This is a genomic window from Streptomyces sp. NPDC058195 (genome assembly GCF_042883525.1).
Taxonomy (GTDB): Bacteria; Actinomycetota; Actinomycetes; order Streptomycetales; family Streptomycetaceae; genus Streptomyces.
The window spans coordinates 11,615-69,285 of sequence record NZ_JBHVVM010000022.1; the positions used below are offsets into that span (position 1 = coordinate 11,615).

Below are 57,671 nucleotides of genomic sequence, written 5' to 3' on the forward strand. Positions count from 1 at the left end.
TAGCCCTTCTTAAATCTTAGCCCTTTATATTATTTATACCACCCCACCGGCTATGGGTCCCGCGCCCGCGCGGCTGGGGCGGCGGCGGCCCCGCCCCGCCCCCCCCACCGCCGGCTGTCTGGCCGTGCTCGCCTTGGGTATCGGTAGCGGCTCGTTAGCCGTGGCGCCCGCGGCGCACTCACAGACCGAGGCCGGTTCCGTGACGGTCCGGGTGATCCGGGCCGTCGACAACGGCGGAGTGTGGACACCCGCGCTGGAACCCGGCCTCGCGGGCGTCAAGGTGATCCTCAGCGATGACGCCGGGACCGGCGTCGAAGGGGTCACGGCGGCCGACGGCACCGTGACGCTGACTCCGGCGGCGGGCGGCTCCGCCAGCGGTAAGTACCGGGTCCAGGTGGTGAATCCGAAGCCGGGTGTACTGTTCCCGGCCTTCGCCTCGCGCCAGGGGCTGGAGGGCGCTCCCCACCAGCTGAGCAGTAATGAGGAGTTCGTCGACCTGTCCGGCCAGAAGAACGTCGCGTACACCACGGGTCTGTGGAGTCCGGCCGACTACTGCCAGAAGAACGCCCCACTGGTGACGACGTGTCAGCCCACCACGCGGGAGGGCGGGACTCAGCGCACCCTGGTCTCCTTCCCGTACGACGCGCGCGGCCAGGACGGCGTCGACGTCAACGTCACGGACGTCGCCACCAACGCCGAGACCGGCACCCTGTTCGGCATCGCGTGGAACAAGGCCGACAAGCGGGTGTTCTCCTCGGCGCTGGCCAAACGCACCACGGACTACGGTCCGGGCGGCGCGGGAGGCATCTACGTGACCGACCGCGCGCAGAAGAAGACCACCTTGTTCACCGTCGTCCCGGAGGCGGGGACGACACCGCACGGCCAGGGCACTGACGACGCCTTCCTCACCGCACCCGGCAAGGAGAGCCTGGGCGGCATCAAGATCACCGATGACGGCAGGCACCTCTTCGTCGTCAATCTCAACAACCGCAAGCTCTACCGCTATGACGCCACGGCGGCCACCGCGGTGGCGCCCAAGGCCGCCACCGCCATCCCCGACCCGGGCTGCCCGGCGGCGGAGGACTGGCGCCCGTTCGGCCTCGGCCTGCATGACGGCGTCGGTTACGTCGGCGGCGTGTGCTCCGGCGAGTCCACCGGCAAGCTCACGGACCTGCGTGCGGTGGTCATGCCCTTCGACCTCGGCACCGGAGCGTTCCGGAGGCCGGTGCTCGACCAGCCGCTCGACTACCCGCGTCAGTCCACGGTCGGCAGTGGCCCGTGCGACGGTGCGGGCTGGTTCCCGTGGACGGGTACCTACCCGGACGCGCAGAACGGCCGCCCGTGCGGCAACTCCACCATCGCCAACCCCGAACCGCAGGTGGGCGAGATCGACTTCGAGTCGGACGGCTCGATGCTGCTGGCCTTCCGCGACCGCTTCGGCGACCGCGCTCCGGCCGGCCCCACCCCCAACTCCGCCGCCGTCGTCATGTCGGGCGGTGACCTGAACAAGGCCTGCCTGGCGGACGGCATGTACGTGATGGACACCAACAACGGCTGCGGGCTCTCCCCCCGGGGCACCCGCTTCTTCGACACCAGCTGGGGCGGCCACCGCAACACGGCGTTCGCCGGCATGGCGCTCTCCAAGGTGGAGAACACCATCGCGACCTCCGCCTTCGACCCCAACCACACCGCGCTCGGGTACGGCACGTCGTTCCTCCAGCGCGACGGCACGCAGGACCCGAAGTTCGGCCTGCGTCTCAACCCGCCCGGCGCCGTGGCCCCGTTCGGCAAGGGCGCCTCGATGGGAGACCTGGAGGTGCTCTGCGACCAGGCCCCGCTCCAGATCGGCAACCGGGTCTGGTACGACCCCGAGCGCACGGGCCTCCAGAAGCCGGGCCAGCGCCCGGTGGTGGGCGCGACCGTCCATCTGTACGACGCGTCGGGCAAGCTCGTGGGGACGACCGAGACGACAGCGCGTGGCGAGTACTACTTCGACGACTCGAACGTCACCGGTGGCCTCAGGCCGAAGACCAAATACACCATCCGCCTCGACGAACCCGCCGACTACGCCAAGGGCGGCCCGCTCCACCAGTGGGTGCCGACGGAGCCGGATGTCGGTGACAACCACTTCATCGACTCCAAGGGCATCGTCCCGCGCGGCGCCCGCTTCCCGGAACGGGCGCTGACCACCGGCGGTCCCGGGGAGAACGACCACACCTACGACTTCGGCTTCCGGCAGCAGGAAGGCGAACTGCGCCTGATCAAGCATGACCAGGACGGCAAGGCGTTGGCTCGGGCAAAATTCCAGCTGTGGAAGGAGACGAACGGCTCCGAGGAGTTGCAGACCTCCGGGGCGAAACCGGACACGAAGGTCGGCAAGCCGTGCGTGACCGGGACCAACGGCATCTGCGGCGGCACCGGTACAGCGGGCACGTACTACTGGCAGGAAGTCAGCCCGCCCGCGGGATACGCCGCACCGGAGGTGGCCGTGTTCGGCCCCCTCGTACTGACCTCCGACAACCTCGACGACGGAGTCTCGGTGACAGCGGTCAACCGACGGATTCCCACCAAGCCCACACCGAAACCGACGGCCTCGGCACCGGGCACACCGGGTTCGCCGGGGGCTCCGGGCACACCCGGCGCACCGGGCCGCACACCCCATGCGGGTCTGGCGGCCACCGGCACGAGTCAGCTGGTGCCGCTGGCGCTGGCTGGCTGTGCCGCGCTCACGGTCCTCGGTGCGGCACTGGTCGTACTGATGCGCAGGCGAAAGGCACAGCACCGCTAGCCCTGGAAACGGGCGGCCGGCACCGGTGACCGTCCGGGCCGGCTCGGGCGGGTTCGCGGACCAGCGGTTCGCGAGCCCGCCCTCCCATGTGACCGAATGATGAGAGAGGGCGAGCGCATGGCTCGGAAGAGGAAACCCGGCGGCCGAACGCCGCGTCGGGCCCTCTGGTTGAGAACACTGATCGCGGTCACGGCGTGCGGCGCGGCAGTGGGCGGCCTGGTCGCCTACCGGTCCCGCTCCGACGACACCGCCATCGCTGAGCGGCCGGTGACGATGGATGAGGCGTCCAGACTGGCGATGTCGCGGCTGAATCTGTTCCAAGCCAGCCCCGTGGCGGTGACCCTGACCGCCACCGAGGGCGGTGGTGTGGTGGTGCGGGTCAAGGGGGTCGTGGACTACCGGAACCACCGGGCCGTGGGGAGCTACCGGGTCACCGGTTCCTCCGGCACTTCCGGGGCCACCACCGGGCAGCTCGACCACGGGCTGATCGTCTGGGACTCCGGCGGCCTCGGTCTGGCCCCCGCGCCCAAGGGCGACAACGGACCGCCCTGGCGGCAGGCCGAGCGCGTCCCTCGCTCGGGCTGGTCCGCTCGCTCCTACACGGCCGATCCCATGGACGCCGGGCTCCAGTTGCTGATCGAGCTCGGTGCCGACCGCCCCGACAACCCGCTGCTGCTCGCACAGTCCGGGGCGCGTCGGCTGGGTCGTGACCGCATCGATGGCCGCGCCTACGACCGGTTCGCCGGGCCGCGCGCCCAGGGCTCCACACCTGGTGCGGGGCCCGACGGCGGACGGTCGCCGCTGACGTACTGGGTAGACGGTGACGGGGGCCTGCGGCGGGTGACGATGCGGATGGCGGGCCTGGGTACTCCGGCCACCGTGGAGTTCCTCGGGCGCGACCGCCGGGCGAAGCTCCCCGAGGCGCCGTGGGGCACCGGCTGACCTCACCGTGCCGATGCGGGCCCCGGCATCCGCGGCAGCCGACCGTCTTCCTCGCCCCGCCCGCGGAGCGGCACGGTGGACGAGGGCCGTGAACCCCGCGGGAGGTGCTCAGTGGGTGCGCGGTAGGGCGTCCACGTCCTTCGGGAGCGGATAGGCGGCTGCGTCGATGGCCCCTGGCAGGCCGGTCGCCGGGCTGCCGGGCGCCATCGGGTCCGGCATGGACGGCTGGGCGGGCGGGGCGGAGACCTGGTTGAACGGGATGCCGGGCGGCGCCTGCACCGTCACGGTCCGGCCCGTGGGCAGTGTGCCCCGGCCTCCGCCGCCGCAGCCCGCGCGTCCTTCCAGGCCCTTCGGGCTCTGGGTGGCGGGCCGGTTGCCCGTGAAGCAGTTGCCGGGGTCGGCCGAGGCCAGCACGAGGTCGATGCCGTTGCCGGTGGTGCGGTTGCCTTCAACGCGGTTGCCGCTCGCCGGATGCCCCGGCGGGTCGGTGACGACGACTCCGGCAGCCCGGTTGCCCCGCACCAGGTTGCGCTGGACACGGTTCGCGGTCCCGCCGCCGATCCCGATCCCGATGCCGAATCCCCCGTCGGCCTGCTCGGGTGTGTCGTCGGCGTTGTTGTCCGCGACCACGTTGCCCGCGATCAGCGCGCCGTGCTGCGGGGCGAGGGCCTCCAGGTCGTTGGAGTTGACCGTGACGCCGACCCTGTTGCGGACCACACGGTTACCCAGCACCGACAGGCTGTCCGATGCGTTGGTCATTTCGATGCCGACCGCGTTGCGCTCCACGGTGTTGCCGCGGACGACGGTGGCGCAGGGCTTGCACTGGCCGACATAGATTCCGGAGTCGGCATGCCCGGAGGCGTAGGAGTCCTCGATCACACCGTCGCGTGCGTCAAAGGCGTAGATGCCGTAGAGGCCGTTGTTGTACGCCGTGACCCGCGTCGCCCGGAAGCCCCGGACGGGAGGGAAGCGGGTGGTGTCCAGCGGGTCGTAGGCGGAACCGCCCGCGCCGCGCTGCTGCAACCGCTCATCGGTGACTCCGGTGAACAGCACGCCGTTGGCGAGATAGCTGTGCACGGTGAGGTTCTCCACCACCGAGCCGGCGCCGGTCACGGTGATGCCGTTGGCCCGGCGCAGCCCGCCGTCGAAGACCACCTTGTTGCGATCCGTCCCGCGCACCACCACACGAGGCTTCGTGACGCGCACGCTCTCCCGGTACACACCGGGCCCGATCAGCACCGTCTCGCCCTCACGGGCGGTGTCCACCGCCTGCTGCACCGAGGAGAAGTCCTGCGGGACACGCAGCACGTTCCCCGCCGGATGCCGCGCGCCCTCGGGCGTCGGCTCCGTACCGGAGCATCCGGTGGCCGCCAGCGCGGCCGCGGCGACCAGCACCGTCAGACGCAGGGCCGCCCGGAACACCCCCTTCGGGGTTGCCGGACGGTTCAACAGGCGTTCCGTAGACAGGGTTTGCATGGCAGATGTTTTATCGTCTCCAATAGGCCTATGCCCACTGAACAGGGAAATGCGCAGGATCCGCCCCGGCCCGCGGCAACCGGCCTCGGACGGCGGCGCGCACTGCTCGCGGCGGGGGCGGCGCTCACGGCCGGAGCCGGTGCGGCGGCCGGCGACGTGGCGCGGAACGGCCGGACAGGTGGCCGTGCCACCACCGGCGCCCCGGCGGCGGAGACCGCGATCCCCTTCCACGGCGCCCGGCAGGCCGGTGTGACGGCTCCCCCGCAGCCGGAGACGTATCTGCTCTCCTTCGACCTTCCCCGGAAATCGGCTGCCACCGGCCGGAAGGCCCTGCGCGACGTCCTCGGCACGCTGACGGACACGCTCGCCGCCGCGGCCTCCGGTGCCCCACCCGACGCCCGGCTCCAAGGCGGTGGCACGACCCGGCTCACCTCTCTGGTAGCCATCGGCCCCGCTCTCGCCGCCCGGCTCGGACTCAACCTGCCCGCCTCATTCGGCGAGTTACCCTCGTTCCCAGGCGACCGAATCGATCCGCGCCGCAGCGGCGGCGATCTTCTGGTCCAGCTGTGCGCGGCCGACCGCTGGACGCTCACCGTCGTCTCCGAACTCGTCGGCGCGGCCGCGCACACGGCCGGGGCCGTGCTTCGCTGGACCCAGTCCGGCTTCCTGCCCCACACTCCTGCGGGCAGCACACCGCGCAACTTGTTCGGTGCCAAGGACGGCATCGCCAACCCCGGTCACGCGGCGGCCGAGCAGTGGGTCTGGGGCCCGCCCGGAGCCCACCGGGACAGTACCGTTCTCGTCTACCGCAGGATCCGCATGGACGTCACCGGCTTCGCCTCCCTCTCCGAGAGTCTGCGCGACCGGGCGATCGGCCGCCGCATCCGCGACGGTGTCGCCCTCACCGGCACCGCCGAGCATGACGAGCCGGACATCTACGCCAAGAACCCCGACGGTTCCTACGTCCTCCCCGCCACCGCCCATGTGCGGCTCGCCAACCCCCGCTTCGACGGCGGTGCCCGTATGCTCCGCCGCAGCTACAACTACGACGACGGCCCGGCCGACCGCGGCCTCCTCTTCTGTGCCTTCATGCGCGACTCCGCCCAGTTCACCCGTGTCCAGGACCGCCTGGCCGCCCGCGACGCCCTCACCCCGTTCCTCCAGCACCAGGCCTCCGCCGTGGCTTACGTCCTGCCCGGCGCGGCATCCACCGGGACGCTCGGCGACCAGCTCTGGACATGAAGCCGGCCTCACGGGGCGGACGCGGAACGAGGGCTACGCTTACTCGCTGGTTCTCGTGGTCGTCCCGGCGGTGCTGATGCTCACCGGGCCCGGCCGGTGGCCCCCGGCCTCACGCCGGGCGCCGTCGACCGGCCGGTGCGGGTCAGCGGGCCGTCGGCACAGAAAGGGCGGACCTATGCGCAGGCTGCTGAGCGACGCGGTCCACACACTCGCGCCGCCCCAAGGCGACCGCCACGGTCCGCTGCCTCCCCTCCTGCTGACACTGACCGTGGTCACCGGACTGGTCGACGCGGTCAGCTATCTGGGGCTCGGGCACGTCTTCGTCGCCAACATGACCGGCAACGTGGTGTTCCTCGGGTTTGCGCTCGTCGGCGCACCGGGCCTGTCCGCGCTCGCCTCCGTCGTCGCGCTCGTCGCGTTCCTGACAGGCGCCCTGGCGGGCGGCGCACTGGGCAGGCGGTACACCGCCCATCGCGGCAGACTGCTGAAGGCCGCCACGGCCGTGCAGACGCTCCTGTTCGTCGTTGCCGTGGTGGCCGCGTCGGTCACCGCAGGTCAGGTCACCGCCGGTGTCCAGTACACGCTGGTCGTGTCCCTGGGAGCCGCGATGGGGGTGCAGAACGCAGTCGCCCGGCGTCTTGGCGTCCCCGATCTCACCACGACCGTACTGACCCTGACGCTTACGGGGCTCGCCGCGGACTCCGCCGTCGCGGGCGGTGCGGGGCCGCGGGCGGGCCGCCGGATTCTGTCGGTTCTGGCCATGTTCCTGGGCGCTCTCGGCGGAGCCGCGCTGGTTCTGAACGGCCATCTCGTCCTCACGCTGGCGCTTTCGGCCCTGCTGCTCGCGGTGGTCTGCGTGGTGACGCATCGGCTGTCCGCGACCGGCGCGCCCTGGACCGCATCACCGTCCTGAACCGCCCCGTTGCGCTCGCCGTGCCCCGCGTGCCCGCACTCCACCACGGAGGGCCGCGGCGGGTGCCCTTCGCCCAACGCGTCCGGCTCCACCGGTGTCCGGCCGCCGGGCGCAGGGCCCCGAACGGGCCAGAGCCGCGCCACCCGACGATGTGCCGCGTCCCGGCCGGCCGTACGGTCACCGCGACCCACCACTCCCCGGCACCCCCGCCCCGCACCGGGCCGCAGTGGGGTGTCGGCGGTGGCGGTGGCGGTGGCCGCCTCCGCGGACGGAGGCGGAGCGCTCCGCGCGGTACGGGTGCACCGGTCCGCTCCGGAGCACGGGCCTCCCGGGCGGGGCGGAGCCCGGCGGTCGCCGTCAAGAACTGACCGGAATTGACGTGTCCTTGGACGTGTGCAGCGATGCCGTTCGACGCGGGACGCCCGCACGGTTAGCGTGGCGGCCCCGATTCCGCAGCGCGACAGAGGAATTCCCGTGCTCCACGCCCTTGCTCCGCACGGCGCTCCCCACCGATGAACAGCCTGCCGCGCACCGTGCGGGCGGACGGCAACCGCGCCGTGGCCGCGGGCGGCAATATCGAGGGGGATGTCTTCACCGGCGACATCACGATCGTCTCCGGCACCGGCCGCCACCCGGCCACCGTGAAGGAGAACCTCCGCATCCTCACCCAGCGGCTCCTCGCCGACCTGAGACGGGACCAGGTCCAGCAGCAGCTGCGGAGCGGTCAGCCGCTGCCCCTGCACTGCCGTGCGGCGCCCAGTGAGCTGACCGGCCCAGGAAGTGGTGTCCGGGAGATCTCGGTGGCACTGGCGGACGCCACACCGCTCGACCTGACCGGCCGGCTCGGCGCCTTCGCGGCCGTCTACCTGAAGAAGCGGCGCAGCCAGCTGATGGTGCTGGGCCGGGCCGGTTCCGGCAAGTCCGTTCTCGTCCGGCGCTTCGCGCAGGCCCGCCTGGAAGACGGCGCCTGGGCGGAGAAGGGACCAGTTCCGGTCATCTTCAGTCTGGGCTCATGGGATCCCACCGCCGTGCTCCTGAGGGACTGGCTGGTCGAGCGCCTGGAACGGGACCATCCCTTTCTCGCCAGACGGCCGCTCCATGAGGGGACCTGGGCCGCCGAACTGGTCGAGGGGGGCCACGTGCTGGCGATCCTGGACGGGTTCGACGAGCTGGCGGAGGCGTTCCACGCACCCGCGCTGCGGCAGCTCCGGGTCCACGACCTGCCGCTCCTGGTGACCAGCCGTCACGAGGCCCTCGTGGACGTCGGGCCGGGCGAAGGGCTCTTCCCCGGCATCGAACTGACAGACCTCACGCATGACGACTGTGCTGCCCGCCTCGGCTCCTCGGCCGCATGGGCACCCGTCCTGAGCCGGTTGAGCGACCATCCCGGTGACCCGGCCGCCGACCGGCTCGCTGCCGTACTGGCCACCCCCCTGATGCTCACCATGGCCGAGGCCTTCCAGGCGTCCGGCGGCGCTCCCGAGGACTTGCTGGGGCTCGCGGAGACCGGTTCCCGGGACACGGTGGAGAAGCACCTGCTCGACGCCTTCGTTCCCCGCTCGTACGACGCCATCCTCAACCTGTCGCTTCCGAAACGCCGCCGCTGGAGCGCCGAACGCGCGGGCCACTGGCTCGGCTACCTCGCCACACACCTGAAGAGCCAGAAGACGGGCACGCAGCGGTCCGACGCGCAGGACATCGAGTGGTGGCACCTGGGCACGACCATCAGGCTGTCCACGCGGATGGCCGTCTCCGGGGTCCTGTGCGGACTGGTATCCGCGGCGGCGGCCGCGCTCCTCCAGATCTTCCTGAGTGGCCCGGTACTCGTGATCGTGGCCCTCAACGCGTTGGGGAGCGGGCTGTCCTTCGGTCTCATGCACGGATTCGCCTCGAAGCTCAAGACCGCGGGCGCGTTCAAGCCGTCCCGCATGCAGATCCAGATCCGCGGCGAGTCGAGGCGCGCGCGAACCAGAAGAGTGCGGGAGTGTCTGCTTCCCAGAGTCGGCGGCGGACTGGTCGGCGGGCTGGTCTTCGGAACGGTCTTCGGCAGCGGAATCACGCTCTACGCGGTCATCGAGTTCTGTCCTTGCCGCCGCCTCTGGTTCTCGGCCGTCATGATTTTCGGGAACTGGCTCGTGGCCGGGCTCCTGATCGGGCTGGGGACCGGGTTCGTCCTCGCGCTGATGGCCTGGTTCGAGACGGATGCCAAGCCGGAGGAAACGGTCAACGCGACGGCCCTGCTGCGTACGAACCGCACCATCGTGCTCGTCCAGGCGGTGACGGCCGGGCTGGTGCTCGGGCTCGGGTACGGAACCGCCGTCACGTATTTCAACGGCTTCACCCTCGGTCTCCCCTCCGGTGCCGCGGTCGGCCTCTCGATGACGGTCGGGGTCTGCACGCTGACTGCCTGGGGCCGCTGGGTGCTCCTGGTCCGCTTCTGGCTGCCGCTGTCAGGGCGTCTCCCCTGGCGGGTGAACGCCTTCCTGGCCGAGGCCCGCGTACGCGGCGTTCTGCGCCAGGCCGGTGCGGTCTACCAGTTCCGTCACGCACGGCTGCGGGACCACCTCGCCGAGACCCACCAGCGCCGCGGGCAGCCGACGGAGCGAGACGGGCGACCGGGCACTACCGCTCGTGGCGCCGACGGGCGAGATGGACGGTGATGTCGGCAGCCATCTCGACCTTCTCGGGCAGCACCTGCCCGATCAGGCGGAACACCTGTTCCCGCTGCGGGGGCGCAAGGGTGAGATAGGCGGAGATCGTGGAGAGGTGACCGACATAGTCGCGGGGACTCATCGTCAGGCGGCGCTCGACCACGATCTGCCGGACGCCGGTGAACCACGGGGACCGCTGGAGCTCCGAACCGGGCCACTGCATGGCGTTTCCCGGGGGCGTGCCGTCCGGGGACGGGACCTCGTCGCTCTCCAGGAACGGTGCCCGCACCGCCCGCACGGCTTCCTCGACGGCCGGGTCGGCCAGGTGCAGGGGCCCGCCGAACGAGGCGAAGACGCCGCCCGGCTCCAGCAGCGCGGCCATGCGCTCCCACCTGCCGTCCGGTTCGGTCCAGTGCAACGATGCCGCCGCGTAGACCAGCCCGTACGTTTCGCCGGGTCGCAGGTCCTCGAAGGCCGCCCGCACGGCACGCACGCCCGGCGGCACGTGCCTGCGCAGTTCGGCGAGCATGGCCGCATCAGGATCGGTGGCGGTGACCGCTACCCCCCGCCGGGCGAACACCCGGGTTGCCTTGCCCGTCCCGGCACCGATTTCCAGGGCGGTCCGGACCGGCCGGTCCGCGTACGTCATCACCAGACCGGCGAGTTCCGCGGGGTACCCCGGCCGGAACCGCTCGTACGACCGTGCCACTGCTCCGAAGCTCAACGCGCGACCTGGCATACGGCGCAGCCTGCCACGAGCCGCACGGGCCACGCCTGCCCATTTCCGGGCCCCGGCCACCCTGTCGAAGGATCAAATCCCGCCAACCCGCGCGCTTCTCCCACCCCCGAAACCCTTGGTCACCGCGCCCTCCACCGGCCACGAACCGCCTTGCCCCCGGGTTTCAGAACCGGCTGAAACACAGGTGTTCGATATCCCGGCCTGATCGTTGAACCTCACGACCCTGTCGGACGACCCCCCTGCCCCAGACCGGCGGCCCCCTCGCCGAACCCCTGGGCTAAGGGCTGTCGCGTCATCCCCGGTGGATCAGCGTGCGGCGTCAGACGCGGTGCGTCGCACGGCGGAGGGACGCCCGAATACTGGATGTATCCGGGCGTTCCGACAACGCGGCGAGGTGCCGTGGCTGTCGTCGCACGCCCGCCAGGGAGCACGAGACAGCCCTTAACCCAGGCCCGCTGACCGCTTTCGTCCCTCCCGTTCCGCCGTGACCTGCGGCGGGACGGGCATCCGAGGAGGACATGTGCCCCGCTCCCGTACCGCGACCGGCTGCCGCAGCCGCCCGGCGCCCGTCGCCCACCCGCGCGTGGCCGTGCCCGAGGATGCCGAGAGCATCGTCCGGCTGCGCTCCGACTACGTCCTGTCCGAGCCCCTGAGCGAGGAGTGGATTCTGCGGTGCGCCGAGGAACTGGCGCCACGGCTCACCCACGCCGGGGACGCGCGGGCCTTCGTCATCGATGCCGGGGACGGTTCGATCGACGCGTGCGCCCTCGGACTGATCCATCCCGTACTTCCTGCCCCGGCCTACCCCAAGGGGCTGGCCGCCCGCGTGCACATCGTCGCCACGCGCCCGGACGTCCGGCGCCGCGGCCACGCACGGGCCGTGGTCTCCGCGCTCCTCGATCACCTGCGCACGGAACAGGTCACGCTGTTCGAGCTCCACTCCAGCGCGCAGGCGGCGCCGCTCTACCGTGAACTGGGCTTCGCGGGCAGTCCGGCACTGATGCGGATGACAGCCACCTCCCCGCAGCTGACCGTACCGGGCGGGCGCCCCGGCGCGACATCCACGCCGTCGGCACCGGAGCACTATGCCGAGACCGTTCCCAAGGCCACCCTCTGGGCGTGCCTCTACTTCACCGACGAGGACGAACAGCCGGTCCAGGTGCACTCCGTCTACTCCCCCGCGTACCCATGGCAGTTGGTGGGCGGCACCATGGACCACGGCGAGCATCCCTGGCAGACGGCCGTGCGGGAGTGCGCGGAGGAGACCGGGATCACGCCCGCCGGACCGCCCCGGCTTCTGGCCACGGTGTACAGCCCGCCGGGCGGCGGATGGCCGTACAGCACGATCGGCTGTGTCTTCGACGGCGGACGGCTCACCGCCGAGCAGATCCGCGGCATCACCCTCGACCCGCTGGAGCACGACGAGGTCCGCGTCCTGCCACTGGCCGAGTGGGAGGAGCTGATGCCACCCGGCGACTTCGACCGCCTCACCGCGGTGGCCGAGGCGCGCCGCACCGGTGTGACGGCGTACGTCGACTCCTGGGAGTGGGGGACCAGTTGAGCATCCTCCTGAGGTCCGGCCCGACGTCGCCCCGCGTCCCGAAGTCCTGCGGCTGCCGGGCACCACGGAGGACCACACCGTGACCATGTGGGTCCTCGCGCCACGGCGGTGGGAGGACCTCATGGCCCGGCACGGTCTCACCGTGGAGGAGGTCACGGCGATCGACTCCCCCGAGCCGGACGACCAGGTCTCCTACCGGCTGTACACGGTCCGGCGCCCGCAGCGCGTACCGAGCCGCCCACGCGGCAGCGGACCACCTCCGCCGAGCACCGCCCTGGGGGTCGGCGTGATCGTGCACGGTCCGCACGGCGTCCTGCTCGGCCGGCACCAGCGCCGCACGTGGGAGCTGGCCGGAGGGACCGTCGAGCCGGGCGAGACCTTCGCCCAGGCCGCGGTGCGCGAACTCCACGAGGAAGCGGGACTGGTGGCCGATCCGGGCGACGCACTGGAGCTGGGCACGCTCCTGGACCGGGTGGGCGACCTCGTGCGGGTGACCGTACCCGTCCTGGTCACCCGCTGGTCGGGCATCCCGCGGCGACGTGAGGAAGTCATCGGCTCCTGGCGGTTCTGGCCGCTCACCGCACTGCCCCAGCCGTTGTTCGTGCCCAGCGCCCAGTGCCTCGCTGCCTGGGACCGGTCCCTCCCGATCGACCACCCGCCCGTCCACTTCCGGCCCTACGCGAGGCCCGGCCAAACCTAGGGGCTGTCCCGGGACCACCGGTCGTCGGTGCGGTCGCGTCATTGACCGATGGTCTCCCTCACCGCGAGGGGCGCGCCGTCCGTAAGATCGACCGGCCGCAGAACGACAACTTCGGGGAGTGTGTGATGACGGGTCAGGTCGCAGCGGTGAGCCGCAACGAGGTGTACTCGTTCAGCAAGCCCAATCGCGATGCCATCACCCTGCTCACAGGACTCGGGGTGGAGGGTGACGTGCACGCGGGTGAGACGATCCGCCACCAGTTCCGTATGACCTACGAGCCGGACCTGCCCAACCTGCGCCAGGTCCACCTGATGCACGAGGAACTCTTCGACGATCTCGCGCTCAAGGGATTCGAGGTCTCGGCCGGTCAGCTCGGCGAGAACATCACCACGCGCGGGGTGGACCTGCTGGGGCTGCCCACCGGAACGCTCCTTCGCCTCGGAGAACGGGCGGTGCTTGAGGTGACGGGCCTGCGCAACCCGTGCTCGAAGATCAACGACTTCCGCACGGGGCTGCTCGCGGAGGTCTTCGCACTGGACTCCGCGTCCGGTGAGTTCACCTTCAAGTCCGGCGTCATGGCGGTGGTCCGCTGTGGCGGTGCCGTCCGCCCCGGCGACTCCGTCCAGGTCGAGACCCCGCCCCTTCCGCATCGCCCGCTGGAGCGGGTCTAAGGGCTGTCCCGCTATCCCTGGTGGATCAGCGTGCGGCGTCAGACGCGGTGCGTCGCACGGCGGAGGGACGCCCGAATACTGGATGTATCCGGGCGTTGCGACAACGCGGCGAGGTGCCGTGGCTGTCGTCGCACGCCCGCCAGGGATGACAGGACAGCCCTCAGGCGGCGCCCCGCACCGAGCGGTCCTTCGGTCGCGCCCCGCTCCAAGTGACGCAGTAGCCCTACGGGTCGATGCCGAGGCGCTTGGCCACGGCCGGGGGCACGGGGCAGATCCGCTCCGGCGGGAGCAGCCGCTGGGCCTGCGCGCTCCGGCCGTTCTGTCTGAGCGCCGCTATCTTCTGGACCCTGGGAGTGATGTCGCCGATGTCGACGGCCCACTCCGTGGCGAACGTACGGATCAGACCGCGTCCCACCCCGACCTGGATGCTGTAGTGGTTGAGCGCGGCTCCCCGCAGCGAGCGTTCGGGATCCCACTGGACGTGCACGGGAGCCTGGGCGACGGCTGAGGGACCGGCTGTCGTCAGCACCGCCTGCGAGAGCGCCTCCTCCCAGCCGGCCCGGGTGATCCGTACCGCGAGAATCCGCTCCTGGCCCGGCTTCTGCCCCCAGTTACTGCGGTGCATGAGCCAGAGGAACGACGGCTTGATCCAAGTCATCCGGTGGAACGAGAACGGCGGGACGAACCTGCCCGCCCGCACGGCCGGTCCGGCGACCGCCGGTGAGTACGCCTGGTAGACGACGATCGTCCGGGCGTCGTAGTCCGCCCGTATCTGGTGCTGCGCAGTCATGCGCCAGATGGTTTCAGGCAACGGATCTCCCCTGCCATCGGGTTTCCCCCGGCCGGAACTCCCCCTCCGCGATCACTGGGTCGTCGTGTCCGTCTTCGTCGCGGCGCACCGTCGAGGGCCTCGTTTTTCGTGCGGCTCGACCAGTCGGAGCCGGAACGGCGCTGCCTACTGTTCCCTCACTCGGCGGCGGAGTGCCGCTCCCTCGGAGGTGGACCATGGCCGGCACCGCAGAAGCGGAGACCAGGAACAGAAGGGCCCGCGGGGCCCGGGTGGCAGCAGCGGTGGCCACGGTGCTCGGCCTCGTCGGCACCGCGACCGCCTGCGGCGGCACGTCCGCCGTCGGCGGCGGGTCGGCGGTCACGGTCGCCGTCGCCGGTGATCCCGGCAGCCTCAGCCCCACCACGGCGCTGGCCACCACCGCGCTGGCGATGAACTCCTTCGCGTACGACACCCTCGTGCACCTGGACGCCAAGGGGGCGCCGGTGCCGGGCGTGGCGGAGGAATGGTCCGCCACGACCACCTCGGCGACGTTCACCATCCGCCCCGGAGTCACCTGCGAGGACGGTTCGGCACTCACCGCCGAGGACGTGGCCGCCGAGTACAACCACATCGCCGACCCGAAGAACCAGTCGCCGATGCTCGGCCTCTCCGTTCCCGTCACCGCGGTGGCCAAGGCCGACAAGGCGGCCCGGACGGTGACCGTCACCACCACGAAGCCCGCCCCGTTCATCGTGCAGATGGCCCGGCTGCTGCCGCTGGTGTGCGAGGAGAGCCTCGCGAAGCCGGCCTCGCTGGCCAGGGCCACCAACGCGAGCGGCCCCTACCGGCTTGCCGAAGCCGTCCCGGGCGACCACTACACGTACGTCAGGCGGGACGGATACAGCTGGGGGCCGGACGGATCCACCGGTGCGGGCCTGCCCGGCAAGGTGGTGGTCAAGGTGGTGGCCAACGAGTCGACGGCCGCCAACCTCCTGATGTCCGGCCAGATCAATGCCGCCCTCATCAACGGCGCCGACCAGGACCGGCTGGACGCCGCCAAGGTGAAGTACCGGAGCCTGGAGGCACTGTTCGGACAGCTGCTGTTCAACCAGGCGGCCGGTCGCCCGACCGCCGACCCCGCGGTACGCAGGGCTCTGGTCTCCGTGCTGGACCTGAGGCAACTGGGCAACGTCGCCACCGGCGGGAAGGGCGGAACACCGGCCCGTGCCGGCGAGATCGCCCCCACCCCCTGCACCGGCGACACGGTCAGGGGCAACCTCCCCGCCCACGATCCGCAAGAGGCGGCCGCCGCGCTCACCGCGGCCGGCTGGACGAAGAGCGGCGGCACCTGGACCAAGGACGGCAGGCCGCTCACCGTCGGGCTCGACTACGCGGCCAACCAGGGTCCGCAGGTCGCCTCGGCGGTCGAACTGGCCGTCCAGCAGTGGACGTCCTTCGGCGTGAGGGCGACGGCGAAACCCACCGGGTCCGGCAGCATCGTCAGCGTCGTCGGCGGCGGCGACTGGGACATCGCCTGGGCTCCCATCGGGGTCACCCTTCCCGACCAGCTCACCCAGTTCTACGACGGTCCGCCACCTCCGAAGGGCAACAACTTCGGTTCCATCGCCAACCCCGACTACCGCCGGCTCGCCGCAGAGGCGGCCGCCAGGCCCGGAGCCACCGGCTGCGCCCTGTGGGACGCGGCCCAGGCCGCCCTGGTCAAGCACGTCGACATCGCGCCGATCGTCAACAAGGCCAACCGGTACTACGCGAAGGGCGTCACCTTCGAGGTGGACGGCAGCGGCATCATCCCGAGCACCCTGCGCCGGAGCGCCGACTGATGGCGACGATGCCCCTGGACTCCCTGACGGTGAGGGTCCGCAGCCCCTGGGCCGGATTCGTCCTGCGCCGCACCTGGCGGCTGCTGGCCTCACTCGCGGCGCTGGTCACCGCCGCGTTCGCGATGATCCACATGATCCCGGGCGACCCGGTCCGGGCGGCTCTCGGCACCACCGCCGACCCGGCCCTGGTCCAGGCCCGCAGGGAATCGCTGGGCCTGGACCAGCCGCTGCTGACGCAGTACGGCGACTTCGTCGGCGATCTCCTCCACGGCCGGCTGGGGGAGTCGATCGGCGCCCAGATGCCCGTGTCCGAGATCATCTCCGGCCGGCTCCCGGCCACCTTGCAGATCGCCGTCCCCGCGTTCGTACTGATCCTGCTGATCGCCGTGCCCGTCGGCATGACCGCCGCGGTACTGACCAAGGACGGCCGCGGACGGCGCGGCGAACTCGCCTTCACCGGGGTCACCGGACTCCTGGGCGCGATACCGGAGTTCCTGCTGGCGGTGGGCCTGATCGCGGCGTTCGCGGTGGCCTGGCCGCTCTTCCCGGTCGCCTCGCGGGGCGGAGCGGACTCCTACGTACTGCCGGTGCTGGCCCTGACCGTCGTACCGGCGGCCTCGCTGTCGCGCATCGTCCGTGTGGAGACGCTGCGGGTGCTCGGCGAGGACTACATGCGGACCGCGCGGGCGAAGCGGCTCCCGGCCCGGCTGCGCTATCTGCGGCACGCGCTGCCCAATCTGCTGACCTCCTCGCTCACTCTGGGCGGCCTGCTCTTCAGCTCGCTGCTCGCCGGGACCGTGCTGGTCGAGAACGTCTTCGCCTGGCCCGGCCTCGGCACCACGATCGTCCAGGCGATCACCGAGAAGGACTATCCGCTGGTCCAGGGCGTGGTGCTGGTCTACGGGGCGGCCGCACTGCTGATCACCTTCGTCGTCGACGTGGCCGTGGCCGTCGCCGACCCCCAGTCCACCGTCCGCGGGAGTTGACGATGCCTCATCACGACCATGACAGCTCGCTGCGGCACCGGCTCGGGCGCACCCTGCGGACGCCGATCGGCGTCACCGCACTCACCGCCTGCCTGCTGGTCGCGCTGGTCGCCGTTCTCGGTCCCGTGCTGCTCGGCGACCGAGCGGCGCAGATCGACACGGACGCGATCAACCAGGGCAGCAGTGCCGCCCATCTGCTGGGTACGGACCAGCTGGGCCGGGATATCGCCGCCCGTGTGGTGGTGGCGACCCGGCTGACCCTGCGGCTCACGCTGCTGGCCACCGCGATCGGCGTCGGCGGCGGGCTGCTGCTCGGCGTCGTCCCGGCCGTCGCAGGACGGCGTCTGGGCCGGCTGATCACCGCGACCGTCGGTGTGCTGGTGGCCTTTCCGGGCCTGCTGTTCCTGCTCTTCCTCGCCACGGTCTTCGGGGTGGGCACCACCGGAGCCGTGTTCGCCGTGGGGCTCGCCATGGTCCCGCCCATGGCGCGGCTGGTACAGAACCTGACGGCGTCGGTCGCGGGCTCCGACTACGTGGCGGCGGCCCGGATCCTCGGTGTGGGCCGGTTCAGGATGGTGGTGCGTCATCTGCTGCCCAACATCGCCGAACCGTCGGTGCTGTTCGCCACCCAGGCGGCCAGCGGCATCCTGGTCGCCTTCTCGGGCCTCTCCTTCCTCGGGCTCGGCGTGCAGTCACCGCAGTACGACTGGGGGCGGCTGCTCAACGAACAGCTGAACCGCATCTTCGTGAACCCGACGGCCGCTCTGGCCCCCGGCGCGGCCATCATCCTGACCGGGCTGATGTTCGGCCTGGCCGGCGAGGTGCTCGCACAGGCCGGTGGCCGACGGGCGCCGCGGACGAAGGAGCCGGCGCCGCGGCAGCCGCCGACGGCGGCCAGGGAGACGGCCGCCGACAGCGACGGCGGGGCCCTGGTCCGGGCGCGCGATCTGCGGGTGACGTTTCCCGGCGGACGGCAGGCCGTACGCGGGATCTCGCTGGACATCGGCGCGGGCGAGGCCGTCGGCCTGGTCGGTGAGTCGGGATCCGGCAAGAGCCTGAGCGCGCTGGCCCTCGCGGACCTGGTTCCCCACCCGGGCCGGGTCTCGGCCGGCACCCTCCGCTTCAACGGCGACGACCTGCGGGCGGACCCGCGGCTCGGCACCGAACTCGCCATGGTCTTCCAGGACCCGACGGCCTCGCTGAACCCCGCCCTGCGGGTGGGCCGCCAGCTCGCCGAGGTGGCCGAGGTACACCTGGGTGCGAGCCGCGCCCAGGCCGCGGCACGCGCCGTCGACCGGCTCGGCGCCGTCCGCATCGCCGCACCGGAGCGCCGCGCCCGGCAGCGGCCGCACGAGTACTCCGGCGGGATGCGGCAGCGGGCCGTCATCGCGATGGGGCTGATGGGGAAGCCAAAGCTGATCATCGCCGACGAGCCCACCACGGCGCTCGACACGGCGGTCCAGCGACAGGTCCTCGGCCTGCTCGCCGAGGCCCGCGAGGAGTCCGGCGCCGCACTACTGCTGATCTCCCACGACCTCGCCGTCGTCGCCCAGGTCTGCGAACGGATCCTGGTGATGTACGCGGGTCTGATCGTGGAGAACCTCCCGGTCACCGAGCTGCTCGACGGCGCCGCCCACCCGTACACCCGGGCGCTGGTCGGGGCGGTCCCGACCATGACCAGCGACCCCGGCAAGGAACTGGCGACCATCCCCGGCCGGCCGCCGGAACCCGGGGAGACCGGCGCCGGGTGTCCGTTCGCCCCGCGCTGCGCACGCGCCCGGGAACGCTGCCGCGCGGACGCCCCCGTACTGACGGAGCTCGGGCCGGGGCGGCAGGTCGCCTGCTGGTACCCGGTCGAGCCGGCCGCGGCCACGTCACACACAGCGAAGGCGACGTCATGAGCTCACTCGAACTGCGCGGGATCACGGTCCGCTACGGCCACTTCACCGCCGTCGACAACGTCGACCTGCTGGTCCCGGAAGGCACGGTGACCGGGCTGGTGGGCGGGTCCGGGTCGGGGAAGTCGACCCTCGGCAAGGCCGTCGTGGGGCTGACCCCCACACGGTCGGGACGCGTACTGGTCGACGGGAGCGACGCCCCCCGCCACCGCGGGCGCAGCCCCGTGCAGCTGGTGTTCCAGAACCCGTACGCCTCGCTCGACCCACGCATGACCGTCGGCGCGTCCGTGGCCGAGGCACTGTCCGACGGGGCGGCCGGGCACCGGACACCCCGCCGCGAACGCCGCGCCGCACGCGACGCCGAGGTGGGGCGCTACCTGGAGCTCGTCGGCCTCGACCCCTCCCGTGCCTCGCTCACCCCGGACGCCCTGTCCGGCGGCCAGCGCCAGCGCGTGGCGCTGGCCAGGGCCCTGGCCGCCCGGCCCGGCGCGCTGATCGCGGACGAGATCACCTCGGCCCTGGACGTCTCCGTACAGGGTGCGGTGCTCAATCTGCTGCGCCGCCTCCAGCGTGAACTGGGCTTCGCCATGCTCTTCATCTCCCACGATCTCGCGGTCGTCCGCCACCTCTGCGACCAGGTCGCCGTGATGGACGGCGGACGCCTCGTCGAATGCGGCCCCGCCGAACGGGTGCTGGCGCACCCGGAGCATCCGACGACCCGCGAACTCATCTCCTGCGTACCCGAACTCGCCCCCGCCGAGGAGCCCTCATGACCCGACCGCTGACGATCGACGACCTGTACCGGTTCGAGATCCCCGCAGATCCCTCGATGTCCCCCGACGGCGAACGTGTCGCGTACACCCTGACCACGCAGGACGCCGGGAACGACCGGGTGGTCCGGTCGATCTGGGAGGTACGCGGCGAGGGCGGCCCGGCCCGGCGCCTCACCCGCGGCCCGGCGGACACCGCGCCGCGCTGGTCCCCGGACGGGACGCGGCTGGCCTTCCTGCGCGCGGGGCAGCTCCATCTGCTGCCCGCCGACGGGGAGGAGGCCGTGCCGCTCACCACACCCGCCGACTGCCCGGCCGGGGCGGGCGTCCCGGTCTGGAGCCCTGACGGGTCGCGCATCGCCTTCGCCGCCCCCGAGGCACATCGCGCGGTCAGCGCGCCGGTGGTCATCGGAGCCCTCGGCTGGAAGGCGGACGGGGCGGGCCTGACCGCGTCGGTCCGGACCCAGCTGTTCGTGGTGGAGGTGGCGTCGGGGGAGGTCGCTCAGCTCACGCACGACGACCGGCACGTCGGCCCGCCGAGCTGGTCGCCCGACGGCACCCAGCTCGCCTACCCGGCGCAGACCACGCCGGACGGGGCCGTCTTCGGCCCCTCGGCCGCCCATGTCGTAGGGGTCGGGGAGAACGCGTCCGGGCCCCGCCGGGTCGGGCCCGCCGACGGTCTGGCCGGTCCGGTGTGCTGGTTCCCCGACGGGTTCGCGCTGCTCGTCGTCGGCCGTGTCTCGTTCGGCGTCGGCCACTCGGAGCTGCTGCGCCAGCCGCTGGACGGCTCCGCGCCGGTGTCCCTCAGCGCGGCACTGGACCGCAATGTCATGGGCGGCGGCGGCCCCGCCTACCCGGGCGCGCTCCCGCAGTTCCACGGCGACGACATCGTGTTCTGCGCCCGCGACCGGGGCGCGACACGGCTGTACCGGGTGGGCGCGGACGGGATCAGCGCCTCTCCGCTGCCCGCCCGCACCGGGGTCAGCGGCTGCTCGGTCGTCAGCAAGGCGGGGCGGGCGGCGGTCGTGGTCTGCGACACGGAGCGCTTCGCCGAGGTCGTGCTGCTGGATCTGGACGCCTGGGCCGACGGGGCGCCAGCCCGGCCCGAGTGGCTCACCGACCACATGACCCGGTCGCTGCCGGAGATCGCCCTCCACCCGGTCGCCGAACGCGAGTTCCGCATCGCGGACGGCACGGTCGTGCACGGCATGATCACCCGCGCCGACGGCACACCCCCGGGCGGCCCGCTCCTGGTCGATGTGCACGGCGGTCCGCACAACGCCTGGGCCCCGCACTCCGACCCGGTCCACCTCTACCACCAGGAACTGGCCTCGCGGGGCTGGACCGTCCTCACGCTCAACGTCCGCGCCAGCGACGGCTACGGCGAGGCGTACTACACCGCCGCCGTGGGCGCCTGGGGCGAGACGGACGAGCAGGACGTCCTGCAACCGGTCGCCGCCCTGGTCGACGAGGGGCTCGTCGACCCGGAACGGATCGCCCTCACCGGCTACAGCTACGGCGGCTATCTGAGCTGCTGGCTCTCCGCCCGCACCGACCTGTTCGCCGCCGTCGTCCCGGGCGGAGTCCTGGTCGACCTGAGGAGCATGGCCGGCACCTCCGAGGAAGGCCATCTGATCGCCGAACACGAGATCGGCGACCCGGCACGGATGGCGGAGCTCTCGCCGCTCAGCCACGCCGACGCCGTACGCGCTCCCACCCTGGTCCTGCACGGCGGCGCGGACGACACCTGCCCGGTCGGCCAGGCCGAACAGTGGTTCCACGCGCTGCGCACCAGGCACGTACCAGCCCAGCTGGTCGTTTACCCCGGCAGTTCCCATCTCTTCCTCCTGGACGGCCGGCCCTCGCACCGGAAGGACTACTGCCGCAGGCTCGTCGACTGGGTCACCACGCACACCAACCACTGAACGAAACGGAAACCGGAGCACGACATGACCGAAACCACCGAGCTGTCAGCCCGCTGGACCACCCGCCTCACCGAACTCGCCGCCCGCCACCGCGTCCCCGGGGCCAGCCTCGCGGTCCTGCACCGCGGCGAGATCGTCGCCGAGACCGCCGTCGGCCTCGCCAACAGCGAGGCCGGGATCGGGGCGACCACCGACACCCTCTTCCAGATCGGCTCGATCTCCAAGGTCTGGACGACCACGGTGGCCATGGCCCTGGTCGACGAGGGCGTGCTCGACCTGGACTCCCCCATCGTCTCCGTACTCCCCGAACTGCGGCTGGCCGATGAGGAGCTGACCCGGAACCTGACCCTCCGGCACCTCCTGACCCACACCAGCGGCATCGACGGCGATCTCTTCACCGACACCGGGCGGGGCGACGACTGCCTGGAGAAGTACGTCGCGCTGCTGGGCGACACCGCCCCCAACCACCCGCTCGGCGCCACCATGTCGTACTGCAACGCGGGCTTCACCCTGCTCGGCCGGGTGCTGGAGGTCGTCACCGGCGTCCAGTGGGACGAGCTGATGCGCGAGCGCCTGTACCGGCCGCTCGGCCTGACGCACACCGCGACCCTGCCGGAGGAGGTGCTGCGCTTCCGCGCCGCCATCGGACACCTGGGGAGCCCGCCGGCGCAGGCACCCATATGGGGGCTGATGCGCTCGGCCGGACCGGCCGGACTGATCTGCTCCACGCCGCGCGAGGTGCTGGAGTTCGCCCGGCTGCACCTCGGCAAGGGAGTCACCGCGGACGGCACCAAGCTGCTCTCGGAGGAGTCCGTCGTCGCCATGCACACCCCGCAGGTCGAGCTGCCCGACCCGTACATCCTGGGCAACGCCTGGGGGCTCGGCTGGTTCCTGGACACCTGGGACGGACAACCGGTGTACGGACACGACGGCGGAACGATCGGACAGAACGCCTACCTGCGGGTCCTGCCCGAGGCCGGGCTGGCGGTCTGCCTGCTCACCAACGGCGGCGACACCTCCAGCCTCTACCGGGACGTGTTCGCGGAGATCGTCCAGGATCTGGCCGGGGTGACGATGCGCACCACCATCGAGCCCGCGACCGAACCGGTGGCGGTGGACCCGGCCGACTACGTCGGCGTGTACCAGCGGCTCTCCAACCGGGTGGAGATCGTGGAGCGGGACGGCGGCCTGGTGATGCTGGACCGGATCACCGGCCCCCTGGCCGCACTGACCCCCGACACGGAGAACGAGTACGAGCTGCACCCCGTCGAGCCGGGAGTGTTCGTCGTGCGGCGGCCGGGGATCGGGCTCTGGGTTCCGGTCGTGTTCTACACGCTCGACGACGGCACTCCGTACCTCCACCACGGTGGCCGGGCCACCCCCAAGGTGGGCTGACATGACCGCGATCGCCACCGCCCTGGAGGCCCGGCTGCCGGGCCTGCTGGCCGACATCGAGGAGCTGGTCCGCACCGAGTCGCCCAGCGATGACCTGGCCGCCGTCGCCGACTGCGCCCGTGTCGTCGCCGGGATCGGCACCCGGCTGACCGGTGCGGCACCCGAGTGGGTCGACGGCTCGGGACGGCCCGCCCTGCGCTGGCGCTTCGGCTCCGGCGACCGGGTGCTGCTGCTCGGCCACTTCGACACGGTGTGGCCGGTGGGTTCCCTGGCCCGGCACCCCTTCGAGGTGACCGGCGGGCGGCTCACCGGACCCGGCTGCTTCGACATGAAGGCCGGTGTGGTGCAGCTGTTCCACGCCCTTTCGGTGCTGGACGACCTGGACGGGGTCTCGGTACTGCTGACCGGCGACGAGGAGATCGGCTCCCCCGCCTCACGCGCCCTCATCGAGGAGGAGGCCCGGCGGACCGGCGCTGTGCTCGTCCTGGAGGCGAGCGAGAACGGCGCGCTGAAGACCGCGCGGAAGGGGATGTCCGGCTACGAGCTGACCGTCGCCGGTCGTGCCGCGCACGCCGGTCTGGAACCCCACAAGGGCGTCAACACCACCACCGAACTCGCCCACCAGGTCCTCGCGCTGTCCGCCCTCGCCGACCCGGCGGCCGGCACCACCGTGACACCGACCGTGGCCTCGTCCGGCACCACCCGCAACACGGTGCCGGACACGGCCCGGCTGATGGTCGACGTACGCGTGGCCACGGCCGCCGAACAGGACCGGGTGGACCGCGCCGTGCGCGGCCTCCCGCCGGTCCTCGACGGCGCCTCGCTCACCTTCTCCGGCGGCCCGGACCGGCCGCCGCTGCCGACGAGCGCGTCGGCCGGGCTCTTCGCACTCGCCCGGGGCCACTACACGGAGCTGGGCTTCGGCCCGCTGCGCGGCGTGGCGGTCGGCGGCGCCTCCGACGGCAACCTCACCGCCGGAGTGGGCACCCCCACGCTCGACGGGCTGGGCGCCGTGGGCGGCGGAGCGCACGCGGACGACGAGCACGTGGTCGTCGCCGAACTGCCCCGCCGCGCGGCACTCGTGGCCAGCCTGGTGGCCTCGCTGCTGCGCGGGGCGCCGGACGCCCTGGGCCGGGTGACACCGTGAACGGCGCGCAGGCGGACGACGCGACGGCCGTCGCGGAGCTGGCCGCGCAGCGTGCGGGTGTCACCATCCGGGAGCTGCACGGGCTGGACGAGATGCACGAGGCCTGCCGGGTACTGGACCGGATCTGGCGGCCCGATCCCGGAAGTCCGCTGATCACCCCGGAACTGCTCAGGGTCTTCGCACACTCCGGCAGCTATGTCGTCGGTGTCGACCGGGGAGGCCGGATGACCGGATTCTGTCTGGGCTTCCTTGCCAGCAGCGGACTGCACTCGCACATCGCCGGGGTGGACGACAGCGGCCGGGGCCGCAACGTCGGCTTCGCGATCAAGCAGCACCAGCGGGCCTGGGCGCTGGAGCGCTCCATCGCCACCGTCACCTGGACCTTCGACCCGCTCATCAGCCGCAACGCCTACTTCAACCTGGCCAAGCTGGGCGCGGAACCGAGCGAGTACCTGGCCGACTTCTACGGGGTCATGCAGGACGAGGTGAACGCCGGGACCGAGACGGACCGGCTCATGGTGCGCTGGGAGCTGACCGGCGAGCGCGCCGTCGCATCGGCCGCGGGCAGGCCCCGCATCGTCACCGTCGACGGCGCGGGAGCCCGCACCGTGGTGGCGCTGGACGCCGCACCCGACGGCAGCCCCGTCGTCGGACGGCAGGACGGCGACACCGTCCTGGTCCGGATCCCCGCCGAGGCGGAGGAACTGCGCCGGACCGACCCCTCCCTGGCCCGCGCCTGGCGGCACGCGCTGCGCGAGGTGCTCGGCGGGTTGATGGCCGAGGGACACACCGTCACCGGATTCACCCGGGACGGCTGGTACGTGATCGACAGACGTCAGGAGAGTCAGGCATGAAGCTCGCAGGGGTGGAACTGCGCCGGATCGCGATGCCGCTGGTCGCGCCCTTCCGGACCTCGTTCGCCACGATGACCACCCGGGAGATCCTGCTGGTCAGGGTCGAGACCGAGGAGCACGAGGGCTACGGCGAATGCGTCACCATGGCCGATCCGCTGTACTCCTCGGAGTACACCGCGGGCGCCGCGGACGTGCTGCGCAGCTATTTCGTGCCCGCCCTCGCCGCCCTGCCGACGCTCGACCCGTGGGCGGTCGCCCCGGCTCTGGCGGCGTTCAAGGGCCACCGGATGGCCAAGGCCGCGCTGGAGACGGCGGTCCTCGACGCCTGGCTGCGCTCCCACGACCTGTCGATGGGCCAGTGGCTGGGCGCGACGGCCGAACGGGTGCCAGCCGGGGTGTCGGTCGGCATCATGGACTCGGTCCCCGCACTGCTCGACACCGTCGACGGCTATCTGGCCGAGGGCTACCTGCGGATCAAGCTGAAGATCGAACCCGGCTGGGACGTGGCACCCGTGCGCGCGGTCCGGGAACGCTTCGGCGACGATGTCCAGCTCCAGGTGGACGCCAACACCGCGTACACCCTCGCCGACGCCGCACAGCTTGCCCGGCTCGACCCGTACGGGCTGCTGCTGATCGAACAGCCCCTGGACGAGGAGGACGTCCGGGGACACGCGGAACTCGCCCGCCGGGTCCGCACCCCGATCTGCCTGGACGAGTCCATCGTGTCCGCCCGTTCGGCGGCCGACGCCCTCGCGATGGGCGCCTGCTCGGTCGTCAACATCAAGCCGGGGCGGGTCGGCGGCTATCTGGAGGCCCGGCGGATCCACGACGTGTGCGCCGCCCACGGCGTCCCCGTCTGGTGCGGCGGAATGCTGGAGACCGGTCTCGGCCGCGCCGCCAACGTGGCCCTCGCCGCACTGCCCGGCTTCACCCTGCCCGGCGACACGTCCGCCTCCGACCGCTACTACCGGACCGACATCACCGAGCCGTTCACCCTGCGCGACGGCCATCTCGACGTGCCCCGCGGACCCGGCATCGGGATCTCCCCGATCCCCGCGCAGCTGGCCGAGGTGACCGAATCAACGGAATGGATCGGCCGATGACAGGCCCCTGGCAGTCCGCCCCTGCCGCCGACCATCCCCGATCACCTACCTTGTGACGATGACGGAACAGCCGCGAGCCGTCCTCGGCCGGATCCTCAGCGACCTCGGGTCGACGCTGATCGAAGTGGTGGCCGGGGAGGCCGACCCGGCCCGCACCGTCACCGGGGTGCTGATCCAGGACCCCCTGGACGAACCGGCGAGGCTGCCCGGCGCGGTGGTGCTCGGCGTCGGTGTGTACGGCGCCGGGCAGGTCGCCGCCCTGGTCGACACGGCCGCCGGACTCGGCGCGGTGGCCGTGGTGGTCCGCTCCCCGGTCCCGGTGGACGGTCCCGTGTCCGAGGCGGCGGCCCGCACCGGCCTGACCGTGCTGGGTCTGACTCCCGGGGCGTCCTGGGCGCAGGTGGCCGCGCTGCTGCGGTCGCTGCTCGCGGTCGACGAACTGGGCACGGTGGGCGGCCCCGACGAGGCCGACGGCGCCGAGCCGCTCGCCGGTGATCTGTTCGCCCTGGCCAACGCGACGGCCGGGCTGCTGGACGGCCCGGTCACCGTGGAGGACCGCGGCGGCCGGGTGCTGGCCTTCTCCAGCCGGCAGGACGAGGCCGACCGCGACCGGATCGCGACCGTACTGGACCGCCAGGTGCCCGCCGCCAAGCTGCGCGCCCTGGAGGAACTCGGCGCCTTCCAGGCCCTGTACCGCAAGGAGGAACCCGTCTATGTGGACAACATCGCGGACAAGCCCCGGGTCGCGATCGCCGTCCGTGCCGGGGGTGAGATCCTCGGCTCGATCTGGGTCGTGGTCGACGGACCGCTGAGCGCGGACCGGACCCAGGCCCTCCATGAGGCGGCGAAGGTGGCCGCCCTGCATCTGCTGCGCCGCCGCACCAGTGCGGACGCCGAACGCCGGCTGCGTGCCGATCTGCTCGCCACCGTCCTGGAGGGCGGCACGCACGCGTCGCAGGCCGCCGTCCGCCTCGGCCTTTCCGCGCAGCCCGCCTGCGTACTGGCGCTCGCGGTGACCGGCGAGCAGTACGAGCCCGACCGGGTGGCCGCGGGCCACCGCGCCGCCGAGGCGCTCGCCCTCCACCTGGCCGCGATCCACCCCCGCACCGCCGCGGCGGCCCTCGGCCAGGTCACCTACGCGGTCCTGCCCACCAGTTCGGACGAGCAGGGACTGCGGGTCGCCGAGGCGTTCCTCGGCCGGATCGGCGGCCGGGTGCCCGCCGTCATCGGGGTCGGCCGGCTCGCCGCCCGCCCGGTGGAGCTGCGCCGCTCGCGCGCCGACGCGGACCGCGCGCTGCGGGTCCTCGGCTCCGGCCGCACCCGGCGCAGGGCCGCCCGGCTGTCGGACGTCTACGCCGCCTCGCTGCTGGAGGAGCTGACGGACCGGATGGCCGCCGAGGACGATCTGCCGGACGGCCCCGTCATACGGCTGCTCGCCTACGACGCCAAGCACAACACGGCCCTCACCGAAACCCTGGACGCCTGGCTGAGCACCTTCGGCGACGTGTCCGCCGCCGCTGCCGCCGTACACGTCCACCCCAACACCTTCCGCTACCGGCTCAAGCGGCTGGCCGTGGTCGCGGACATCGATCTCGACGATCCGGAGGCACGGTTCGAAGCGATGCTGCAACTGCGGCTGAGGCCGCGGCGCTCCTGAGCCGGACGGCTCCATCGCCGTTCCCGCACCGAGTCACCCGGACGTCGACCGGGCGCAGCGGTGCGGGACGGCATGGTGCGAGAGCGACCGCGCCCCCGTCACTCACGTGATCGCGTCGCCCAAGTGGACCGTCCCGGGTTCGAGGACCTCCAGGTACACCCCCAGGCATGCCAGACGCCCCACATCGAAGACCGCGACCCGGTGTTCGCGGGCGATCGCACGCATGATGCCGGGGTCGGCTCTCAGCTCGTCATGGCCGAGCGCGGGTACCACGCAGCGGGGTGTGGGCACCAGCACACGAAACAGGGCCTCGCCCACCCTCAGCTGCCCGTCCTGCCAGCCATCCTCCGCGAAAGGCGGCCCATCGCCGGTGTCGACGACCAGGTTCGGCCGGAAACGGCGCGGATCGAAGTCGCCGACGGGGTAGACGGATCGGAGCCTTCTCAGCGAGGACGTGGTGATGAGGTGAACCCGGCCGAAGTCGAAGAAGGTCCCCGACGCGACCTTGCCGACGGTGATCCTCTCCCCGGTGTCGTCCACGAACGACGCGGAACGCACGGCATCCGGGACACCACCCTCGTACGCGGGGACCGCACGCTCCAGCGTGCTGTGAGCCGGCGCGCTCGCCGAGACGGATACCGGGCGGCCCAGCAGCGTGGTCAGCCGGGCATCCAGATCAGGATCTCCGATCGTGCGGATCACTCCGTCAGGCAGCTCGACCGCGACAGCGCCATCGGCCAACCGGCTTCGGCATGCGAGCAACGGTCCCCACTTACGGGGGTGTTTGGCACTCCCGATCGCGCCCGTCTCATCGATGACGGCGTACGACCGGTCTCCGGACAGTCCTGCGTGCGTCACCATCACGGAAGCCAGATCCTCGCCGAGCATGGACTTCACCGGATACCGGCGTACCGCCGCCACAGTTCCCATAGAGATCATTTATGGCGCTCCCCGCCACCGCGCAGACGAGAGCGGAAGCTGCCCCATCACCCGCGTCACGCCGACGGTCGCGCCGCTATTCCGCATGGTCCGGTTCTCCCAGGCGAGCAGCCAGACGTTCCTTGGCCGCAGGCCACTCGTCCGCGAGGATCGAGAAGTACACCGTGTCCCGCCAGGTGCCGTCCGGGCGTCGGCGGTGACGGCGCAGGACGCCCTCGCGGCGCGCCCCGATGCGTGCGATCGCTGCTTGTGAGCGGTGGTTGAGGTGATCGGTCTTCAACTGCACGCGCCCCATACCCAGTTCTTCGAAGGCGTGGGTGAGCAGAAGCAGCTTCGACTCGGTGTTGACGGCGGTGCGCCAGTACGCGCGCCCGTACCACGTCCAGCCGATCTCCAGCGATTCGTCGGCCACGTTGATGGCCATGTACGTGGTCCAGCCGATGGCCTGGCCGGTCGCACGATGGATGACCGCGAAGGGAACATATACCCCCTGTTCGGCGTCCTTGAGCAGCGTGGCAAGCATGCCGCCCAGTTCCGCCTGTGTCTGTGGCGCGGGCCCGCCCTGCCACCGCCACACCTCCTCGTCAGCGCCTCCCGCTTCGAAGAGTTCGCCGAGATGGTTCACCGTGAGCGGCTCAAGGCGTACGTGGCGGCCGGTGAGCGTGATGGGCAGCGGATTCTGGGCAGGCATGGACCGGAAGGTATCGGGGTGTCGTGCTGGGAACAAATCAGTTCTGCCCCGGATGAAACTCGGAGGAGGACGGCCGGTCAGGCATCCGCGCGCGTGATGCGGGACATCACCGGCCCGGCCGTCGGCCGCCGTTCCAGCGGCCGCGTGGCGGGTCCTCGGTGGTGTCCGCGGCCCGGTCTCCCCTGGCGGCGGCTTCGGGACTCAGCGTCCGGACCGGCGGAGTACGCCGACTGGGCCGAGCGGCTTCTGCCCCGGGAGCAGCGGCATGCCGACACCGTTGGCGCGCCGGTACAGGCCGGGCCCGGCCCGGAGGTCATCGCGTGAGGGAGCGGCATGGCCGCAGCATCCCCGGACTACTCCTCCCCGAGCTCGAAGTCTTCCAGGAAGTAGCTGTCGTGCCGGATGCGGAACTGCTTCAGCTCGTCGCCGCCGCGCCGCGTCATCTCCGCGACCTGCTCGAAGTACTCCTCGCGTGGGGCGCCTGGGGAGAAGAGCATGAGCATGGACATGGGCTCGTCGGTCACGTTCTTGAAGGCGTGCAGTCCGCCGACCGGTACGTACAGGAAGTCACCCGCGCGGCCGGTGACCCACTTCTCGCCGTTGTACAGCTCCAGTTCGCCGGAGAGAATGTAGAAGGACTCCGACATCGCCTTGTGGAAGTGGGTCTTGGCCCCGGCGGACCGAGCGCCCAGCTCGCCCTTGTACAAACCGAATTCGCCTCCGGTCAGCTCGCTGGTGGCGAGGTAGTGGGTGGCCCCGCCGGGTGAGGAGACGTCCGGTGGGCTGTCGGCCGGGCGGAAGGCCGCGTTCACCTCGCCCTTGCTTCCGTGGTAGCGGGCTTCGGGGTATGCGAGGTATTCCGGGTACGACATGACGCGCTCCTCTTCTCAGGTCTCCACCAGCATGGTGGCTCGCGCGTCCAGAAGGCGGCATCGGGCGTGCGGACGATCCCGGGTTGGCCTGGGCCGAGGACTGAAGTCCTAGGCGTTTCGTCTGGATCGGCGGGCGGACTGGCGGAAGATGCCCGCCTTGGGGAGTCCGGCCAGGCAGATGACCGCGGACTTCTCATGGCGGATGGCGGTCCCGCACCACTGTTCCAGGCGGCTGATCCCTCCTCGACAGGGTCGCGCCGCTTGCAGATCCCGCGGTCGAAGGACGACGTCTGTCTCCGCGGCTGCCCCGTCGCAGCCGGTCGCCTCGCTGGTCCGCCGGAACCGGGACCACGGCTCGGGTGCCGCGTCTGCGCAGGTGTTCCCGGATCGCGCGGAACCGGCCTGCGCCGGAAGAACGGTTCACCGCCGTCGTCTCGTACACCACGCTCCGGGCACTCGACGGCGCCCGGGGCCGCACCGTGCTGCTGCTCGTGGGCAGTGTCCTCGCCGCCGTCGGCCGTGCGGTGTCCGCCCCGTACTCCGGAGCGGACTGATGGGCGCCGGTCCGTTGCGGCCAGGTCGTCGGCCGGAGCGGCACGTACGCCGAACGGCAGCCGTGAACGGGCCAGGACACCTTCCCCGTGGACATTCGGGCCCCGCCCGATCAAGGTGGGGAGTCCCGGCCTATCCGCGCATGCGGCGGGGCGTCGTTCCGTACCCAGAAGGGAATTCTCCTTGTCCGTGTCGCCCGGCTTCCGCAACTACGTCGAGATCATCCTCGACGGCCTTTCCGACGCACCGGACCATCCGGTGCTCGTGGGTGCCGGGAAGAGGTTCACCGCCGCCGGGTTCCGTTCCCTGGTGTACCGGTTGGCGAGGGTGCTGCGGGAGCGCGGGGTGGGGCCGGGGAGGACCGTGACGCTGCTGTGCGGGAACCTCCCGGAGACGGTCGCCGTTCGGTACGCGGTCAATCTGCTGGGCGCGCACTTCAACCACCTGTACAGCCGGCTGGCAACCGACGTGCAGGCGCTGATGATGGCCGATGTCGACACCTACGCGTTCGTCGTCGACCCGCGCTTGGCCGACCGTGCTGGCGAACTGGTGCGGAGGGTTCCACCGATCGGGCACGTCCTGCTGCTCGGAACCTGCCCAGAAGCCGATGGAGGCCCGGAGAGGGCCGGGGACCTGGGCGAGGACCTGCTCGCCCTCGCCGCCGACGAACCCGACAGTCCGGTCCCCAGCGCCGCGCGCCCCGATGACCTGTGCTTCATCCGGCACTCGGGGGGCACGACCGGTCACCCGAAGGGGGTCCGGAGCACGTTCGCCAGGATGCAGGAGGGGATCGCGCGGACGCGAGAGCTGTTCAGCGGGACGGGACGGCGGGATCTGGTGTGCACGCCGCTGTCCCATGCCGCCGGGTTCATCGCCGACGGCACCCTCTCCGCAGGCGGCACGGTCGTCCTCCACTACTCCTTCGATCCGGCCGACGTCCTCGCCACGATCGAACGCGAGCGGATCACCGACACGATGATGCTGCCCCCGCTGCTCTACCAGGTCCTCGACCACCCGGACGCCGAACACACCGACACGTCCAGCCTCCGCCGGATCACCTACGGCGGCACCCCCTCCTCCCCGGTCCGCATCGCCGCGGCGGTGCGCCGCTTCGGCCCCGTTCTCCAGCAGGGGTACGGCCAGTTCGAGGCGGGGGCCGTCAGCGTGCTCCCGGCGGCCGAGCACGACCCGGACCGGCTCGACGTCCTGCGCACCGCCGGGCGCCCGGTGCCCGGGGTCGAGGTCGAGATCCGCGACGAGAACGGCCGTGTACGGGCGACCGGCGAGGTCGGGGAGATCTGCGTCCGCTCCGACGGAGCCATGGAGGGCTACTGGAAGAACCCGGAGCTGACCGCGCGCGTGCTGCGGAACGGCTGGGTGCACACCGGTGACCTCGGCCGCCTGGACGAACACGGCTATCTGAGCGTCGTCGACCGGATCAAGGACATGATCGCGGTGGTCGGCGGGCACGTGTACACCACCGAGCTGGAGGACTTCCTCAACTCCCACCCCGCCGTGCGCCAGAGCGCCGTCTACGGCGTCAGGGGCGAGGGCGGTTTCGAGCGCGTCCACGCCACCGTCGTCCCCGACCCCCGCCTGGACGTCACCGCCGACGACCTGCGGGACTGGGTACGCGAAGGCCGGGGCCCGATGTACGAGCCCGACCACATCGATTTCACCGGCACACTGCCGCTCACCGACGCTGGCAAGCCGGACAAGAAACTGCTGCGCTCCCGATGGTCAGAGGACGACGGCGCCCGCGCATGAGGGCGGGGGCAGCCGTGCGAGGGCGCTGATCCAGTACACGAACCGGAAACGTTCGGTGTCGTCGGCCTACCTGGCGCATCCGGCGACCGGCGGCCAGCGCGTGGGTGCCGACGGCGGGGCCGCCCGAGCCAGGGGCAGGGGCAGGGGCAGCCGCACCGTGCCGTCACGCGTGCGAGAGCTGCCGGGGGCTCACGTCACTCCCCGGGCCGCCGCCGGCGCGTCAGGCTCCGGCGGGCTCCCGGCACCGAGCGTCCAGGCCTCGATGTCGCGGTAGTGGATCGGGCCCCGGCTGCGGCCGGCGTTGCTCCCCACCAGGTGCAGACGTTCGGCGTTCCATGGACGACCGGCGAATCCGGCGAGCCCTTCGGCGATCTCTCCCGCCGAGGACAGGTCCCCTCGGCGGGCACGGGCCAGCGTCAGATGGGGGCGCAGGGGCCGTTCCTCGAAGGCGACACCGCATTTCCTGACGGCGGTACGCACCTCGGCGGCGAGGATGTGCAGTCCGTCCAGGTCTCCGTCGATTCCGCTCCAGAGCACCCGGTCGTCGAAGTTACCGCTGCCACGCAGTGCCAGGCGGAGCGGCTGGTGGGCCGCCGCGAGGTCAGCGAGAGGCGGGCGCAGCAGCGGAACCGCCCCGGCCGGGAGCTCTCCGAGGAAGGCCAGGGTGATGTGCCAGTCCTCGATACGGTTCCACCGCATCGAGGGGTGCGTGCCGTAGGCGGGGCGCAGTTCCCGGGCCAGTTCTTCTTTGGCGTGGTCGGGCGGGGCGAGCGCGATGAACACGCGCACAGTCGCGGGCTGGGTCTGATCGTTCACACCGGACTTCGTACCGTACCCGGCGGTGGGTGCGACGACCCGGGGTGCGGCGGGCGGGCGCCCGCGGCCGTGACGCCGGGGACGAACCCCTTCTGCCGGGCAGCCACGAGACCTGGCACCCTCATACCGCGCAGCATCGCGTCCAGAGGCTCTGGACCGGCTGCCGCGGCGCTTCCCGCGGTGAGAAGCGGCTCGCCGCCCACCCGCCCGACGGTCCGCGCGCGCAGACCGCGCCTCGGCATCACCACCCGGTTCAGCGGCGCCGCCCCGGCCCGCGAGAGGACCTGCGGGCTTGTCCGTGACCACGCCGCGCAGGCCGGAACGGGTCACCGCGCCCTGCCGTTCAGATCACCATGACGAGCAGGACGATCACCAGCAGGGCGACGTAGGCGACGGAGTGCACCCGGTCCGTGACGCGGGCCGCGGCGCGACGGGCGAGGGCGATGGTGGGCAGCGATCCGGCGAGCAGCGCGGTGCAGGCGAGCAGGTCGATGGAGCCGAGGCGGCCGACCTGGGCGTGCAGGGCGGGGGCAGCGAGGGCGTAGACGACGGTGCCGACCACGGCGACGGGCACGCTGAGCGGATTGGCCATCGCTGTCGCCTCGGCCATCGGCAGGCCGCGGCGGCGCAGCAGGGGTACGGTCATGACGCTCCCGCCGACGCCCAGGCAGGCGGCGACAGAACCGATCGCGACTCCGCCCAGCGTCCTGGCCGGACGGCCCAGCGGGCGTGGTTCCCGGGTCTGCGGGGCGGACAGGAAGCCCTTGCGCAGCAGGCTGTCGGCGATCGTCGCCAGCAGGTAGGCGGCGAACAGTACCCGTAGCGTGGTTTCGCTGATCCGCGTCGCCGCGAACGATCCGGCCACCGCGCCGACCAGTACGAATGCGGCCATCGGCCAGAGGTACTCCCGGCGCAGCCGGCCCTGGTGCCACTGCGTGAGGGTCGCGAAGACCGAGTTGACGGCCATGACCGCCGTCGATGTCGCCACGGCCACGTGCATCGCGTCGGCGCCGGGGTGGGCCGTGGTGCTCCAGAGGCCGTAGACGACGGGAACGGTGACGAAGCCGCCACCGAAGCCGAAGAGCACTGTGGTGATCCCGGTCAGGCAGCCGAACAGGAGAAGCAGGAGATACGAGGTCTGCACGGCTGCGACGCTACGGATCGAGCGGTGTGGCTGGCAATCGAATGATCGCCATGTTCTTTCGCCGATCCGACAGGACAGCCCTTAGTCTGGTGGCGTGCGCAATGTCCGTATCGACGAGGTCGATGGCCTCGGCCGTGCCGTCCTGGCCATCGGCACCGATTACCCGCCCGGCCACCTGCTGCCGTACCACGTGCACCGCCGGGTCCAGGTGCTGTACGCCGCGACGGGCGTCATGGAGCTGGCGACGGCGGAGGGTACGTGGACGGTGCCCCCGGATCGCGCGGTGCTGATCCCGGCCGGGACCTGGCACCAGGTCTCCATGCCCGGGGTCAGTACCCGCAGCCTCTACATCGAGCCCGCTGCCGTGCCGTGGTTCCCCGTCCGCTGCCGGGTCGTCGAGGTCTCCGCGCTGCTGCGCGAACTCCTTCTGGCGGCCGTCGGCATGGAGCCGCTCTACCCGGAGCACGGCCGCGACGCGGCCCTGGTCGGCCTGCTCCTGCACGAACTGGCCGGCCTGGCGCCGCTGCCCCTGGACATCCCGTTGCCCGCCGATCCGGCACTTCGGCGGTTGTGTGCCGCGTTCCTGCGCAGCCCGGACGTCCACGATCCGCCCGCCCGTTGGGCCGCCGCGCTGGACGTCAGCGAACGCACCCTGGGCCGGCGGTTCCGCGACTCCACCGGGCTGGGCTTCGCGCAGTGGAGGCAACGGGCCTGCATCGTGCACTCCCTGCGGCACGTGGCCGCAGGTGCGCCGGTCACCCGGATCGCGGCTGGCCTCGGCTACGCCAGCCCGGCGGCGTTCACCACCGCTTTCCGTACCCTGCTGGGCCGCCCGCCGAGCGCGTACCGGGCAGCCGGGCAGGACGTGGGCCCGGACGATCAGGACCCGCCGTTCGGCACGTCCCTTGCCCGCGGCCGGTAGGCGCCAGGGCGTCGACGCCGAGTCGTGCGCGCGCTGACAGGAGCGTCCACGTTCCAGAACCCGGTGTGCCGCTGGCCCCGATGATGCCGGACACGGTGCTCAGCGCCTTCGGCCGACTGCGGGCCGTGGAGGCCGACGGAACCGAACCGACCGCCGGGTCCACGGGGGCTGATCGGCGGATACCGGCGCCGCTCACGGACACCGCGGAGCGAGTTGTCGCCCCGGTCGCCGTCCTGTGCGGCACCGGCCCGGAGCCGTGCGGCGGCTCCTTCGCCCGCCTGTAGGCCGTCGGCCGGGTCCTCGTGGCCCCCGTGGTGGGACCGGCACGGCATCTGGCTCTCAAGAGCTACCGGTGAAGTTGGCTCTGGGGGGTGATTCTTCTCCACGGCATATTTCTTACGTTTTTCTCGGAAATCAGAAATCGATGCCACAGAAAAGGTGATGGAAATGCCAGTGCGCAGCCGAGGGGCATTCTCGATACTTCTTGCCGGAGCCGTCGCCGCCGGGGCGACCACGCTGAGTGCCTGCGGGGCGCAGGATGCCGCCGCCGCGGCTCCGGCCGCGTCGTCGCCCGCCAGCACGGCGAAGAGCCAGGAGCCCGGACTCACGCTGGCGGACCCGACGGGCCCCTACACCGTGGGGCGCGACTCGCTTCATCTCGTTGACAAGGACCGCCGTGACCCGTGGGTGCCCAAGGCGGGCCACCGGGAGCTGATGGTCTCGATGTATTACCCGGCCCACAAGAAGACCGGCAAGACGGCCCCGTACATGAGCGCCAAGGGTGCCCAGGCCTTCCTGGAGGAAATGGGACTGGAGGTGCCCGCCAAGACGCTCGCCGGCACGAAGACCCACGCCCGCACCGGCGCCAGGGCCGCATCGGGGAAGTTCCCGCTGGTCGTCCTCTCCCCCGGCTTCAAGACCCCGGGCGCCACGCTCACCGGGCTGGCCGAGGACCTCACCAGCCGCGGCAACGTCGTCGCCGTCGTGGACCACGCCTACGAGGCGGCCGGAGTCTCCTTCCCCGGCAAGGGCATCCTGCCGTGCGCGGCGTGCGGAAAGGTCGGTCCCACCACCTTCCAGCCCGCCGCCGAGGGCCGGGCCAAGGACATCACCTTCACCCTGGACCGACTCCTGTCGCGCAGCTCGCCCTGGAAGCACTCCGGCATGGTCGACAAGAACAAGGTCGGGATGGCCGGACACTCCCTGGGCGGCGCCAGTACCGCCGCCACGATGGAGAAGGACTCGCGGGTGCGCGCCGGAGTCAACATGGACGGCCCGTTCATCAACGCGGGGAAGAGCACCAGCCTTTCGGGGCGCCCCTTCATGATGCTGGGCACCAAGGCCGACCGCAGCCCTGGCAACGACACCACCTGGGACACAGCCTGGAATCAGCTTGAGGGCTGGAAGCGCTGGGCCACGCTCACCGGAGCCGAGCACATGTCCTTCACCGACCTGGCCCCACTGGCCGGGCAGCTGGGCGCGGACGACCCCGAGGGGCTGCCCGGCAAGCGTGCGGCGGAAATCACCCGCGACTACGTCGGTGCCTTCTTCGACCAGCAGCTGCACGGCAAGCACGCACCGCTCCTCGACCGCCCCGGCAAGACCAACCCTGAGGTCACCCTCCAGCACCACGCCCCGCAGAACGCCTCCCCGCGGTCCTGACCGTTCACACACGGGAAGATCCCGTCGGGGGGGTGGGGTGGTGCGAGGCGATTCGACGCTGAGCATCTCCCCGGAACGCCTGGTCGGGCGGCGTCGGCCGTGCACGCGGACGTCATCCCTTGTATGGAGGTGAGGACGGACCTGCCTCCCCCTCTGCGAAGCGGCCCATCGGGGGGGTGGCAGGGCCTTTGGCCCAGCGGCGGAGGGCCGGAGCGATCAAGCGACGATCCCGCGGGCACGGCACAGGGCGCGGCTCCCCAAGTGCGGGCGTATACGCGGCGGCCTGACCACCGTCAGCCCCCTGATCACGCGCACGATACGCCGCTTCAGCGACTGGCACGTGGTCCTCACCTCAAGGACGTCATCGCCACCAGGCTGGACCTGGTCCCGGAGCGCGGTTTCCCACCGAGCCGGCGTGAAACCGCGATCGGCCGAAGACCTGCGGCTGGCTCATGCCTCGTAGGCGAGCGCCTTCCGTAGATGGAAGTCCGCGACGTCGAGCATCCACTTACGGTTCGGGAAGTCGCCCTCGGCGATGCGAAGCGGGCCACCGACCAAGTCCAGGTGCATGACGTACTGGTAGTACCTGACGCGCCGCAGGTCGAGGTCCGGGTTGCGGAGTGCCTCGTAGTGCGGGCCGAAGCGCATCCGCATCCAGCAGTGGTCCACCTCGATGTCGGTGTACGTCAAGCCCTCGATGTCGATGATGACGGGCTCCCCGTCCGGCCCGACGAGGGTGTGTTCCGCGCTGAGCTCGCCATGGACCACGCCCAGCTCCGCGCGCGGTTCGAGTGCGGCGTGCAGCGTGCGGAGCTTCTCCTCCAGCATCGCCTCGCCTTCGGCCGCGCGGACGTCACGAGGCACGGCAGTGGCAATGTTCACCAGCGTGCGCTCCAGATAGGCCTGCTCGCAGGTCATGTCCGGCGGCGCACCCCCACCATCGATCCACGCCACCCGCCCGAACGCTGGCGCGCGGTAGGCGTGCATGCGCCGCAGCATGTCTGCGAGCTGCGCGAGCGTTCGCCGGCCGGCGTCCGGATCACGTTCCAGCAGTGCCTCCAGCGTTCCGCCGCGGACGTCCTCCGCGACGGCGATGTCGGCCGGGTAGAGATTCCCGCTGCGGTCGGCGAGCAACAGCCGTGGTGAACGAACTCCTATCGCTTCCAGCCGACGGGTGGCTCCCTCGAAGGACTCGATGCCGGAGGCGTGGGCGAACGGGTTCGACGGGTCGTCGTGACCGTCCGGAAGCAGCCCGTGCCAGTAGTCCTCGTCGGCGTTCCAGACATAGACGATCGTGCTCGTGGCGTCGTCCAGCGTGACACGGTAGACGCCCTTCTTGCTGCCGTTGAGCAGGCGGTCGACGGCGGCGATGCGGCGGTCGGTGCCGAAGACCTCCCGCATCACCGGGGTCAGGGTTGGGGCATCGGCGAATTTCCGTTCAGCGGTCATGAGGACGATCTTGCCCCTCACCCAAGGCGAGGGCAGCCCATGGCCTACGACGCGAACGGCACGATGGTCTGCTCGTCGTGCTCGCGCAGCATGCGCATGACGGTCGTGGGCGAGGGGGTGCTTCTCTTCCTCCTGCCGGTGGTGATGACGAGCCGGGGGCCATGTCGCGCAGGTGGACGGCCCTGGAATGCATGCGGTGGACGGTGACGCCCGCTCCGCCTATGGTCTTGCCGCGTTTGCGGGCGGACGCGTGGCCTTCCGGGGTCCGGTCGCGGACGTACTCGCGTTCCATGCCGGACAGGGCGGCCAGCACGGTGAGCACGATGCCGGAGGGGTCGGGCGAGCGGTGGAGTTCACCGGTGAGGAACTCCAGGCCGATGTCTCCCGCCTTCTCGCCGTCTCCTCCGGCTACGAAGGCACACCGGCTGCCACGGACAAGTGATCCCCCGCGCACGCGGGGCGGTCGGCCGCCGTCGCCCTCACGACACCCTCTGGAACCGGGACGGCCACGGGGTGTACGGCGAGGAGGCGGCCGGGCGGGAGAGGTGTGTCGCAGGCCGTCCCCGCGCGACGTGGATGGCCTGCATTGCCCTGGTTGTCCTTCGTGGGCGGCGGATACGCTCAGGCGGTCCCAGTGAACCGCCCGTGTCTGGAGGGGACGTGAAGGTCGCGTTGAGGGCCGACAGCCCAGCCGAGACGGATGACCTGCGGCGGTGGCTGCGGCTCGACCCCGGGTTACGGCAGGCCGTCGGCCGGGGAACGGCAGGGGCTCCTGAGCCGGGCAGTATGAGTGGTGGTGTGGCCGAGCTCATCCCTGTGCTCCTGGCACCGGGGGGCCTCAGTGCCGCGCTGGCCGCGGCCGTTGTCGCCTGGCTGCAGAGCAGAAGGGGCAATCAGACCGTGACGATCACCCGGCCGGACGGTACCCAGGTCACGGTCACCTCCGAGCGGGTGCGCGGACTGACGGCCGAGGCGACCGGGGACCTCGCGCAACAGGTGGCGCGGACGCTCGCGCAGCCAGTGGCTCCTGCCGACGAGCGTGGAGAGCAGCCGGACACTGCGGGGCCGGACACTGCGGGGCCGGACCAGCGTGGCTGACCGGGCGGGGGACTTGGGCGGGGCCAACTGCCACGCGGTGGTGGTGGGCACCGGCCGCTACGGCCTGGACGGCCTGGACGGCCGCGCGGCGCTGTCGGATCTGCCCGGTGCCGCGCGGTCGGCGCGCGCAGTCGCCTCGGTGCTGCGGGAGAACTGCGGCATGGCGGACAGAGTCACCGAGATCATCGACCCGGCGAGCCCGACCGAGGTGCTCGCCGCCGTACAGTCGGCCATCGACGCGTCCGAGGGCGGGGCTGTTCTCTTCTACTTCATCGGCCACGGGCTGATCGGCCCCGGGCGGCAGCTGTATCTCGCCACATCGAGCACGTCCTGCGCCGACGACACCGTTCCCGCCGTGCCCTACGACCAGATCGGCAAGCGACTCGGCGAGGCCGCGGCAAGCACGGTCGTCGTCCTCGACTGCTGCTTCTCCGGCCTCGCGCAGGCCGCTCCGCAGGAGTCGTATCGCGACGTCCTCACCTCGGCCCGCCCCGAGGGAAGCTTCCTGCTTGCCTCGGCGACGCGCTACGCCGCCTCCTTCGCACCCGTGGGACACGAACACACACTCTTCAGTGGGGAGTTGATACGTCTTCTCGCCGAAGGCGATCCGGGCGGGCCCGCCTGGTTCACCCTGCTCGACCTCTACCGGATTCTCGATCACCGCTTTCAGGGCACTGCCGCGCGCCCGCACTCGGACGGTGTCGGCCGGGCCTCGGACCTTGTCCTCGCCCGCAATCCCGGCAGACGCGTCCAGGCGGTCACGGCGGAACCGGAGCCCGAACGCGGTGGCGGACCGTGCCCCTACCCCGGAATGCTGCCGTTCCTGCCGGAGCAGCGCCCTGTCTTCTTCGGGCGGGAAGAGTTGACGCGCTCGCTGGTGGACCGGGTGACCGCGCAACCGTACGCGGGGCCGGTCGTTCTGGTGGGGGCATCGGGGGTCGGTAAGTCCTCCCTGCTCAGGGCCGGGCTCGTGGCGGGTCTGGAGGGCGAAGGGGTGCTGTTGCTCCCGGGGCCCGGCGCGCGCCCGTTTCGGACACTGGTGGAGAGCTGGGCAGTGGCGGTGGGTCGCCCGTTCGGGGAGGTGGCGGGCGAACTGGGTGCCGGGCGGTTCGCCGGGGGCGGGCCGGGTGTGCTGGTGATCGACCAGCTGGAGGAGATCTTCACCCAGTGCCAGGACGTGGAGGAGCGTGAGCTGTTCGTCAGCGCCCTGGCAGGGGCAGGGGCCGACGGGCCCCGTATCGTGCTCGGTCTGCGCGCCGACTTCTACGACCTGGGTCTGAACGACGTACGGCTCGCCCGGATCATCAGGTCCGGGCAGTTCACTGTCGCGACGATGTCCGACAGCGAACTGCGCGCCGCGGTCGAGCGGCCCGCCGAGCATGCCGGTCTGCTTCTTGAGGACGGGCTGTCCGACCAGATCCTGCGTGACCTGCGTCAGGAGCGGGCTGCCGAGAGCGACGCGGTCGCGCTGCCGTTCCTCGCCCACTCCCTGCGACAGACCTGGGCCGGACGCCGCGGCACCACGCTGACCTTCGGCGCGTACCAGGCCGCGGGCGGGATCCGCACCTCTGTCGCACGGACCGCGGACGAGGTCCATGACGCGCTCGGTGCCGACGACCAGGGCCGGTTGCGGGACCTGCTGTTGCGCATGGTGCTGGTGGTCGACGACGGTGGACGTGCGGTCCGTCGCCGCGTTCCGGCCTCGGATCTCGCCGAAGTCGCCGATCTGCTCGGACGGTTGGCCGCTGCCAGGCTCGTCGTGGTCGACCGGGACGAGGTGCAGCTGTGCCACGACTCGCTGCTCACGGCCTGGCCGCGGCTGCGGGAGTGGATCGAGATGGATCGGGCCGGGCTGCTCGCGCGCCGAAGGCTGGGGGACGCGGCCGAGGGCTGGCACGAGGCGGGGCGTCCGCAGAGCGGCCTGTACCGGGGCGATCAGCTGGCGTCGGCACGCGCGCAGCTCGCCGGGGTCGGCGGCACGCTGCCCATGCGGCCCGTCGAGCGGGACTTCCTCCGTACGAGTGGCCGTGCGGAGCGCCGTACACGGGCCCTTCGCCGGACCGTCGTCTCGGTGATGACCGTGCTGGCTCTCCTCGCGACGGGGCTCGCCGTGCTGGCCCGGGGTGCACAGCAGGACGCGGAGGACCGCGCGACCGTCCTGCTCGCGGACCAGTTGGCGGCGCAGGCGGACGCCATGCGTGAGCGTGATCCGCAGACCGCCCTGCAGATCAGTCTGGCGGCCTACCGGGCGGCGCGGACGCCTGCCAGCAGATCGAGCCTCTACACGGCCTATCTGACGCAGACTCCTGTCCAGGTGTCCGCCGGACACCGCGAACCGGTGCTCAACATCGCGTTCAGCCGGGACGGAGACGTGCTGGCGACCGGTCAGCGTGGTGGGCGGGTGCAGTTGTGGGACGTCTCCCGTCGGAACGTGCCGGTGAAGGGCGCGGCGTTCACGCTGAAGCGCGGCGCCGTCCTCACCTTCCATCCGCGCACACGGCTGCTGGCGGCCCAGTCGGCCACGGAACTCGTCCTGTGGAACGTCGCCGATGTCCGGCGGCCCGAGCGCCTGGCCGTGCGGGACATTCCCGAGGGCGTGACGTACACGGTGACGTTCTCCCCGGACGGTCGCACGCTGGCGGCGGGCGGGGAGGGCGGGCGGTTACGGCTGTGGGACGTGTCCAGGCCGTCGTCGCCGTCGCTGCGGGCTGATCTCTCGGTGGCTCCCGCCCCGCTGTTCTCGCTGGCGTTCCGCCGTGACGGTCTGCTCGTCACGGGCAACGGAGTCAACGGCAAGGCGGCGGCGCAGTCCGCGCAGGTACGGCTGTGGGATGTGCGTCGCACGGCGGACCCGAGGCAACTGAGCGTCGGAACGGCTCCCTCGGTACTGGCGGTCGCCGTCCACCCGAAGAGGGACCTGGTGGTCGCGACCGGCGGGAAGGGGACGCTGACCTGGTGGACCGTCGAGGGCGGCCGTCGGCTCACACGCGTGAAGCCCAAAGACATCTGGGACGGCACGTGGGAATCCCAGGGCGACCTGCCCTCGCTGGCGTTCCGCCCGGACGGTGAGCGGCTGGCCGCCGCGAACAACGGGAGCGAGGGCGGTGCCCTGCTGCGGGAGACGGTGGCGACCGGCAGCGACCTCTACAGTCTGTCGGCCCAGAAGCCCACGGTCCCGGCGAGTGAACCGGCCCAGTCGGTCGCCTACGCTCCCGACGGACGGCTCGCCGTGGGTGATATGGGAGGCAGAGTGCGCGTCTGGCCGCAGCGTGCTCCCGCGCTCCGGATTCCCAGCCCCATCAACACCGAGTCCCCGGGTACGAGTGTGGTGAGCCGCGACAGCGCGCTCATGATCGGTGGGGAGTCGGCTGCCTCCTGGGTCTGGGACCTGCGTCGTGCGGACACGGTCAAGGGCGCTGATCCGAGACGTCTGTTCACGCTGCCCGCGCCCTGGGTTGAGGGCTATTTCCTCAAGGGCACCGACCGTCCGGTGCTGCTGGCACATCGCTGGGCGCCGGAGGCGCACGAGCACGGGTTCCGGTTGTGGGCCTTCGACCGGAACGGGAACGGACCGCCGGTGTCCGGGAAGGACATCACCGTAAAAGCCAGCAACGTGAGCGCGGTGGCGTCGGAGGACGGCAGGATCCTGGCGCTCGGCAACACGAATACCGGAGCGGTGGAGATCTGGGACATCGGTGATACGCGAAAACCGGTGCGGCGTGCCACGTTCACGGTGACGCCGGACGGCTCTCAGAACATGTTCTTCCTGGGCGGCCGGGGGCTCGCGATCGTGCACGGGAGCGAGTCGGCGGGCGGCCGTTCGACGGACCTGGGCGTCTGGGACCTCAGCGACCTCGCCCATCCGGTCGAGCGCAGTGTCCTCCCGGACGCTGCCATCGGTCAGGCGGCCTACATCCCTTCGGCACGACTGCTGATGCACGACGCGTCCGCGCAGCAGACCCAGCTCTGGGATGTGCGGGACATCCGCGCCCCCCGGAAGGCCGCGCTGCTGCCCGCCGCGTCGGGCGGCTACCAACCGGTGGGGAAGGGCATCCTGGCGACGACGCTCACCGACGGAACCGTGAAGTTCTGGGACGTGAGCGACCCGTACAAGCCCCGGCAGACGGGTGAGATGCGTCTGGACCGGGCCCTCACGGACATCTATCCGTCGTCGGACAGGCAGTGGGTCCTGACCGGATCCCCCTACCGCGTCTGGGAGGCGGAGAAGGACGGCAGGTGGCGGACCCCGGCCTTCGCCACCGTGGAAGACATGCAGCGTGTGACGCTGCTGCCCGGCACGCCGTTCATGGCTGTGGTCCCGGAGAACACCACGGGGGAGTTCACGTACCTGCTCGACCTCGACAGCGACCGGATCTATCGCAGGCTGTGTACCACGCATCCTCTCGACACCACGAGACAGCAGTGGAAGGCGCTGTTCCCCCATCTGGAATACCGGCGTTCCTGCGGCTGAGCGGCAATGATCCGAGCCTGCCGGGCGGGGCGGTCGGATCCGGTGGGCTCAGACGGTGGGGCCTGACCAGGGCGCGGCGACGAGCGCGCGTTCTGCTGCTGTCAGGTACACGGTCGAGGGCCGTACGTGTCCCTGAGCACACCCGGGAAGGCGAACACTGTGGACACCTGCCGGGAAGAACAGCCGTACCTGACACCGTGTGGCTACGAGGCCCTGGGCCAGGAACGCCGCCCCGCCCAGTGGGCCCAGGCCACCAGCACCATCAGCGCCGCTGTCATTCCGCCCAGCACCATGACCGTCGAGGGCGAGGAACGGTCGAGCACGGCCCCTCCGACCAGGGCGCCGAGGGAGATGGTGGCCTGAAAGGAGGCCGTGAAGAGGACAGCGGACACCTCGGCGGAGTCGGGCGAGGCCCTGGCGAACCAGGTCTGCGAGCAGACCGGAACGGCTCCGTACCCGACGCCCCAGACGATCAGCAGTGCCACCGCCGCGACGTCCGACCAGCCGAGGACCGGGAGGAGCAGGGTCGCACCGGCGATCAACCCGGCGGCCGCGGCGAAAGTCGCCCGTGGATAGCGCCCCACCGTCGATCCGCCGAGGAAGTTGCCGACGATTCCGGCTGCTCCGTAGGCGAGCAGGCAGACCGTGATGAGAGCCGGACTCGCATGGGTCGCCTGCTCCAGGAAAGGGGTGATGTAGGTGTACGTGCCGAAGTGAGCGAGCACGATGAGGAAGGTCATCACCACGGCGAAGCGGGTAGGGGCGCTCCGGAGCATGCCGCCGAGGACGTCAAGACGCGTCGCCTGGGCGGAGGGGAGCGGCGGGACGACCAGAAGCAGCAGGGCGAGGACGGCCAGCGTGAATCCGCCCATGACCAGGAACGCCGTCCGCCAGCCCGCGACATCACCGATGAACGTGCCCAGCGGTACCCCGAGTACGGAGCCGAGCGGTACCGCGGAGAAGATCACCGAGGTCGCGCGGCCTACGGATGCGGCAGGCACGAGCTGGCCGGCGAGCCCGGCCCCGATGGACCAGAAGCCGCCGATGGTGACCCCGACCATGACCCGGGAGACCAGGACCAGCCAATAGTCCGGCGCGACGGCGGCCAGGAGATTGGCCAGCGCCAGCAAGAGGATGAACACACCCAGCATGACCCGCCGGTCGATACGCCCCGTGGCGACGGTGACCAGGGGGGCTGAGACCGCGGCGAGCAACCCTGGCATGGTCATCATGAGACCCGTCATTCCGTCCGAGACGGTGAAACTCGATCCGATCGAGGTCAGCAGGCCGATCGGCAGAATTTCGGTGGTGACGATCGAAAAGATGCCCAGCATCACCGAGATCACAGCCAGCCAGGAAACCAAGGCCGGGCGATCCGACGGTGCGGGAGCGTGGGCAGACGTGGTGGTTGCTGTGGACATGAATCCCGTCCTGGGTTGGGCATCGCGTTCAGAGTGTGATCACTAAGGGCTGTCCCGTAGTCCCTGGTGGATCAGCGTGCGGCGTCAGACGCGGTGCATCGCACGGCGGAGGGACGCCCGAATACTTGATGCATTCGGGCGTTCCGACAACGCGGCGAGGTGCCGTGACTGTCGTCGCACGCCCGCCAGGGATCACGGGGACAGCCCTTAGTCCAGCAGGAACGGGCACCAGCCTCTGGCAGATTCCCGACACCAACGATCAGCCTCCGGCCAGCGCGGGTTCGCCGTCGGTCCGCCCGTGGATGCGCCGCGCTCTGCCCGTGGATGCGCCGCAGTCCGCCCGGGATGCGCACCGTCCCGTATGGTCCATTCGCACCCTGTGGTACCCGACCGGACGGCTCACTGGCTGGCAAGGGGAGACCGGGGCCCGGTAGCGACGCCTCCCGTCGGCCGTCAGGCCCTCCTCGCCCCGGTCCCTCCGCGACGCGGTGACATCCACGCCCAGCTCGCCGCGATCCGTTCCCTGGCCCTGGGCGGGCGTCCGTACCACTCCACGAAGGCGTGCGCCGACAGCACTGCCCGCTCCCGCACGAAGCCCACGACCCGTACGAGGCACGCCCGCTGAAGCCCTCGGTCAGCCCAGGCGCCACCCTGTCCGGTCTGTATCACCCATGAGCGCGAGGCGGGCGAGGACGAGGGTGGGGATCTCCTGCTTGCCCGTCGAACTCGCCTCCTTGCCGCGGAAGTTCGACGCGCACGATGAGGCCGCCCCCAGCCCTGGGCGCGGCGGTCACCCTGCCGTGGTGCGTGACGGTGATCGTCCGGACCACCGCGAGTCCGAGCCCGGAGCCGTTGCCGTGGTGTTCGTGGCCACGATGGAACGCCTCGAACAAGGAGGGGATCTCGTCCGGTGCCAGCACGGGGCCGGTATTGACGACTTCGATGTAGGCCGCGGCGTCCGTGGTCCCGGTGGCCACCGACGCCGTGCCGTCGCGGTGATTGTGCCGCACCGCGTTGGCCAGAAGGTTCAGGGCGACCTGCCGGAGCAGCGCCGGGTCGCCCGCGACCGGCGCGGGTCGCGGTGAGCCGGTGATCCGGATGCCGGCCGTACCGGCCTCGTCGGCCAGGTCCGCTATGGCGTCCCGTGCGGCGTCCGCGAGATCGGCCGGTTGCGGTGCCGGCACTTCGGCCTCCCCGCGCGCGAGCGTCAGCAGCGCTGCGATCAGCCGCTCGGTACGGGCGTTGGCGTCCAGAGCACGCTGCACGGCGGGCTTCAGCCCGGCGGGAACCCGGCCCTGAGCCAGCGGGATCTCCAACGCGGTGCGCTGGAGGGTGAGCGGGGTGCGCAGTTCGTGCGAGGCGTGTGCGGTGAAGCGGCGCTGCGCGGTGAAACTGTGGTCCAGGCGGTCGAGCATCGCGTCGAAGGTGTCGCCGAGTTCGCGGACCTCATCGTGCGGGCCGGTCAGGCCCAGCCGTTCGTCCAGCGTGTTGCCGGTGCTGATCCGCTGGGCAGCCGCGGTGACCTGGCTGATCCGGCGCAGAGAGCGGCGGGCGGCCCACCAGGCGAGCACGGCGGCGAGCACGGTGAAGACGACGAGCATCAGCAAGGACCGCTGCAGGAGGCCGTCGAGGACGCTGTCCTGGAAGTCGTCGAAGGCCTGCGCGGGGTCGACCAACGCGGCTTGGGGCGACCCCGGCGTCCTGGGTGGCTCGGCGACCTCGGCCGGTGCGGCACCGGAGTCCGGGACCGGGGGGCCGGTCTCGGTCATGGCCGTGTCGGTCGTGACGGCGGCCGGCACGACGAGGTCGCGGTACGCCCCGAGGAGCTGCCGGGAACTCAGCCAGTTCAGCAGGAGCAGCCCGCAGCCGAGAATCGCGAAGAGGGCCGTCGTCAGCAGTGTCAGCCGGCCGCGCAGCGGCAGCCCGTGCGGCAACAGGGCGCGCAGCCGCGGGCGGTTCACAGCCGGTACCCGTAGCCGTGGTCGTGGACGATCAGCGGGGGTTCACCGATCTTGCGGCGCAGCGCGTGCACGGTGACCCGGACCGCGGTGGTCGCCGGATCCAGTGCCGTGTCCCACAGCGCTTCCCGCAACTGTCCGGTGGCGACCGGGGCTCCGTCCGCGGCGAGCAGCAGTTCCAGGACACCGAACTCCCGGGGGGTGAGCTTCAGCGGCCGGCCATCTCGTTCGGCGACTCTGCGTACGGTGTCCAGGTTCACCCCGTGCCTGCTCAGCACCGTGCTGGAGCTGCCGCCCGGGGACCGGCGCCCCAGTGCGCGCAGCCTGGCCACCAGCTCCAGATACGAGAACGGCTTGGCCAGGTAGTCATCGGCGCCCTGACCCAGACCGTCGACCAGGTCCGAGAGGGTACCGGCGGCGGTCAGCATGAGGATGCGCGCCGGGTACCCGACCGTGTTCAGCGCCCGGCAGACCGCGTCACCGCTCTGCTTGGGCAGGTCCCGGTCCAGGATCAGGACGTCGTAGTCGGTCGCGGCCGTCAGCTCCAGCGCGCGGGCACCGTCGTGCGCGACATCGCAGGCCATGCCCTCGTCACGCAGACCCTCGGCCAGCATCGCAGCCAGATCGGCCTCGTCCTCGACGATCAGCACCCGCATTCCGCCCCGCTCCGTTCTGCCGCTCCGCGCCCCGCTGAGCCGTGTGCCCACCAGTCTGCGCCCATGGCGGTTAGCCGACGGTTAGCCCGGCTCTGACGAGTGGCTCACACCCGGGTCCGTAGAACTGTCGGACGTCATCGTCGACATCCGACAAGGAGATCGAGAAATGTACGGTCGAAACCGACGGCCCCTCCTGGCGTCAGCCGTCATGGCGGCGGCACTGCTGCTGAGCGCCTGTTCCTCGGACGACTCGGCGCCCAGGGTGGCCGGGGACAACGGCACGGAGAAGGCTGGGCAGCAGGACGGTGCCGCACTCCGGCAGGCCTGGGTCGACTGCATGCACAAGCAGGGGCAGACGGACGTCGGACAGGACAAGGACGGCAACATCACCGTCCCGGCGTCCAACGTCGACGACACGTCGGCCGAGGCGTACGAGAAGGCCGCCAAGGTCTGCGACGCCAAGGTGCCCGGTGTCCAGCAGGTCACTGGGGAGACCCAGGAGAGGCTCGTCAAGCAGGCGCGCGCCTTCGTCGCGTGCGCTCGCAAGAACGGCTACCCGGACATCCCCGACCCCGACCCCAGGTCGGGCATCGTCGTCTTCACCTCGACGACGTTCGACATGGCCAAGTGGGATGCCATGCAGCCGGCCTGCGGCAAGCTCCCGATGCCCGGCTACACGATCGGCGAGTGACATGAGCCGCACCGCCAAGACCGTCGCCCCCACCGACAGCACACCGGTCCGGGCACAGAACAGCCGCCGCGGCATCGTCGTCCCACTGCTCCTGGTCACCGTGCTCGGCGGTACGGGCGCACTCGCCGTGACCCGCCCCTGGGAGCGCGGAGAGTCCACCACCCGGCAGGCGCCCCTCTCCTACGGTGTCGTCGCGGTCGAGAAGGGCTCGCTGTCCACCGGCATCCAGGCCGGGGGCACACTCGGCTTCGACGAGCCCACTCCCGTCGTCGCCACGGGCCGGGGCATGCTCACCGCGCTGCCCGCCGTCGCCACCGTCGTCAAGACCGGCGGCAGGCTCTACGAGGTCGACGGACGGCCCGTGGTGCTGTGGAAGGGCGAGCGGCCGATGTGGCGCGACCTCGGCCCGGAGGCCACCGACGGCCCCGACGTCGAGCAGCTCAAGCGCAATCTGATCAAGCTCGGCCACGCCGAGGGGCTCGGCCTGACGGCCGACCAGAAGTTCACCCCGGGCACCACCACGGCGGTCAAGCGCTGGCAGAAGGCGCTCGGCGTGCCGCAGACCGGCACGGTCACGCTCGGCAGCGTGATCATGCTGCCGCATTCGGCGGTACGCGTACAGCACGTGGGTGCGCAGCTCGGCGCGGCGGTCGGGACCGGTTCAGTACTGACCGTGACCCGTACAGATCTGGTGGCGACGGTGCAGCCCGCCGAGAACCAGCTCTCCCGGTTCAAGCCGAACGGCAGGGTGACCGTGAAGCTCGCGGACGGCGGCACGGTCAACGGCCGCATCCGCTCGCTGATCCGTGGCGGCGCGAACGGCGGGTCGGGCGGCGACGACAACGGCGGCAGCGGCGGCGGCTCGGACAAGACCACGGTCACTGTCGCGTTGGACGCCCAGGACCTGGCCAGAAAGTCCGGCCCCTCCTCGGTGGTCGTCAGCGTCGTCGGCGACAGCGTCAGCGACGCGCTCATCGTGCCGGTCACCGCGCTCCTCGCGCTGGACGGAGGTGGCTACGGCGTGAAGGTGGCCGACAGATCCGGCGCGGCCGCCCGGCTGGTCAAGGTGCGGCTGGGGCTCGTCGCCGACGCCAAGGCACAGGTATCCGGTGCCATCCAGGCCGGCGACCAGGTGGTGGTCCCGAAGTGACGGGCTCTCAGCCATGGCGCGAAGCCCCGGTCCTGGAGCTCACCGGCGTCGTCAAGGAGTACCCGGGCTCGCCGCCGCTGCGCATCCTGCACGGCATCGATGTGACCATCGAGGCAGGCGAACTCCTCGCCGTCGTCGGCCCGTCCGGCTCCGGCAAGTCCACCCTTCTCGCGCTGCTCGGCTCGCTCGACCGGCCCACCGACGGGAGGCTTCGATTCGAAGGGCGCGACCTGTCCGGTCTCTCCGATCCGGAGCTGGCCGCCGTGCGGGCGCACCGCATCGGCTTCGTCTTCCAGCAGTTCTTCCTGCTGCCCGGGCTCAGCACGGTCGAGAACGTCGCCACCGGCCTCCTCTACAGCGGCGCGCCCGTCTCCGTGCGCCGGGCCCGCGCCGCCGAAACGCTCCGCGACGTGGGCCTCGGACACCGGCTCGGCCACCATCCCGACCAGCTCTCCGGAGGTGAGAAACAGCGCGTCGCGATCGCCCGCGCACTCGTCGGACGCCCCGCACTGCTGCTCGCCGACGAGCCCACCGGCGCCCTCGACAGTGTCTCCGGAGCGTCCGTCGTCGACCTGCTGCGCACCCTGAACACCGGCGGCACCACGGTGGTCGTCATCACCCACGACCGCGACCTGGCCGCGTCCTTCCCCCGGCGCATCGGCATACACGACGGCCGCATCGACTTCGACGAACGCGGTGTGGACCCGGCGGGAGCGGCCCTGTGACATCCCCTCTGCGACGCACCCGGCTGCGTCCGACGGACCTGCTGCGCCTTGGCATGATCGGTCCTCGCACCCGGAAGATGCGCTCCGCGCTGTCCGCGCTCGGCATCGCACTCGGCATCGCGGCCGTCATCGCGGTGACGGGCATCTCTCAGTCCAACCAGGCGCACCTGCTCGAACGGCTCGACCAGCTCGGCTCCAACCTGCTCACCGTCGCCCCCGGCAAGGGGCCCGACCAGAAGCCGGTGCCGCTGCCGCCCACCGCCGAGAAGATGCTCGCCAACATCGCCCCGGTCCAGCAGGTCACCGCGACCGGGGCCACCGAGGCACACGTCTACCGCAACGACCTCGTACCGGCGGAACGGACCAGCAGCATCACCGTACTGGCCGCTCGGCTCGACCTGCTCGACGTCCTTCGCATGCACATGAAGAGCGGGCAGTGGCTGGACAGGGCGAGCGAGAACCTCCCGGTGACCGTCCTCGGCGAGCAGGCCGCGCAACGGCTCGGCGTAAGCGCGCCGGGCGAGCGTGTGTGGCTGGGCGGGCAGTGGTGCGTCGTCAAGGGAATCCTGGCACCGCACGAGCTCTCCCCCGAGCTCGGCGCCGCCGCCCTGGTCGGCTGGCCACAAGCCACCACCCGCCTGGGCGCGGACGGCACCGCCGCCACCATCTACCTCAGGACGTACCCGGAGCGCGTCCCCGACGTGCAGGCGGTGGCCGGGGCCACCGCGTCCCCCGCCAGCCCGGGCACCGTCGCGGTCAGCCGCCCGTCCGATCTGTACACGGCACGCGCCGAGGCGAAGAACGCCCTCACCGGGCTGGTTCTCGCCCTCGCCGGAGTCGCCCTGCTCGTAGGCGGCGTCGGCATCGCCAACACCATGGTGGTGGGCGTCATGGAACGCCGCGGCGAGATCGGGCTGCGCCGCGCGCTGGGCGCCCGAGGCGGCCAGATCGCCACGCAATTCCTGCTGGAGGCCGCCCTGATGGGCTTCATCGGCGGCGTAGGCGGTCTGCTCGTGGGCGGCATCACCGTCTACGGCTACGCGTTCGCCCAGGGCTGGCCGGCATCGATCCCGCTCTACACGGTCGTCGCCGGACCACTGGTGTCGGTTCTGGTGGCCGCCCTGGCCGGAATTTACCCATCGCTGCGGGCCGCCAAAGCGTCCCCGACGGACGCGCTCCGCTCGGCCTGACGGCCCGCACGACGAGCCCGGCCACGGCAGCTGATCAGCTGAACACCGGCACGCCTGGTGGGCGGCCCCGCACAAGGGGCCGCCCACCAGGCATTTCGCAGGCAGCCACCCGGGCACCCCGCACCGTCGCTGGGCTCGTGCATAAGTCCTTGTCCTGCATGGCGAATTGGCGGGTGCAACGGTCACGGGGAGCGGAACATGAGGATGGATCGTTCCGGACAGGCTGTGGGAGACAGCGAGGCCGCTACTGCCGTCGGCGCCGGTGCGACGGCTGGGGGTGGGGTCGCGAACCTCGCTGATGAGACGGTCTTCGCCGCGATCCCGTCATGGCCGGTGTCGCCCTGCTGGCCCTGGCCTTCTCCTTCCCGGGCGAGCAGCCGCACCCCCGCATCCGGCAGGCGAATGCGGATCACGCGCGAGGGCCGGGGCCCTTCTTCGCGACGGTGACGCTGCCCACCGTCGCGGAAGCCGCCGTGCCGTTGTGCCGTTGTGCCGTTGTGCATGCCAGTCGGCCGCCTCTGACGTGCACCAGTCGTTCTCGCCCTGGCTCGGCCGCACTGAGCTTGTCGTTCACGGCCTGCGGTCGAGCGCGGCTCGAACTCGCTGAGGGTTTTCGCAGTTCACCGGATGGGGAAGTGAGGTCGTCAGCTGTGCCGGGTGGCTTGGGTGCTCGTGTCGTTCTGGTCACCAGGTGACGGGGAGTTCGGCCACACCTCCGAGCTGGACGTGGACGGCGACGCCCCGTACGCGCTGTGAAGGGATGTCCAGGCTGATCGTGGGGATGCGGCGCAGGAGGGTAGTGAGAGCGATCTCCATTTCGACGCGGGCCAGGTTCTGGCCGACACATTGGTGAATGCCGTAGCCGAAGGCGACATGACGGCCCGCCCTGCGGTGGATGTCGAGGGTGTCCGGGGTATCCCACGTGTCCGGATCCCGGTTCATCAGCATCGTCGAGAAGATGACGCCGTCGCCGGCCTTGATGGTGTGCCCGGCGATGTCGATGTCTTCGGTCGCGACGCGGGGCAGGGCGTCGGTGACGGAGCTGATCCGCAGGAGTTCCTCGACCGCGCCGGGTACCAGCGACGGGTCCTGGCGCAGCTGGTCGAGCTGTTCGGGGTGGTCGAGCAGGGCCAGGACGGCGGTGGAGAGGGTGGTGGAGGTGGTCTCGTTGCCTCCGGTGATCAGAACCACGCATGTCATGGCCAGTGTGTCGAGATCCTGCCCGGTGAGGGCCGGGTGAGCGGCGACGAGGGCGTCGATCAGGTCGTCGCCGGGACGGTGCCGCTTGTCGGTGATCAGATCTCTGAGGTAGTCGAGGAGTTGGGCGAGCAACTCCTCGGGGGTCCGGTCACCGTTCTCACTGGCCGGTGAGAGGAGGCGGGCGATCAGCGTGTCGAGGTGCGGTCGGTCCTGCTGCGGGATTCCGAGGTGGGTGAACGTCGTATCGGAGGCCAGCGGCATGGTGTAGGCGGTGACCAGGTCCGCCCGGTTGCCCCCGGCGAGCATGGCGTCGATCAGCTGCCCGGCGGTCCGCTCGATGGCCGGGCGCCGGGCGGTGATCCGACGGATACCGAAGACGGGCGAGATCCACCTGCGCTGTCGGGCGTGGAGCGGATCGTCCACGCCGATCAGCGGGAGGCCGGACACCTGGCGTGAGGCCATGCTCTCGGTCAGGCAGGGGAACGTGGAGTGCGCGGTGTCGCTGGAGATCCGCGGGTCGAGCAGCAGGGCCCTGCCGGTGTCGTTTCCCGCGACGAGCCAGGCGGTTCTTCCGTCGTACAGCGTCACTGGTGTCAGAGGACGACGCTCACGCAGTGCCCCGTATCCGGTGGGCATGGTGTAGGGGCAGGTGCGTTCCATGGGATAGGCCGGGGTCAGGGATGAGCCGTCGGTGGCTGTCACGGTGTCCTCACTCTCTACGGCCTGGACGGGCGCGGGGAGCGCCCTCCGGTGTGGGCGTGGTGCGTGTGGCCAAGTGCTGTCGGCTACGGGGTGTTTCCTGGTCAGGGTGCCGTCCGGTGTGACAGCTCCTGCTGTTTATCGAGCGGATTCACGCATATGGGGTGCGCTGGGGGTTTGTGTTCGGACGGTGAGCAGGAGGCTGGGACCGTTCCGGTTGCTCTGCTGTCTCGTTGTTCTGTGTGGCGCTCGTCCGGGGTCGGCGGGCGGGAACAGAGGTGCAGAGGGAGGGTGGGGACATGGAGGGGAATGTGTGTCGCCAGGAGGAGGACGCGGAGAGCGGCAAGGGGCTTCTCGTGCTCGCCTCAGGCGGCTGCTTCTCGCGGGCGCTGGGCGTGGCCGCCAGGCTGCGGATCGCGGAGGTCCTTGATGGTGGCTCCATGTCGCCCCAGGACATCGCGGGGCGGACCGGCAGTGACCCGGAGGTGATGCTCCGGCTTCTCCAGACCCTCGCGATGCAGGGGGTCTTCGTGCGTGAGGTGAACGGGTGGTTCCGGCTGGCGGAGAGTTCCGCCGCCCTGCACAGCGATCATCCCCGGTCCGTGCGCAATCACTGCATTCTGCTGGCCGAGACCTACGACGATGCCTTCGCCGGGCTGCTCCAGACCCTCACGAACGGACGTTCCGGGTTCGAGAACGTCTTCGGCATGCCGTTGTACGAGTACCTCGGCCAGGCGCCGGAGGCAGAACAGGTCTTCGACGCCGCGATGGCGGAGTTGGCGCGGCCGACAGCTGCGGCCTTCGCCGAGCAGTTCGACCTTTCCGCGGCCGGGCGGGTGATCGATGTCGGGGGCGGCAACGGCACGCTCCTCATGTCACTCCTGGCCCACCACCCGGACCTCGAAGGGACGTGCGTCGACCGGCCGGGGGTCTGCACGAGGGCGGCGACCCGCATGGCGGAGGTGGCGGACCATCCGCTCGCTGGCCGGCTGCGCTTCCAGCCCGCGGACATCTTCGAGGAAGTACCCGAGGGCGGTGGGGTGTATCTGCTCAAGAACGTGCTGCACGACTGGTCCCCCGAACAGGGAACACGCATCCTCACCGCGGTACGGCGGGCCATGGCCCGGACGCGCCTGGGTGTGCGGGCCAGGCTCATCGTGCTGGAACCCCTCCTCGGCCGGGAGTCGGACGGTGCGCACGCGCTGTACCAGATGCTGCTCTGCGGAAAACAGGTCCGTGGATTCCAGACTGCTGACGATGTCTGGCGGCTTCACACCGCCGCTGGCCTTGAGCCTCTGTCCGTCACGCGCCTGTCCGACGGGCATCACGCGTTCGAGAGCGCGTGCCCCGACGGGCCCCTCTCTTAGCGTCGGCTCGTTCGTGTCTTAGCGTCAGCTCGTTCGTGCCGCCATCGGCCGTGCCGCTCTGCGCCCAGGTGACGACCGCCGGATGCGCGGCCTCGTGCAGGGTGTCGGCAGCGGTGTCTCCTCCGTCGGTGCTGACGATCTGGGTGAGGCAGGCGGCCAGGGCGTGCGGGCCGCCGCCGCTGTAGCCGATGGTGTCTCCATGGGCGTTCTTCCGCGGCAGGATCGACAGGAGGCCCTTGTCGGTCCGGGCCCGGAACGGTCCGTGGCCAGTGATGAAGCTGCTGAGGATGCCGTCGGGGCGCAGCGCGAGCGGGGCGTGTTTCTCGTAGGCCCACTCGTCCCTTTCCCTCTTCGTTCACGCCCTTGCAGTGGGTGCCCACGACAGGAAGCCCGAACTCGCGGTCGCAGAAGGCACGGCGGCACCTGCAGCCCGCTTCGACGATGGGCGCCGTACTGTTCTTGTCCTCCGCGACGCACGGACGAAACAGGTCCAGGATGCCCATCGTTCGCGCGCGCGTGCAGTGCAGCGCGTTCGGCTCGCAGCGCGCGATTCTGCAGAGCCGTTCCCGAACGTGCGGCGTCCGGGCCTGGACCGCTCCGGTGGACACCTCGGCGTTCAACGGGGCCGAGTGCGAGGGCGCGGGAGACGGCAGCGCTCTGCTGGAGGTTGGCGTCCTCGGTGAAGCAGCCCTCCTTGGACCCACGCCCAGGACGCAGCGCCCGAGCAGCGTGACATGAACGTGGCATGGCAGGTGAACGACCGTTCCCAGGAACTGGTCCGCTTCCTTCTCCGCGCTCTCCCGGGCCTGCTCCGCGCTGATAGGCGGAGTTCTCGGGCCGTGGGGCTGCACCCAGGATCCTCAACGCCTTCCAGGCCGCGGGCAGGAGATGCCGGGTGCGCTCTCCAAGCCACCGAGGCCCGTGCGTGCCTCGGTGTTCCCTTCGAGGCCCTGGGAGGAAACGGCGTTCTGCGGGCTGGTGAAGCCGACGACGTAGCAGATGCTACCGCTCTTGGCGAAGAAACCATAGACGGCCTCCGCCCACGCCAGACGCCGCCCCAGCGTGCGGCGTTCGGCCGTCTCCGCGAGCTCCTCGGTGGGGCCTGGACACTTCGTCTGTGCGGAGGTCGGCCACGTGAACGCCTTGCGGCAGTCTCGGCGCGCGTTGTCGGTGGCAAGAGCGAGGATGCCGGGATGACACTGCTGCCGATCCCCGCGCCCGCGTCCCTGCTGGAGGCACGCCGTCTCGACCCCGAAGTCGGCGGATGGGGATTCACGGGCGATCACTCGGTCGCGACGGCGACCGGTGACGCCTGCGTGCTGACCGGCCTGCGCCGCTACAGCGCGCACGCGGCCTGCTCAGTCGGCGCCCACCTGCCGATCACCCAGAAAGCAGCCGTCGAACTCGGCCCGGCCGGCAAGCTCTGGACCACCCGGGCCACCCGGCCGCCCGTAACCTCACCGCCTCCCTCGAACGGCTCCGCGTCGACCGTCAGCTTGAAGAGGCCCTCACTCACGGCACCGACCCGCTCCACCTGGCACTCGTCTTCGGCATCGACAAAAAGACTGCCATCCGCTAAGCGGACTCTGCGCGGGCACTGCTGCAACAGGCAGCCGAGCACTCGACAGTGCCCTCGGCACAAAGAACTTGTCCCGGAACGCGGAGCCTTGAAGAATGACGGCCATGCAGATTCGACAGGCAGGGCCTGATGATGCCTCGGCGGTCGCTGGTGTCCACGTGCGCTCCTGGCAGGTGGCCTTTGCCGGTCTTGTTCCGCAGCACTACCTCGACGCCATGGACCCGAGCCACGAAGAGCCCGGCTGGAAGTCACGTATCGCAGCTGCACAGTGGCCATCTACGGGGGTACTGGTAGCCGAAGCCGAGGCGGGGATCGTCGGGTTCACGAGTTTCAGCGCTTCCGAAGAGAGCTCTGCCATCGCGGAAATCGGCATGCTCTACACAATGCCCGAGGCCTGGGGCACTGGTCTCGGAAAGCAGTTGATGGCGGCAGCGATGACGACTCTCGGACAGGCGGACTACGCACAGGCCGTCCTGTGGGTACTTGAGGACAACAAACGAGCCCGGCGCTTCTACGAGGCCGCCGGTTGGCGCCCCGACGGCGCGGCAGTGGTGGACACCACCGGTGGGGCCGCTCTCAACAAGCTGCGCTATGGCCACCCTCTTGGTTAACCCGCTTACGATC

The 57,671-nt window shown here is 71.2% G+C and carries 46 protein-coding genes; 32 read left to right on the top strand and 14 right to left on the bottom strand.

Going from position 1 to position 57,671, the window contains the following annotated elements; genetic code table 11:
• Positions 1-199 precede the first annotated feature (199 nt).
• Both ACFVWY_RS24970 and ACFVWY_RS24975 read left to right on the top strand, forming a co-directional pair.
• Positions 200-2,788 carry an SdrD B-like domain-containing protein gene (locus tag ACFVWY_RS24970; protein WP_389876411.1) on the top strand — a complete coding sequence of 863 codons (2,589 nt, stop codon included), beginning with the start codon at positions 200-202 and terminating at the stop codon, positions 2,786-2,788.
• Between the two features lie 168 nt (positions 2,789-2,956).
• Positions 2,957-3,730 carry a hypothetical protein gene (locus ACFVWY_RS24975; RefSeq protein WP_389876414.1) on the top strand — a complete coding sequence of 258 codons (774 nt, stop codon included), beginning with the start codon at positions 2,957-2,959 and terminating at the stop codon, positions 3,728-3,730.
• Positions 3,731-3,838: 108 nt separating this feature from the next.
• Here ACFVWY_RS24975 and ACFVWY_RS24980 read toward each other — a convergent pair whose 3' ends face one another.
• Positions 3,839-5,179: a nitrous oxide reductase family maturation protein NosD gene (locus ACFVWY_RS24980; protein WP_389876416.1), complete on the bottom strand. Its 1,341-nt coding sequence runs from the start codon at positions 5,177-5,179 to the stop codon at positions 3,839-3,841.
• Positions 5,180-5,236: 57 nt separating this feature from the next.
• Here ACFVWY_RS24980 and ACFVWY_RS24985 point away from each other — a divergent pair, with 57 nt between their 5' ends.
• The 3 genes from ACFVWY_RS24985 (at position 5,237) to ACFVWY_RS24995 (ending at position 10,021) form a co-directional block, all read left to right on the top strand.
• Positions 5,237-6,448 (top strand): Dyp-type peroxidase, encoded by a 1,212-nt coding sequence (locus tag ACFVWY_RS24985; RefSeq protein WP_389876419.1) that lies wholly within the window; start codon positions 5,237-5,239, stop codon positions 6,446-6,448.
• 175 nt (positions 6,449-6,623) lie between these two features.
• Positions 6,624-7,361 (top strand): YoaK family protein, encoded by a 738-nt coding sequence (locus ACFVWY_RS24990; RefSeq protein ID WP_389876422.1) that lies wholly within the window; start codon positions 6,624-6,626, stop codon positions 7,359-7,361.
• A 512-nt stretch (positions 7,362-7,873) separates the two neighbouring features.
• The gene (locus ACFVWY_RS24995; protein WP_389876424.1) at positions 7,874-10,021 is read left to right on the top strand and encodes an NACHT domain-containing protein; all 2,148 of its coding nucleotides are present in this window, start codon (positions 7,874-7,876) and stop codon (positions 10,019-10,021) included.
• Here the strand turns inward: ACFVWY_RS24995 and ACFVWY_RS25000 are convergent.
• On the bottom strand, positions 9,984-10,736 hold the full coding sequence (locus ACFVWY_RS25000; RefSeq protein WP_389876426.1) for a class I SAM-dependent methyltransferase: 753 nt from the start codon (positions 10,734-10,736) through the stop codon (positions 9,984-9,986). The genes ACFVWY_RS24995 and ACFVWY_RS25000 overlap by 38 nt on opposite strands.
• Positions 10,737-11,271: 535 nt before the next feature.
• Here ACFVWY_RS25000 and ACFVWY_RS25005 point away from each other — a divergent pair.
• The 3 genes from ACFVWY_RS25005 (at position 11,272) to ACFVWY_RS25015 (ending at position 13,683) form a co-directional block, all read left to right on the top strand.
• Positions 11,272-12,312 carry a GNAT family N-acetyltransferase gene (locus ACFVWY_RS25005; protein WP_389876428.1) on the top strand — a complete coding sequence of 347 codons (1,041 nt, stop codon included), beginning with the start codon at positions 11,272-11,274 and terminating at the stop codon, positions 12,310-12,312.
• Positions 12,313-12,397: 85 nt separating this feature from the next.
• On the top strand, positions 12,398-13,012 hold the full coding sequence (locus ACFVWY_RS25010) for an NUDIX domain-containing protein (protein WP_389876567.1): 615 nt from the start codon (positions 12,398-12,400) through the stop codon (positions 13,010-13,012).
• Positions 13,013-13,137: 125 nt separating this feature from the next.
• Positions 13,138-13,683, top strand: coding sequence for an MOSC domain-containing protein (locus tag ACFVWY_RS25015; RefSeq protein WP_389876429.1), 546 nt, complete (start codon positions 13,138-13,140; stop codon positions 13,681-13,683).
• 223 nt (positions 13,684-13,906) lie between these two features.
• Here the strand turns inward: ACFVWY_RS25015 and ACFVWY_RS25020 are convergent, their stop codons facing one another.
• On the bottom strand, positions 13,907-14,473 hold the full coding sequence (locus ACFVWY_RS25020) for a DUF4291 domain-containing protein (protein WP_389876430.1): 567 nt from the start codon (positions 14,471-14,473) through the stop codon (positions 13,907-13,909).
• Between the two features lie 215 nt (positions 14,474-14,688).
• On the opposite strand from ACFVWY_RS25020, the gene ACFVWY_RS25025 reads away from it, so the two are divergent.
• The 10 genes from ACFVWY_RS25025 to ACFVWY_RS25070 are packed head-to-tail and all read left to right on the top strand — an operon-like array spanning position 14,689 to position 28,028.
• Entirely contained in the window at positions 14,689-16,293 is a 1,605-nt protein-coding gene (locus tag ACFVWY_RS25025; RefSeq protein ID WP_389876431.1) for an ABC transporter substrate-binding protein, read from the top strand.
• Positions 16,293-17,279, top strand: coding sequence for an ABC transporter permease (locus tag ACFVWY_RS25030; RefSeq protein WP_389876433.1), 987 nt, complete (start codon positions 16,293-16,295; stop codon positions 17,277-17,279). Before ACFVWY_RS25025 ends, ACFVWY_RS25030 begins: the two co-directional genes overlap by 1 nt.
• A gap of 2 nt (positions 17,280-17,281) precedes the next feature.
• Positions 17,282-19,180: a dipeptide/oligopeptide/nickel ABC transporter permease/ATP-binding protein gene (locus ACFVWY_RS25035; RefSeq protein ID WP_389876435.1), complete on the top strand. Its 1,899-nt coding sequence runs from the start codon at positions 17,282-17,284 to the stop codon at positions 19,178-19,180.
• The gene (locus ACFVWY_RS25040; protein ID WP_389876437.1) at positions 19,177-19,950 is read left to right on the top strand and encodes an ABC transporter ATP-binding protein; all 774 of its coding nucleotides are present in this window, start codon (positions 19,177-19,179) and stop codon (positions 19,948-19,950) included. Before ACFVWY_RS25035 ends, ACFVWY_RS25040 begins: the two co-directional genes overlap by 4 nt.
• A complete protein-coding gene (locus ACFVWY_RS25045; protein WP_389876438.1) occupies positions 19,947-21,872 on the top strand; it encodes a S9 family peptidase in 1,926 nt (641 codons plus the stop codon). The genes ACFVWY_RS25040 and ACFVWY_RS25045 overlap by 4 nt, the downstream gene beginning before the upstream one ends.
• A 24-nt stretch (positions 21,873-21,896) precedes the next feature.
• On the top strand, positions 21,897-23,267 hold the full coding sequence (locus ACFVWY_RS25050) for a serine hydrolase domain-containing protein (RefSeq protein ID WP_389876440.1): 1,371 nt from the start codon (positions 21,897-21,899) through the stop codon (positions 23,265-23,267).
• Position 23,268: 1 nt separating this feature from the next.
• Positions 23,269-24,414 carry a M20 family metallopeptidase gene (locus ACFVWY_RS25055; protein ID WP_389876442.1) on the top strand — a complete coding sequence of 382 codons (1,146 nt, stop codon included), beginning with the start codon at positions 23,269-23,271 and terminating at the stop codon, positions 24,412-24,414.
• Positions 24,411-25,268 carry a GNAT family N-acetyltransferase gene (locus ACFVWY_RS25060; protein ID WP_389876444.1) on the top strand — a complete coding sequence of 286 codons (858 nt, stop codon included), beginning with the start codon at positions 24,411-24,413 and terminating at the stop codon, positions 25,266-25,268. The genes ACFVWY_RS25055 and ACFVWY_RS25060 overlap by 4 nt, the downstream gene beginning before the upstream one ends.
• Positions 25,265-26,371 carry an o-succinylbenzoate synthase gene (gene menC / locus ACFVWY_RS25065; RefSeq protein WP_389876446.1) on the top strand — a complete coding sequence of 369 codons (1,107 nt, stop codon included), beginning with the start codon at positions 25,265-25,267 and terminating at the stop codon, positions 26,369-26,371. Before ACFVWY_RS25060 ends, menC begins: the two co-directional genes overlap by 4 nt.
• A gap of 58 nt (positions 26,372-26,429) precedes the next feature.
• Positions 26,430-28,028 carry a helix-turn-helix domain-containing protein gene (locus ACFVWY_RS25070; protein WP_389876448.1) on the top strand — a complete coding sequence of 533 codons (1,599 nt, stop codon included), beginning with the start codon at positions 26,430-26,432 and terminating at the stop codon, positions 28,026-28,028.
• Positions 28,029-28,130: 102 nt separating this feature from the next.
• On the opposite strand, the gene ACFVWY_RS25075 is transcribed toward ACFVWY_RS25070, so the two are convergent.
• From ACFVWY_RS25075 to ACFVWY_RS25085, 3 genes are all read right to left on the bottom strand, one after another.
• Positions 28,131-28,967 carry an MOSC domain-containing protein gene (locus tag ACFVWY_RS25075; RefSeq protein ID WP_389876449.1) on the bottom strand — a complete coding sequence of 279 codons (837 nt, stop codon included), beginning with the start codon at positions 28,965-28,967 and terminating at the stop codon, positions 28,131-28,133.
• A 76-nt stretch (positions 28,968-29,043) separates the two neighbouring features.
• The gene (locus ACFVWY_RS25080; protein ID WP_389876450.1) at positions 29,044-29,658 is read right to left on the bottom strand and encodes a GNAT family N-acetyltransferase; all 615 of its coding nucleotides are present in this window, start codon (positions 29,656-29,658) and stop codon (positions 29,044-29,046) included.
• 353 nt (positions 29,659-30,011) lie between these two features.
• Positions 30,012-30,530: a cupin domain-containing protein gene (locus ACFVWY_RS25085; RefSeq protein ID WP_389876452.1), complete on the bottom strand. Its 519-nt coding sequence runs from the start codon at positions 30,528-30,530 to the stop codon at positions 30,012-30,014.
• A 359-nt stretch (positions 30,531-30,889) separates the two neighbouring features.
• On the opposite strand from ACFVWY_RS25085, the gene ACFVWY_RS25090 reads away from it, so the two are divergent.
• On the top strand, positions 30,890-31,084 hold the full coding sequence (locus tag ACFVWY_RS25090) for a hypothetical protein (protein WP_389876454.1): 195 nt from the start codon (positions 30,890-30,892) through the stop codon (positions 31,082-31,084).
• Between the two features lie 181 nt (positions 31,085-31,265).
• Positions 31,266-32,849 carry an AMP-binding protein gene (locus ACFVWY_RS25095; RefSeq protein WP_389876456.1) on the top strand — a complete coding sequence of 528 codons (1,584 nt, stop codon included), beginning with the start codon at positions 31,266-31,268 and terminating at the stop codon, positions 32,847-32,849.
• Positions 32,850-33,038: 189 nt separating this feature from the next.
• On the opposite strand, the gene thpR is transcribed toward ACFVWY_RS25095, so the two are convergent.
• Both thpR and ACFVWY_RS25105 read right to left on the bottom strand, forming a co-directional pair.
• Entirely contained in the window at positions 33,039-33,665 is a 627-nt protein-coding gene (gene thpR, locus ACFVWY_RS25100; protein WP_389876457.1) for an RNA 2',3'-cyclic phosphodiesterase, read from the bottom strand.
• Between the two features lie 343 nt (positions 33,666-34,008).
• Entirely contained in the window at positions 34,009-34,809 is an 801-nt protein-coding gene (locus ACFVWY_RS25105; protein ID WP_389876459.1) for a sulfite exporter TauE/SafE family protein, read from the bottom strand.
• Positions 34,810-34,903: 94 nt separating this feature from the next.
• Here ACFVWY_RS25105 and ACFVWY_RS25110 point away from each other — a divergent pair, with 94 nt between their 5' ends.
• The 3 genes from ACFVWY_RS25110 to ACFVWY_RS25120 all read left to right on the top strand — a co-directional run bounded on the left by ACFVWY_RS25110 (position 34,904) and on the right by ACFVWY_RS25120 (position 37,393).
• A complete protein-coding gene (locus ACFVWY_RS25110; protein ID WP_389876460.1) occupies positions 34,904-35,731 on the top strand; it encodes an AraC family transcriptional regulator in 828 nt (275 codons plus the stop codon).
• 65 nt (positions 35,732-35,796) lie between these two features.
• On the top strand, positions 35,797-36,015 hold the full coding sequence (locus ACFVWY_RS25115) for a hypothetical protein (RefSeq protein ID WP_389876462.1): 219 nt from the start codon (positions 35,797-35,799) through the stop codon (positions 36,013-36,015).
• A 163-nt stretch (positions 36,016-36,178) separates the two neighbouring features.
• A complete protein-coding gene (locus ACFVWY_RS25120; protein ID WP_389876464.1) occupies positions 36,179-37,393 on the top strand; it encodes an alpha/beta hydrolase family protein in 1,215 nt (404 codons plus the stop codon).
• A 450-nt stretch (positions 37,394-37,843) separates the two neighbouring features.
• Here ACFVWY_RS25120 and ACFVWY_RS25125 read toward each other — a convergent pair whose 3' ends face one another.
• Positions 37,844-38,842, bottom strand: a complete 999-nt coding sequence (locus ACFVWY_RS25125; protein ID WP_389876465.1) for an aminoglycoside phosphotransferase family protein — start codon at positions 38,840-38,842, stop codon at positions 37,844-37,846.
• A gap of 196 nt (positions 38,843-39,038) precedes the next feature.
• Between ACFVWY_RS25125 and ACFVWY_RS25130 the strand changes: the two genes are divergently transcribed.
• The 3 genes from ACFVWY_RS25130 (at position 39,039) to ACFVWY_RS25140 (ending at position 44,411) form a co-directional block, all read left to right on the top strand.
• Positions 39,039-39,284, top strand: coding sequence for a hypothetical protein (locus tag ACFVWY_RS25130; RefSeq protein ID WP_389876466.1), 246 nt, complete (start codon positions 39,039-39,041; stop codon positions 39,282-39,284).
• A gap of 134 nt (positions 39,285-39,418) precedes the next feature.
• Positions 39,419-39,940, top strand: a complete 522-nt coding sequence (locus tag ACFVWY_RS25135) for a hypothetical protein (protein WP_389876568.1) — start codon at positions 39,419-39,421, stop codon at positions 39,938-39,940.
• Positions 39,933-44,411 carry a caspase family protein gene (locus ACFVWY_RS25140; RefSeq protein WP_389876468.1) on the top strand — a complete coding sequence of 1,493 codons (4,479 nt, stop codon included), beginning with the start codon at positions 39,933-39,935 and terminating at the stop codon, positions 44,409-44,411. The genes ACFVWY_RS25135 and ACFVWY_RS25140 overlap by 8 nt, the downstream gene beginning before the upstream one ends.
• A 203-nt stretch (positions 44,412-44,614) precedes the next feature.
• Here the strand turns inward: ACFVWY_RS25140 and ACFVWY_RS25145 are convergent, their stop codons facing one another.
• The 3 genes from ACFVWY_RS25145 to ACFVWY_RS25155 all read right to left on the bottom strand — a co-directional run bounded on the left by ACFVWY_RS25145 (position 44,615) and on the right by ACFVWY_RS25155 (position 48,446).
• On the bottom strand, positions 44,615-45,832 hold the full coding sequence (locus ACFVWY_RS25145) for an MFS transporter (protein ID WP_389876470.1): 1,218 nt from the start codon (positions 45,830-45,832) through the stop codon (positions 44,615-44,617).
• Positions 45,833-46,497: 665 nt separating this feature from the next.
• Positions 46,498-47,793, bottom strand: coding sequence for a sensor histidine kinase (locus ACFVWY_RS25150; protein WP_389876471.1), 1,296 nt, complete (start codon positions 47,791-47,793; stop codon positions 46,498-46,500).
• Positions 47,790-48,446 carry a response regulator transcription factor gene (locus tag ACFVWY_RS25155; protein WP_389876473.1) on the bottom strand — a complete coding sequence of 219 codons (657 nt, stop codon included), beginning with the start codon at positions 48,444-48,446 and terminating at the stop codon, positions 47,790-47,792. Before ACFVWY_RS25155 ends, ACFVWY_RS25150 begins: the two co-directional genes overlap by 4 nt.
• Positions 48,447-48,612: 166 nt before the next feature.
• Between ACFVWY_RS25155 and ACFVWY_RS25160 the strand changes: the two genes are divergently transcribed.
• From ACFVWY_RS25160 to ACFVWY_RS25175, 4 genes are read left to right on the top strand one after another with little or no spacing between them, the layout of a single operon-like run.
• Entirely contained in the window at positions 48,613-49,137 is a 525-nt protein-coding gene (locus ACFVWY_RS25160; RefSeq protein ID WP_389876474.1) for a hypothetical protein, read from the top strand.
• Between the two features lies 1 nt (position 49,138).
• Entirely contained in the window at positions 49,139-50,287 is a 1,149-nt protein-coding gene (locus ACFVWY_RS25165) for a peptidoglycan-binding protein (RefSeq protein WP_389876475.1), read from the top strand.
• On the top strand, positions 50,284-51,012 hold the full coding sequence (locus tag ACFVWY_RS25170) for an ABC transporter ATP-binding protein (RefSeq protein ID WP_389876476.1): 729 nt from the start codon (positions 50,284-50,286) through the stop codon (positions 51,010-51,012). The genes ACFVWY_RS25165 and ACFVWY_RS25170 overlap by 4 nt, the downstream gene beginning before the upstream one ends.
• Positions 51,009-52,202 carry an ABC transporter permease gene (locus ACFVWY_RS25175; RefSeq protein ID WP_389876477.1) on the top strand — a complete coding sequence of 398 codons (1,194 nt, stop codon included), beginning with the start codon at positions 51,009-51,011 and terminating at the stop codon, positions 52,200-52,202. Before ACFVWY_RS25170 ends, ACFVWY_RS25175 begins: the two co-directional genes overlap by 4 nt.
• 684 nt (positions 52,203-52,886) lie before the next feature.
• On the opposite strand, the gene ACFVWY_RS25180 is transcribed toward ACFVWY_RS25175, so the two are convergent.
• Entirely contained in the window at positions 52,887-54,104 is a 1,218-nt protein-coding gene (locus ACFVWY_RS25180) for a cytochrome P450 (RefSeq protein WP_389876478.1), read from the bottom strand.
• Positions 54,105-54,400: 296 nt separating this feature from the next.
• On the opposite strand from ACFVWY_RS25180, the gene ACFVWY_RS25185 reads away from it, so the two are divergent.
• On the top strand, positions 54,401-55,468 hold the full coding sequence (locus tag ACFVWY_RS25185) for a methyltransferase (RefSeq protein ID WP_389876480.1): 1,068 nt from the start codon (positions 54,401-54,403) through the stop codon (positions 55,466-55,468).
• 860 nt (positions 55,469-56,328) lie between these two features.
• Here ACFVWY_RS25185 and ACFVWY_RS25190 read toward each other — a convergent pair.
• Positions 56,329-56,817, bottom strand: a complete 489-nt coding sequence (locus tag ACFVWY_RS25190; protein ID WP_389876482.1) for a hypothetical protein — start codon at positions 56,815-56,817, stop codon at positions 56,329-56,331.
• Positions 56,818-57,151: 334 nt separating this feature from the next.
• On the opposite strand from ACFVWY_RS25190, the gene ACFVWY_RS25195 reads away from it, so the two are divergent.
• Positions 57,152-57,658, top strand: a complete 507-nt coding sequence (locus ACFVWY_RS25195; protein ID WP_389876484.1) for a GNAT family N-acetyltransferase — start codon at positions 57,152-57,154, stop codon at positions 57,656-57,658.
• Positions 57,659-57,671: the final 13 nt, after the last annotated feature.

What these genes read in the sequence shown, in the direction of transcription:
- ACFVWY_RS25185 (WP_389876480.1), top strand. Translation starts at nt 54,401, where the DNA reads ATGGAGGGGAATGTGTGTCGCCAGGAGGAGGACGCGGAGAGCGGCAAG.
- ACFVWY_RS25040 (WP_389876437.1), top strand. Translation starts at nt 19,177, where the DNA reads ATGAGCTCACTCGAACTGCGCGGGATCACGGTCCGCTACGGCCACTTC.
- ACFVWY_RS25085 (WP_389876452.1), bottom strand. Translation starts at nt 30,530, where the DNA reads ATGTCGTACCCGGAATACCTCGCATACCCCGAAGCCCGCTACCACGGA.
- ACFVWY_RS25125 (WP_389876465.1), bottom strand. Translation starts at nt 38,842, where the DNA reads ATGACCGCTGAACGGAAATTCGCCGATGCCCCAACCCTGACCCCGGTG.
- ACFVWY_RS25010 (WP_389876567.1), top strand. Translation starts at nt 12,398, where the DNA reads ATGTGGGTCCTCGCGCCACGGCGGTGGGAGGACCTCATGGCCCGGCAC.
- ACFVWY_RS25050 (WP_389876440.1), top strand. Translation starts at nt 21,897, where the DNA reads ATGACCGAAACCACCGAGCTGTCAGCCCGCTGGACCACCCGCCTCACC.
- ACFVWY_RS25020 (WP_389876430.1), bottom strand. Translation starts at nt 14,473, where the DNA reads ATGACTGCGCAGCACCAGATACGGGCGGACTACGACGCCCGGACGATC.
- ACFVWY_RS25030 (WP_389876433.1), top strand. Translation starts at nt 16,293, where the DNA reads ATGGCGACGATGCCCCTGGACTCCCTGACGGTGAGGGTCCGCAGCCCC.
- ACFVWY_RS25160 (WP_389876474.1), top strand. Translation starts at nt 48,613, where the DNA reads ATGTACGGTCGAAACCGACGGCCCCTCCTGGCGTCAGCCGTCATGGCG.
- ACFVWY_RS25120 (WP_389876464.1), top strand. Translation starts at nt 36,179, where the DNA reads ATGCCAGTGCGCAGCCGAGGGGCATTCTCGATACTTCTTGCCGGAGCC.
- ACFVWY_RS25075 (WP_389876449.1), bottom strand. Translation starts at nt 28,967, where the DNA reads ATGATCTCTATGGGAACTGTGGCGGCGGTACGCCGGTATCCGGTGAAG.
- ACFVWY_RS24990 (WP_389876422.1), top strand. Translation starts at nt 6,624, where the DNA reads ATGCGCAGGCTGCTGAGCGACGCGGTCCACACACTCGCGCCGCCCCAA.
- menC (WP_389876446.1), top strand. Translation starts at nt 25,265, where the DNA reads ATGAAGCTCGCAGGGGTGGAACTGCGCCGGATCGCGATGCCGCTGGTC.
- ACFVWY_RS25045 (WP_389876438.1), top strand. Translation starts at nt 19,947, where the DNA reads ATGACCCGACCGCTGACGATCGACGACCTGTACCGGTTCGAGATCCCC.
- ACFVWY_RS25145 (WP_389876470.1), bottom strand. Translation starts at nt 45,832, where the DNA reads ATGTCCACAGCAACCACCACGTCTGCCCACGCTCCCGCACCGTCGGAT.
- ACFVWY_RS25195 (WP_389876484.1), top strand. Translation starts at nt 57,152, where the DNA reads ATGCAGATTCGACAGGCAGGGCCTGATGATGCCTCGGCGGTCGCTGGT.
- ACFVWY_RS25155 (WP_389876473.1), bottom strand. Translation starts at nt 48,446, where the DNA reads ATGCGGGTGCTGATCGTCGAGGACGAGGCCGATCTGGCTGCGATGCTG.
- ACFVWY_RS25035 (WP_389876435.1), top strand. Translation starts at nt 17,282, where the DNA reads ATGCCTCATCACGACCATGACAGCTCGCTGCGGCACCGGCTCGGGCGC.
- ACFVWY_RS24985 (WP_389876419.1), top strand. Translation starts at nt 5,237, where the DNA reads ATGCCCACTGAACAGGGAAATGCGCAGGATCCGCCCCGGCCCGCGGCA.
- ACFVWY_RS25070 (WP_389876448.1), top strand. Translation starts at nt 26,430, where the DNA reads ATGACGGAACAGCCGCGAGCCGTCCTCGGCCGGATCCTCAGCGACCTC.
- ACFVWY_RS24995 (WP_389876424.1), top strand. Translation starts at nt 7,874, where the DNA reads ATGAACAGCCTGCCGCGCACCGTGCGGGCGGACGGCAACCGCGCCGTG.
- ACFVWY_RS25165 (WP_389876475.1), top strand. Translation starts at nt 49,139, where the DNA reads ATGAGCCGCACCGCCAAGACCGTCGCCCCCACCGACAGCACACCGGTC.
- ACFVWY_RS25025 (WP_389876431.1), top strand. Translation starts at nt 14,689, where the DNA reads ATGGCCGGCACCGCAGAAGCGGAGACCAGGAACAGAAGGGCCCGCGGG.
- ACFVWY_RS25055 (WP_389876442.1), top strand. Translation starts at nt 23,269, where the DNA reads ATGACCGCGATCGCCACCGCCCTGGAGGCCCGGCTGCCGGGCCTGCTG.
- ACFVWY_RS25135 (WP_389876568.1), top strand. Translation starts at nt 39,419, where the DNA reads ATGGCCTGCATTGCCCTGGTTGTCCTTCGTGGGCGGCGGATACGCTCA.
- ACFVWY_RS25080 (WP_389876450.1), bottom strand. Translation starts at nt 29,658, where the DNA reads ATGCCTGCCCAGAATCCGCTGCCCATCACGCTCACCGGCCGCCACGTA.
- ACFVWY_RS25015 (WP_389876429.1), top strand. Translation starts at nt 13,138, where the DNA reads ATGACGGGTCAGGTCGCAGCGGTGAGCCGCAACGAGGTGTACTCGTTC.